Annotated in this window: 50 protein-coding genes and 1 riboswitch (2 of these 51 only partly in view); of the genes, 11 read left to right on the top strand and 39 right to left on the bottom strand. The window is 32.3% G+C overall.

Annotation, left to right across the window (positions count from 1 at the left end; translation table 11 throughout):
- The 11 genes from amaP to K337_RS0103675 form a co-directional block, all read right to left on the bottom strand.
- Nucleotides 1-169 carry the beginning of an alkaline shock response membrane anchor protein AmaP gene (gene amaP, locus K337_RS0103730; RefSeq protein WP_028855409.1) on the bottom strand. 350 nt of this gene lie to the left of the window's left edge, so 169 of the gene's 519 nt are visible here — the first part of the coding sequence; its start codon is at nucleotides 167-169; the stop codon falls past the left edge of the window.
- A 51-nt stretch (nucleotides 170-220) separates the two neighbouring features.
- On the bottom strand, nucleotides 221-586 hold the full coding sequence (locus K337_RS0103725; protein WP_028855408.1) for an Asp23/Gls24 family envelope stress response protein: 366 nt from the start codon (nucleotides 584-586) through the stop codon (nucleotides 221-223).
- Between the two features lie 158 nt (nucleotides 587-744).
- Nucleotides 745-2,100, bottom strand: coding sequence for an acetyl-CoA carboxylase biotin carboxylase subunit (accC, locus tag K337_RS0103720; RefSeq protein WP_028855407.1), 1,356 nt, complete (start codon nucleotides 2,098-2,100; stop codon nucleotides 745-747).
- 15 nt (nucleotides 2,101-2,115) lie between these two features.
- The gene (locus K337_RS19050; protein ID WP_028855406.1) at nucleotides 2,116-2,538 is read right to left on the bottom strand and encodes an acetyl-CoA carboxylase biotin carboxyl carrier protein; all 423 of its coding nucleotides are present in this window, start codon (nucleotides 2,536-2,538) and stop codon (nucleotides 2,116-2,118) included.
- A gap of 80 nt (nucleotides 2,539-2,618) precedes the next feature.
- Nucleotides 2,619-6,035 (bottom strand): DNA polymerase III subunit alpha, encoded by a 3,417-nt coding sequence (locus tag K337_RS0103710; protein WP_028855405.1) that lies wholly within the window; start codon nucleotides 6,033-6,035, stop codon nucleotides 2,619-2,621.
- Between the two features lie 207 nt (nucleotides 6,036-6,242).
- Entirely contained in the window at nucleotides 6,243-7,640 is a 1,398-nt protein-coding gene (locus K337_RS0103705) for an NAD(P)/FAD-dependent oxidoreductase (RefSeq protein ID WP_028855404.1), read from the bottom strand.
- 314 nt (nucleotides 7,641-7,954) lie between these two features.
- Nucleotides 7,955-8,929, bottom strand: a complete 975-nt coding sequence (locus K337_RS0103695) for a diguanylate cyclase (RefSeq protein WP_028855403.1) — start codon at nucleotides 8,927-8,929, stop codon at nucleotides 7,955-7,957.
- Nucleotides 8,922-9,494: a chemotaxis protein CheB gene (locus tag K337_RS0103690; RefSeq protein ID WP_028855402.1), complete on the bottom strand. Its 573-nt coding sequence runs from the start codon at nucleotides 9,492-9,494 to the stop codon at nucleotides 8,922-8,924. The genes K337_RS0103695 and K337_RS0103690 overlap by 8 nt, the downstream gene beginning before the upstream one ends.
- A gap of 1 nt (nucleotide 9,495) precedes the next feature.
- Nucleotides 9,496-10,335 carry a CheR family methyltransferase gene (locus K337_RS0103685; protein WP_028855401.1) on the bottom strand — a complete coding sequence of 280 codons (840 nt, stop codon included), beginning with the start codon at nucleotides 10,333-10,335 and terminating at the stop codon, nucleotides 9,496-9,498.
- A 3-nt stretch (nucleotides 10,336-10,338) separates the two neighbouring features.
- Nucleotides 10,339-14,280, bottom strand: coding sequence for a response regulator (locus tag K337_RS17590; RefSeq protein WP_051251590.1), 3,942 nt, complete (start codon nucleotides 14,278-14,280; stop codon nucleotides 10,339-10,341).
- 86 nt (nucleotides 14,281-14,366) lie between these two features.
- Nucleotides 14,367-16,289: a putative bifunctional diguanylate cyclase/phosphodiesterase gene (locus K337_RS0103675; protein WP_028855400.1), complete on the bottom strand. Its 1,923-nt coding sequence runs from the start codon at nucleotides 16,287-16,289 to the stop codon at nucleotides 14,367-14,369.
- Between the two features lie 248 nt (nucleotides 16,290-16,537).
- Here K337_RS0103675 and citC point away from each other — a divergent pair, with 248 nt between their 5' ends.
- From citC to K337_RS0103635, 8 genes are all read left to right on the top strand, one after another.
- Nucleotides 16,538-17,593, top strand: a complete 1,056-nt coding sequence (gene citC / locus K337_RS0103670) for a [citrate (pro-3S)-lyase] ligase (protein ID WP_211226080.1) — start codon at nucleotides 16,538-16,540, stop codon at nucleotides 17,591-17,593.
- A gap of 5 nt (nucleotides 17,594-17,598) precedes the next feature.
- Nucleotides 17,599-18,132, top strand: coding sequence for a citrate lyase holo-[acyl-carrier protein] synthase (gene citX / locus K337_RS17585; RefSeq protein ID WP_084140776.1), 534 nt, complete (start codon nucleotides 17,599-17,601; stop codon nucleotides 18,130-18,132).
- 129 nt (nucleotides 18,133-18,261) lie between these two features.
- Nucleotides 18,262-19,110: a triphosphoribosyl-dephospho-CoA synthase CitG gene (gene citG, locus K337_RS0103660; protein ID WP_037029156.1), complete on the top strand. Its 849-nt coding sequence runs from the start codon at nucleotides 18,262-18,264 to the stop codon at nucleotides 19,108-19,110.
- A 351-nt stretch (nucleotides 19,111-19,461) separates the two neighbouring features.
- Nucleotides 19,462-20,169, top strand: coding sequence for a tRNA threonylcarbamoyladenosine dehydratase (locus K337_RS0103655; RefSeq protein WP_028855397.1), 708 nt, complete (start codon nucleotides 19,462-19,464; stop codon nucleotides 20,167-20,169).
- 16 nt (nucleotides 20,170-20,185) lie between these two features.
- Nucleotides 20,186-20,686: a flavodoxin gene (locus K337_RS0103650; RefSeq protein ID WP_028855396.1), complete on the top strand. Its 501-nt coding sequence runs from the start codon at nucleotides 20,186-20,188 to the stop codon at nucleotides 20,684-20,686.
- Between the two features lie 141 nt (nucleotides 20,687-20,827).
- Nucleotides 20,828-21,034: a hypothetical protein gene (locus K337_RS0103645; RefSeq protein ID WP_028855395.1), complete on the top strand. Its 207-nt coding sequence runs from the start codon at nucleotides 20,828-20,830 to the stop codon at nucleotides 21,032-21,034.
- A 145-nt stretch (nucleotides 21,035-21,179) separates the two neighbouring features.
- Nucleotides 21,180-21,956, top strand: a complete 777-nt coding sequence (locus tag K337_RS0103640) for an MBL fold metallo-hydrolase (protein ID WP_028855394.1) — start codon at nucleotides 21,180-21,182, stop codon at nucleotides 21,954-21,956.
- 153 nt (nucleotides 21,957-22,109) lie between these two features.
- Nucleotides 22,110-22,682: a uracil-DNA glycosylase gene (locus tag K337_RS0103635; protein WP_028855393.1), complete on the top strand. Its 573-nt coding sequence runs from the start codon at nucleotides 22,110-22,112 to the stop codon at nucleotides 22,680-22,682.
- 19 nt (nucleotides 22,683-22,701) lie between these two features.
- Here the strand turns inward: K337_RS0103635 and K337_RS0103630 are convergent, their stop codons facing one another.
- From K337_RS0103630 to K337_RS0103590, 8 genes are all read right to left on the bottom strand, one after another.
- The gene (locus K337_RS0103630; protein WP_028855392.1) at nucleotides 22,702-23,592 is read right to left on the bottom strand and encodes a fimbrial biogenesis chaperone; all 891 of its coding nucleotides are present in this window, start codon (nucleotides 23,590-23,592) and stop codon (nucleotides 22,702-22,704) included.
- Between the two features lie 8 nt (nucleotides 23,593-23,600).
- On the bottom strand, nucleotides 23,601-26,186 hold the full coding sequence (locus K337_RS0103625; RefSeq protein ID WP_028855391.1) for a fimbria/pilus outer membrane usher protein: 2,586 nt from the start codon (nucleotides 26,184-26,186) through the stop codon (nucleotides 23,601-23,603).
- 70 nt (nucleotides 26,187-26,256) lie between these two features.
- Nucleotides 26,257-26,613 (bottom strand): hypothetical protein, encoded by a 357-nt coding sequence (locus tag K337_RS0103620; protein WP_028855390.1) that lies wholly within the window; start codon nucleotides 26,611-26,613, stop codon nucleotides 26,257-26,259.
- A 183-nt stretch (nucleotides 26,614-26,796) separates the two neighbouring features.
- Nucleotides 26,797-27,447 carry a hypothetical protein gene (locus K337_RS0103615; protein ID WP_156877304.1) on the bottom strand — a complete coding sequence of 217 codons (651 nt, stop codon included), beginning with the start codon at nucleotides 27,445-27,447 and terminating at the stop codon, nucleotides 26,797-26,799.
- Between the two features lie 246 nt (nucleotides 27,448-27,693).
- On the bottom strand, nucleotides 27,694-27,957 hold the full coding sequence (locus tag K337_RS0103610; protein WP_028855388.1) for an ArsR/SmtB family transcription factor: 264 nt from the start codon (nucleotides 27,955-27,957) through the stop codon (nucleotides 27,694-27,696).
- An 11-nt stretch (nucleotides 27,958-27,968) separates the two neighbouring features.
- Nucleotides 27,969-28,592, bottom strand: a complete 624-nt coding sequence (locus K337_RS0103605) for an MBL fold metallo-hydrolase (RefSeq protein ID WP_028855387.1) — start codon at nucleotides 28,590-28,592, stop codon at nucleotides 27,969-27,971.
- 267 nt (nucleotides 28,593-28,859) lie between these two features.
- Nucleotides 28,860-29,954, bottom strand: a complete 1,095-nt coding sequence (ychF, locus tag K337_RS0103595; RefSeq protein ID WP_028855385.1) for a redox-regulated ATPase YchF — start codon at nucleotides 29,952-29,954, stop codon at nucleotides 28,860-28,862.
- Nucleotides 29,955-30,488: 534 nt separating this feature from the next.
- The gene (locus tag K337_RS0103590) at nucleotides 30,489-31,835 is read right to left on the bottom strand and encodes a peptide MFS transporter (RefSeq protein WP_028855384.1); all 1,347 of its coding nucleotides are present in this window, start codon (nucleotides 31,833-31,835) and stop codon (nucleotides 30,489-30,491) included.
- Nucleotides 31,836-32,486: 651 nt separating this feature from the next.
- Here K337_RS0103590 and pepI point away from each other — a divergent pair.
- Nucleotides 32,487-33,368 (top strand): proline iminopeptidase, encoded by an 882-nt coding sequence (pepI, locus tag K337_RS0103585; protein ID WP_028855383.1) that lies wholly within the window; start codon nucleotides 32,487-32,489, stop codon nucleotides 33,366-33,368.
- A gap of 135 nt (nucleotides 33,369-33,503) precedes the next feature.
- Here the strand turns inward: pepI and K337_RS0103580 are convergent, their stop codons facing one another.
- The 3 genes from K337_RS0103580 to K337_RS0103570 all read right to left on the bottom strand — a co-directional run bounded on the left by K337_RS0103580 (nucleotide 33,504) and on the right by K337_RS0103570 (nucleotide 36,288).
- Nucleotides 33,504-34,997 (bottom strand): YifB family Mg chelatase-like AAA ATPase, encoded by a 1,494-nt coding sequence (locus tag K337_RS0103580; RefSeq protein WP_028855382.1) that lies wholly within the window; start codon nucleotides 34,995-34,997, stop codon nucleotides 33,504-33,506.
- A gap of 136 nt (nucleotides 34,998-35,133) precedes the next feature.
- A complete protein-coding gene (locus K337_RS0103575) occupies nucleotides 35,134-35,757 on the bottom strand; it encodes a TetR/AcrR family transcriptional regulator (protein WP_028855381.1) in 624 nt (207 codons plus the stop codon).
- A complete protein-coding gene (locus K337_RS0103570) occupies nucleotides 35,758-36,288 on the bottom strand; it encodes a hypothetical protein (RefSeq protein WP_028855380.1) in 531 nt (176 codons plus the stop codon).
- Nucleotides 36,289-36,467: 179 nt separating this feature from the next.
- On the opposite strand from K337_RS0103570, the gene K337_RS0103565 reads away from it, so the two are divergent.
- The gene (locus tag K337_RS0103565) at nucleotides 36,468-37,568 is read left to right on the top strand and encodes a dipeptide epimerase (RefSeq protein WP_028855379.1); all 1,101 of its coding nucleotides are present in this window, start codon (nucleotides 36,468-36,470) and stop codon (nucleotides 37,566-37,568) included.
- A gap of 77 nt (nucleotides 37,569-37,645) precedes the next feature.
- Entirely contained in the window at nucleotides 37,646-37,843 is a 198-nt protein-coding gene (locus K337_RS0103560; protein WP_028855378.1) for a YwbE family protein, read from the top strand.
- Between the two features lie 75 nt (nucleotides 37,844-37,918).
- Here K337_RS0103560 and K337_RS0103555 read toward each other — a convergent pair whose 3' ends face one another.
- From K337_RS0103555 to K337_RS0103470, 17 genes are all read right to left on the bottom strand, one after another.
- Complete coding sequence (locus tag K337_RS0103555; protein ID WP_028855377.1) at nucleotides 37,919-39,244, bottom strand: sodium:solute symporter family protein; 1,326 nt, start codon at nucleotides 39,242-39,244, stop codon at nucleotides 37,919-37,921.
- A gap of 91 nt (nucleotides 39,245-39,335) precedes the next feature.
- Nucleotides 39,336-40,745 (bottom strand): Na+/H+ antiporter NhaC, encoded by a 1,410-nt coding sequence (gene nhaC, locus K337_RS0103550; RefSeq protein ID WP_156877303.1) that lies wholly within the window; start codon nucleotides 40,743-40,745, stop codon nucleotides 39,336-39,338.
- A 102-nt stretch (nucleotides 40,746-40,847) separates the two neighbouring features.
- A riboswitch (Lysine riboswitch) is annotated at nucleotides 40,848-41,031 on the bottom strand.
- Between the two features lie 48 nt (nucleotides 41,032-41,079).
- Nucleotides 41,080-42,144: an ornithine racemase Orr gene (gene orr / locus K337_RS0103540; protein WP_028855374.1), complete on the bottom strand. Its 1,065-nt coding sequence runs from the start codon at nucleotides 42,142-42,144 to the stop codon at nucleotides 41,080-41,082.
- Entirely contained in the window at nucleotides 42,141-43,526 is a 1,386-nt protein-coding gene (locus K337_RS0103535; protein ID WP_028855373.1) for a GlmL-related ornithine degradation protein, read from the bottom strand. The genes orr and K337_RS0103535 overlap by 4 nt, the downstream gene beginning before the upstream one ends.
- A 183-nt stretch (nucleotides 43,527-43,709) precedes the next feature.
- Nucleotides 43,710-45,911 (bottom strand): D-ornithine 4,5-aminomutase subunit OraE, encoded by a 2,202-nt coding sequence (gene oraE / locus K337_RS0103530; protein ID WP_028855372.1) that lies wholly within the window; start codon nucleotides 45,909-45,911, stop codon nucleotides 43,710-43,712.
- Nucleotides 45,911-46,288, bottom strand: a complete 378-nt coding sequence (locus tag K337_RS0103525; RefSeq protein WP_028855371.1) for an ornithine aminomutase subunit alpha — start codon at nucleotides 46,286-46,288, stop codon at nucleotides 45,911-45,913. The genes oraE and K337_RS0103525 overlap by 1 nt, the downstream gene beginning before the upstream one ends.
- A gap of 78 nt (nucleotides 46,289-46,366) precedes the next feature.
- Nucleotides 46,367-47,221: an arginase gene (locus tag K337_RS17580; protein WP_169712875.1), complete on the bottom strand. Its 855-nt coding sequence runs from the start codon at nucleotides 47,219-47,221 to the stop codon at nucleotides 46,367-46,369.
- A gap of 124 nt (nucleotides 47,222-47,345) precedes the next feature.
- Nucleotides 47,346-48,743 (bottom strand): 2-amino-4-oxopentanoate thiolase subunit OrtB, encoded by a 1,398-nt coding sequence (gene ortB, locus K337_RS0103515; RefSeq protein ID WP_037029151.1) that lies wholly within the window; start codon nucleotides 48,741-48,743, stop codon nucleotides 47,346-47,348.
- Nucleotides 48,743-49,048 carry a 2-amino-4-oxopentanoate thiolase subunit OrtA gene (ortA, locus tag K337_RS0103510; RefSeq protein ID WP_028855369.1) on the bottom strand — a complete coding sequence of 102 codons (306 nt, stop codon included), beginning with the start codon at nucleotides 49,046-49,048 and terminating at the stop codon, nucleotides 48,743-48,745. The genes ortB and ortA overlap by 1 nt, the downstream gene beginning before the upstream one ends.
- A gap of 114 nt (nucleotides 49,049-49,162) precedes the next feature.
- Nucleotides 49,163-50,221, bottom strand: coding sequence for a 2,4-diaminopentanoate dehydrogenase (ord, locus tag K337_RS0103505; protein WP_028855368.1), 1,059 nt, complete (start codon nucleotides 50,219-50,221; stop codon nucleotides 49,163-49,165).
- 31 nt (nucleotides 50,222-50,252) lie between these two features.
- Entirely contained in the window at nucleotides 50,253-51,449 is a 1,197-nt protein-coding gene (alr, locus tag K337_RS0103500) for an alanine racemase (protein ID WP_028855367.1), read from the bottom strand.
- A 441-nt stretch (nucleotides 51,450-51,890) separates the two neighbouring features.
- Nucleotides 51,891-52,883, bottom strand: a complete 993-nt coding sequence (locus K337_RS0103495; protein ID WP_028855366.1) for a 7-cyano-7-deazaguanine synthase — start codon at nucleotides 52,881-52,883, stop codon at nucleotides 51,891-51,893.
- A gap of 85 nt (nucleotides 52,884-52,968) precedes the next feature.
- Nucleotides 52,969-54,276, bottom strand: a complete 1,308-nt coding sequence (locus tag K337_RS17575) for an MATE family efflux transporter (RefSeq protein ID WP_037029149.1) — start codon at nucleotides 54,274-54,276, stop codon at nucleotides 52,969-52,971.
- Between the two features lie 153 nt (nucleotides 54,277-54,429).
- Nucleotides 54,430-54,882, bottom strand: a complete 453-nt coding sequence (locus K337_RS17570; RefSeq protein WP_051251587.1) for a cell division protein SepF — start codon at nucleotides 54,880-54,882, stop codon at nucleotides 54,430-54,432.
- Between the two features lie 11 nt (nucleotides 54,883-54,893).
- A complete protein-coding gene (locus K337_RS0103480) occupies nucleotides 54,894-55,568 on the bottom strand; it encodes a YggS family pyridoxal phosphate-dependent enzyme (protein WP_028855365.1) in 675 nt (224 codons plus the stop codon).
- 10 nt (nucleotides 55,569-55,578) lie between these two features.
- Complete coding sequence (gene hemW / locus K337_RS0103475; RefSeq protein ID WP_028855364.1) at nucleotides 55,579-56,670, bottom strand: radical SAM family heme chaperone HemW; 1,092 nt, start codon at nucleotides 56,668-56,670, stop codon at nucleotides 55,579-55,581.
- 213 nt (nucleotides 56,671-56,883) lie between these two features.
- Nucleotides 56,884-57,671: the 3' portion of a BMP family lipoprotein gene (locus K337_RS0103470; RefSeq protein ID WP_028855363.1), read on the bottom strand. It continues 208 nt past the right edge of the window; the window shows 788 of its 996 coding nt (coding positions 209-996); the start codon falls outside the window, past its right edge; its stop codon occupies nucleotides 56,884-56,886.

Raw genomic sequence — 57,671 nt, 5'->3', positions numbered from 1 at the left:
CAAATAGTAGTAGATAAACAAGTGATACTCCTGCTACAGCACCTCTGGTTATTAGGCTGTTAAAATCCAATATCTCTAAGTATGCCGGAAACATCCCTATATATATCCCAAGTACAGCTAAGATGAATATTCCTATCCAAGCTATTCCAAAAATAAATTTCATAAACATATCCATTCCCCCAAATTTAAACCTTAAAAATATAAGAGGCGTATAACGCCTCTAGTCTAATATTACTTCTTCTTTTGAAATTTCTTTCACCTTAACATCTTGAATATAGACATTTACTTCTACAACTTTAAGACCAGTCAATTCTGTAATATTTTTAATTATATTTTCCTGTACATTAGTAGCTACTACTGGGATTGGAAAACCATACTCTACAACTATATGCACATCTACACTACACTCTTTTTCTCCTACTTCAACCTTTACTCCCTTAGTCATCTTATTGATACCTAAGATCTTGTTCACTTCATCAGTTACTCCACTTGTCATCTTGTAGATTCCATCCACTTCTATTGTTGCTTTTGCTGCTATTACCTTTACTACGTCATCAGCTATTTTAATGTTTCCTAATTCAGACATCTGTCCACCTCCAAAATTATCTTTCACTTATAAACAGTTACACTTATAGTATATCATTTTTTTTATCATTTCCTATATTTTTTATTAATATATACTAAATTAAATTTTAATTTCATTATTTCAAGGAAAAAGGAGGACTATATCCTCCTTTTAAATTTTTATCCTTTTAAATATTCAGGAAAATTTTTCTCTATAAAGTTAGTTGAATAATTTCCACTTTTAAACTCTTCATTTTCTAATACTTTTTCATGAAATTTAATAGTAGTTTCTACTCCTTCTATCTTATATTCTTCAAGTGCTCTCTTCATTCTGATGATAGCTTCCTCTCTATCTACACCATGAACTATTAATTTTCCAATCATAGAATCGTAGTATGGTGGTATGCTATACCCTTGGTATGAATGAGAATCTACTCTAACTCCTATTCCACCTGGAACAATGTATTTCTCCAATGTTCCTGCTGAAGGCATAAATCCATTTTCTGGATCCTCTGCATTTATTCTACATTCAATAGAATGTCCATGAAGTTCTATGTCTGATTGTTTCACATGTAACTCATGACCTGATGCCACGATTATTTGAGCTTTAATTATATCAAAACCAGTAATAGCTTCCGTAATAGTATGCTCAACTTGTACTCTTGTATTCATCTCCATAAAGAAGAAGTCATTATTTACATCCACTAAAAATTCTAAAGTTCCGACAGAGTCATAGTTTATAGCTTTAGCTAATTTTACAGCTGCTTCTCCCATCTTTACCCTTACATCTTCTGGTAAAGTAGCAGATGGTGCCTCCTCAACTAATTTTTGATGTCTTCTTTGAATAGAACAGTCTCTTTCTCCTAAATGAACTACATTTCCAAATTTATCTCCTACAATCTGAAACTCTATATGTCTTGGGTTTTCTACATATTTTTCTACATAACAATCTGGATTTCCAAATGCTGCATCGGCTTCATTCTGAGCTGCTCTAAAGTTTACTGCAAACTCTTCATCATCTCTAGCTATTCTCATACCTTTTCCACCACCACCGGCAGTGGCTTTTATCATTACCGGGTAACCTATCTTCTCATGAACTACCTTTCTAGCATCTTCCATCTTATGGATTATTCCAGTTCCATTAGTTAGAGGCACTCCATTTTCTACTGCCGTTGCACGAGCTGTAGCTTTATCTCCCATATTGTTGATACACTCTGGACTAGGCCCTATAAATACTATCCCATGTCTTTTACAGATTTTTGCAAAATCAGCATTTTCAGCTAAGAATCCATAACCTGGATGAATAGCTTCTGCTCCTGTAGCTTCTGCTGCTGCAATTATATTTGGTATTTTTAAGTATGATTCAGTACTCATTGCAGGTCCTATACAAATAGCTTCATCAGCTAAGGTTACATGTAAACTTTCCTTATCTGCTGCAGAGTATACAGCAACTGTCTTTATCTCTAATTCTTTTGCTGCTCTTATTATTCTAACTGCTATCTCTCCACGGTTAGCGATTAATATCTTCTTAAACATCTTTTTTCCTCCTAATTATTCTCCTATTTTAACCAATACTTTTCCGTATTCGGCAACCTCTCCATTTTTTACTAAAATTTCTTTTATTTCACCATCAAATTCACTTTTTATATCTGTTTTAATTCCTATTGCTTCTACATAACCAACTTTTTGACCTTTTTTTACAGCCATCCCTACTGTCATCATAGGTTTTTCATCTTTATTTATATAGTAAAATCTTCCTACACTTTCAGATATTATCTCTTTCACTTGTTCTGTTACAGCTACTTCTGCTGCTGCCTCTTCTATTTCTTCTACCTCTTCTATACTTCCTTCTAATACTAACTTAGGCTTCTTTATAAGAAGTTTAAAATCTTTTTCCTCTATAGATATCTCTGTAAGTTGTGACTCACCTATTACTTTTATTATCTCATTGATAGTATTCATATCGTTTTTCATCTTGCCTCCCCATAATCTCATTTAGTCGCTCTAAATTTTAACACATATAATATCTTCTTTCAAGAACTAAAATACACCTGTTATTTAATCTTCATTTTATCTATTCCTAAGAGTTCTCCTACCTGATGGATAAAATCTGAACTCGGTTCTACTTTATATTTTTCTCCCAACTCAACCACTCTGTTTCCATCTTTTTCTCTAAGTGCAATGTAGACCCTATGCTTTCCTTTGTGATCCAATAATATCTTTTTTAATTTAGGCAGTTTTATCTTGGTCTCTTCATCTACTAGTATATACACCTTAAAACTAGGTACTTCCACTATATCTTCTAAATATTTCAATTCTCTGATAACTATCTTTTTTTCTTCGTTTCCACCAAAAAAGTCTAATTGTACACTCCCCTCTAAGTATACAGCATTTCCCTCTACAAGATAGTTAGATAATCTGTCAAACTCATTGGGAAATACAGTACAACTAACGGTTCCAAAGTGATCTTCCAGAGTAAATACAGCCATCATCTGTTTATTTTTTTTAGTTATTATTTTTTTTATCCCGCTGATTATCCCACAAGTCCGTACATGATGTGGTCTATCGACTTTTAATTCCACTAATTTATCCAGTTCATATACATTTAACAGTTCATTATATTTATCCAATGGATGCCCAGTAAAATAAAATCCAAGGTATTCTTTCTCACCTTTTAAGATATTTTCTATCTTATATTCTTCCATTGTTCCCATGGTAAAACTCTCTATAGTGGCACGAGCTTCTCCAAATAAGTTCATCTGCTGGATCTCATCTTCCTTAGCTACACGAGCAGCATAGACCAAAGACTTTTCGATGCAACTATATTTTTCCCTTCTATTTCCTGGAAGACTATCCAATGTCCCTGATAATACTAGAGCTTCCAAGGCTTTTTTATTCATCCCTATCTTCTTAGTCCGAATAACAAAATCTTCAAAAGTTTTATACATTCCAAACTCATCTATATCTTTACTGAGTTTATCTATTATTCCTTCACCTAGGTTCTTTATAGCGGACATTCCAAACCTAATCTGCTCCCCATCCACTATAAATTTATTACTAACTTTATTTATATCGGGTAAACCTACATCTATCCCATGACTTTTAGCATCATCTATATAGATAGCCAGCTTATCATTATTACCCCGTTCAGAGGTCATAAGAGCTGCATAGTAATACTTTGGATAGTACTCCTTAAAGTATGCCGTCCAATAAGCTATAAGTCCATAAGCTGCCGAATGAGACTTATTGAACCCATATCCCGCAAACTTATCTATAAGATAGAATACATTTTCTGCTATCTTTTTTTCATAGCCATTTTTTATTGATCTTTCAATAAATATTAATCTATTTTCTTCCATAAGTTCTGCTATCTTTTTTCCCATAGCACGACGAAGTAGATCTGCTTCCCCTAAAGAATAATTTGCCATAATAGAAGCTATTTTCATTACCTGTTCCTGGTACAATATTACTCCATATGTTTCCTTTAACACCTCTTCCAGACTTTCATGGGGATATACAGCATCTTTCAATCCATTTTTTACACCTATATAGTCATCTACCATCCCAGACCCCAAAGGTCCCGGCCGATACAGAGCTAAAACTGCAATGACATCATCAAAACTATTGGGTTTTAATTTTTTTAATAACTTTCTTACACCTCTAGATTCCAATTGGAACACTCCTAGGGTATCTCCCCTTTGGAGTGCATCATATACCAGTGGAGCATCTAGTGGAACATCACTCAGTTCTATTTTCACACCTACTCCATCCTCTATATAATCTATAGTTCTTTGAAGTATAGTTAGATTTCGTAGTCCCAAGAAGTCCATTTTTAATAGACCTAAATCCTCTAATTCCTTCATCTGATATTGAGTGCAGACCTGCTCCCCTTTGGAATCCGAATATAATGGCACATCATTGGTCAGTGGATTTTTAGTTATCACTACTCCTGCAGCATGAACAGAAGCATGTCTCACCTTATTTTCCAACCCTCTAGATATGTCTATTATTTTTTTAGCCTCATCATCTGTGTCATAGGCCCTTTTAAATTCGCCTATATCGCGGATAGCTCTGTCTATTGTATAAAACTGCGGGATTAATTTGGCCAATTTATCGACCTTATAAAGAGGTATATTTAAAGCTCTTCCCACATCCCTTATGGCAGCTCTAGCCTTCATTGTTCCAAAGGTAATTATCTGAGCTACTCTATCTCTGCCATATTTTTTTCCTACATATTCTATAAGTTCATGCCGTCTTTCCTGGCAAATATCTATATCTATATCCGGCATAGAGATCCGTTCCGGATTCAGAAATCTTTCAAATATAAGGTTATACTTTATGGGATCTAACTCTGTTATCCCAAGGGTATAAGCGACCATACTACCAGCGGCCGATCCCCTTCCAGGACCTATAGGTATATTCTGTCTTTTAGCATAATCTATAAAATCCCAAACAACAACAAAATATTCTTCATACCCCATCTTACTTATAATTCCTAATTCGTATTCTACTCTTTCTATAGCCTTTTCCTCTATGCCGTTTGGATATCTTTTGTCCAAACCATCATAGACCAATTTTCTTAGATACTCATGAACATCTTTGAATTCTTCTCCGACTTCATATTCAGGAAATTTAAATTTACCAAACTCAATCTCTAGGTTACATTTTTCTGCTATCTTTACTGTATTTTCTAAAGCACCTTCATATTTCCCCAATTTTTCTACCAACTGTTCCCTACTTTTCATAAACAATTCATTGGTATGGATTCTCATCCTCTTCTCATCATCTATCTTGCTTCCTGTTTGTATACAGATTAGGACATCCTGTAACCCGTGCTGCCCATAATGGGCGTAGTGAACATCATTTGTTCCCACTACTTGTAGATCATGTTCCCTTGCTAATTTATATAATTTATCGTTAATTGGATATTGTTCTGGGATTCCATTATCCTGTAACTCTATATAGAAATCTTTCTTTCCAAATATATCTATATAGGAATCTATGACACTCCCTAACTCCTCAGCAGTTTTCTCATCTCTAATACCACGGGCTATCTCCCCCTGCATACAGGCTGATAATCCTATGAGTCCTTCACTATATTTTTTTAAAACAGTTTTATCTATCCTGGGTTTATAGTAGAATCCATCCAAATATCCTATGGAAGATAGTTTCATAAGATTTTTATAACCTATTTCATTTTTAGCTAAAAGTACCAGGTGATAGGTTGTTTTTTCCTTTTCCTTCATTGAACCCAAACTTATATAAGCTTCCATTCCAAGGATTGGCTTTATCCCTCTTTTTCGTGCTTTCTTATAAAATTCTATGGCACCAAACATATTTCCATGATCGGTAATTGCCACACTATCCATCTTTAGTTCCAGAGCACGATCTAGATACTCATCGATCTTTCCCACTCCATCTAGGAGGCTATATTCTGTATGTAGGTGTAAATGTACAAATTTGTTTTTCATAGTTCCCTCCCATTTTGCTGTTAGTAGTCATGATTTTTTACTATTTATTAAATTACTATTATTCACTATCTTTTATAATCTTATTTTAGCACATTTTTTATAGTGTTTCCTAAAAAACCTTATTTTTTATCAATAAAAAACCCTCCTACAAAACTAAATTACTTTAGATTGTAGGAGGTTGGTTGGTTGGTTATTTATCTATATATATTATTTTATCTTTCCTAAAATATCTCTTACTGCTAATATTCCCATTACTGCTGCAATATTTAATCCACTTCCATAACCTGAGCTATCTCCTACTGAGTAAAGACCCTTTACAGTAGTTTCCATATTTGAATCGATAGTCATCCTTGTACTTCTAAACTTGATCTCTGGAAAATATAATAATAGATCGTTAGATGCAAACCCAGGAGTTACCTTATCATGTACCTCTACAAATTCCATTATATTATCTAAAATTCTCTTTGGACAAGCCAGTGAAATATCTCCTGCTACGTAATCTTCCGTTGTAGGTTCTATATTCAATCTAGACATTCTCTCCTCTGTAGACCTTCTACCTGCTTTCAGATCTCCGTATGACTGACATAATACTTTCCCACCTGTCAGCATAGTTGACATCTTAGCGATAGAAGCTGCATATTCAAATGGTTGATTAAATGGCTCTGTAAATGATTTAGTACATAACAATGCTAAGTTTGTATTAGTTGATTTTTTATTTTTGTATGCATGACCATTAGCTAACATAATATTATCACTATGTTTTTCTACAGCTATAAACCCGCTAGGATTACTACAGAAAGTTCTCATCTTGTCATTATATTTTTTTGTATAAAATACCATCTTTGCTTCATAGAAGTTTTTGTTGACAGTTTTCATTACTACATCAGGGATCTCTACCCTTACACCGATATCTACCGATCCTGCACTATATCCTATCCCATGTTTTTGGCACATTTTCATCATTTGTTTAGCTCCACTTCTACCTAGAGCTGTTATGATTTTATCACTATAAAAAGTCTTTTCCCCTTCTTTAGTCTCAACAATTGCACCTTTTATCTCTCCATCTTCAATTATTAAATCTTTAAAATCTGAATTTGAGCTGAATTCTACACCTTTTTCTAAAAGAGTATTTATTAATTTAGAGTATAATTCTCTAGAACCATCGGTTCCCAAATGCATAGTAGGAGTATCTACTAATTGAATATCGTTTTCAATACATCTTCTCTTTATTAATTCCATCTCATCATTATAAACTAACCCTGTAGGTTCATCATCAAATCCAAAATCTTTGTAGATATCCGCAACATACTGAATAGTCTCATTTACTAAAGTTTTACTCGTTATAGTATGTACGTCTCCTCCTACTCTATAATCCATATTAAATTTTGAATCCGAATAAGCTCCTGCTCCACTCACACCATAAATGATCGCACAAGTAGGACATTTTACACATCTACCTAGCTTCTCTTTAGGACATACTCTTTTATCCAACATTTGACCCTTATCGATCACCATTATCTTAAGGTTTGGATTTTTATTGATAGCTTCGTATGCTCCAAAGACACTAGCTTGTCCACCACCAGCAAATATAATATCATATTTCATTTTATACCTCCTAAAAATTAAAAAAATCTAAGTATATACATTTATATTAGTATACACTTAGATTATGTTTTATGTTTTCAAAGTTGCAAGTATCTATCTCATATTTTAACATGAGATTATCTAAACCTATATAGTTTAAATCCAATACTTTGTTCTTCATTTATTTTTCTCCTAAACTTATCTTATTTTTTAAGCAGTGAATATTTTATCATTTTTTATACTTTTCTACAAGGATTTTTTTTAATTCAAGATATCTAAATATACAGATTATTCTAATCTATATAAATAAAAAATACTGAATACTATATTACTTTTTATTTATATACATAGGTCATATTTTTACCATTCTTTTTAGCAATATATAATGCTTTATCCGCGCAATCTATAAATTCTTTTTTTTCAATAAATCTCGTAGGGATAACACTAGAAACTCCTATACTGATAGTTACAAATCTAGAGGTATCTACCCCTTCATTGAGTATCTGTAACCCTTCTACATTTTTTCTTATTTCCTCTGCAATTAACTCCGCACCTTCAGAATCAGTTTCCGGCAGCAATACTATAAATTCCTCCCCACCTAATCGTGCAACTTCATCAGTTATTCTTCTCAGTGTTTTTTCAATTATTTTAGCAACATCTTTTAGACACTCATCTCCTTTAAGGTGACCATAGGTGTCATTAAAGTTTTTAAAATTATCTATGTCAATCATCAATGCTGAAAAAGATCCATTGCTTCTAATGGTTCTAGCCCACTCTAAGTTAAACATCTCCTCAAAGGCTCTTCTATTAAAAACACCTGTCAATTCATCAATTCTCACAAGATGATTAAGTTTTTTTTCTACTAATTCCAGTTGAGCTATCTTTTCCTCTAGTGCTCTTGTTTTTTCTTCAATTATTTTCGTCTGTTCATTGAGTTTAACAAATACCTTTACTTTGCTTTTTAAAATTTCATTACTTATTGGTTTATATAGATAATCAACTGCTCCTAATTCATAGCCTTTAAAAATATATTCTTCCTCTTTATTGATAGCTGTAATAAAAATAATTGGAATATCCTTTGTTTTATTATTAGCTCTCATCAATTCAGCAACCTCAAATCCATTCATTCCAGGCATCTGAACATCTAAAAGAACAATATCAATTTTTCTTTTTAATAATATTTTTAGAGCATCATTTCCATTAGAAGCAGTCAGTATATTTAAATTTTCACCTTCTAAGATCGCTTCCAATGAAATTAGGTTTGCCCTAGTATCATCTACAATAAGTATATTAGTGCTATAGTTACTCACAGTTGTTTCCTCCTAATTTTTTTATGTATCTATTAATCGAATTTAAGCTCATAAGTTTACATGTCGAAATATATTTTAACGCCGATCGTGGCATAATATCAAAATAGGCTTCTTTAGGATCTTGTACAATACATTCCCCGCCTAATTTTTTGATTTTTTCAAGTCCTAAAGCACCATCTGAATTAGCTCCAGTCAATATTATTCCCAAGAGATTATCTGTATATACCTCTGCTGCAGATTCAAAAAGTATGTCGATAGATGGCCTTGAATAATTAACTTTTTCTTCTACTGATAAAGAAAAAGTATAATCGTCTTCAATGGACAAGTGGTAATTTGAAGGAGCAAAATAAATAACACCATTTTTTATATCCTCTTTATCCTCAGCCTCTTTTATTGTCAGTCTATTCAAACCTTCATATATCTTTGAAAATCCATCTGTTCTTTCCTTAATATGGATCACAATAATTATAGGTAATTCTATGGTCGGCTCTATATCTTTTAGTACAATTTTCAACGCTTCTACCCCGCCTGCAGAAGTTCCTATTACGATAGCTTTATATTTCATATTAACACCCTATCTTCTTTTTGTAAATTTTTGTAGTGGCAGTAATACTTTCAAATTTTTCATTTACACTGGTAAATTTTAAGTTTTCTTTAGATCCGATACCAATCATCCCTCCTGGTATCAAACTTTCTTCAAACAGCTCTAGAACCTGATTTTGTAATTCTTTATTAAAGTATATCAATACATTTCTACAGATAACTAAATTAGCATCGATAAAACTTTTATCGATCACCAGATTATGTTCTAAAAATGTTACATTTTTCAATAGATCTTGATCAAATATAGCATGATCATATTTTGCAACATAATAGTCTGAAAAAGATTTTTTCCCTCCTGCTTCCTGATAGTTTTTTGTCCATTTTTTTACGTCTTCTATTGAATAAATCCCCTCTTTTGCTATATCCAATACCTTTTTATTTATATCTGTTGCATATATGTTTACCCTATTTAATAGTCCTTCTTCTTTTAATAAAATTGCCATAGAGATAACTTCTTCGCCGGTAGAACAACCGGCATGCCATATATTTATAGATGGATATGTTTTTAGAAGAGGGATTACATCTTCCCTCAAATCTTTAAAAAATTTAGGAAACCTAAACATCTCGGTTACATTTATAGATAGATCCAATAATATTTGTTTCAATACCTCTCTATCGTAAAGCATTTTTTCTGTTAATTGAGTTATAGTTTTTAAATTATCTAACTTAACTCTTCTTAAGATCCTTCTTTTTAAATGACTCTTTGTATAGTTTTTAAAATCATAACCATACTTTAAATAAATTGCTTCAATTAATAATTGTAACTCTATATTTTCTATTTCTAACAATTCTTTTTCATTCATAATTTATAACCAAACCCTGAGTAAAGACAATAATTTATTTTTATCAATTGGTTTAGAAAGATATTCATTGGCTCCAGCTTCAAGGCATGAATCTCTATCACCTTTCATAGCTTTTGCTGTCAAAGCAATAATAGATAGATCTTTAAATTCATTCATTTTTCTTATCTCTCTCATCGCTTCATATCCATCCATAACCGGCATCATAATATCCATTAAAACTAAATCTATTTTTTCCATATCCTTTAATTTTTCCAGTGCTTCAATTCCATCATTAGCTATTTCTACATCAATTCCATTCATCTCTAGAATACTAGATAATGCGAATACATTCCGCATATCATCATCTACAACTAATATTTTTTTATCTTTAAATATTTCATAGTCATTACTTGTAACAACATTTTTATGTTTTTTTACATTATGAACAAATAGTTTAATCTCATCTAATAATCTCTGACTCGATTTATCTCCTTTAATAATAATATTTTCTACTTTATTTCTTAATTTTTTTTCTTCATCCATACAAATTTCTTTACCAGTGTAAACTATTATTGGAATGTTTGAAAAATTACTATCTTCTTTCAGCCTTTCTATAAATTCAAAATCATTATAATCTAATAATCCTAAATCCAATATCAATAGATCTATATTATTTTCAGTCAGAATTTCTAATGCATCTTCTCCCGATGTACTAGACAAGATTTCAATATCTTTATAGTCATGTTTTATTAGTTCTGTAAGTGCATCATTCTGTATCTTATCATCTTCAACCACTAATATCTTATCGATTTTATATCCATTTAATTCTGCCCCTTCTAATATATTTTCAATTTGAGTTTTACTTACAGGTTTTTTTAAAAACTCTACATCTTTTTCAAACATACTTTTTTCATAATCTCCGCCACTAATAATATTAACCGGAATATTCATTGTTCTTTTATTATTCTTCAACCTCTCCAGTACTTCTAATCCGTCAATTTTGGGGAGTCCTATATCCAATATAACTCCTGTAGGCATATAATAATCAGCAAGATATAATCCCACTTCTCCAGTTTCAGCAACAATCACTTTAAAGTTTTTTGCCCTGCTAATATCCATTATGACCTTTGCAAAATTTGGGTCATCATCAATAATTAATAATACTTTATCGTTATTATCGATATCATGTCTGTCGTCTAATACATATGGAATCTCAAAAGGTTTTTTAAATAGTTTTTCTCCCACTTCCTTATTCAGCTCTTCTATCAATTCATCAGATACCTTCTTTACAACATTTGTTTTTTCTTTTTCAAAATGAAAAGTATCATATGTCACAGGTAAAGTTAAAGTAAATTTACTCCCGATATCTTTAGTACTTTCAACCTCTAATGTTCCACCTAATAACTCGGCATATTCCATAGAAATTGAAAGTCCCAATCCTGTCCCTCCAAATTCTCTGCTTATAGTCCCATCCTCTTGCTGGAAAGCATCGAAAATACTTTTAATTTTATCATCTGAAATTCCAATTCCAGTATCATTTATTTCAAATTTAATTTTATTATCACATTCCCTGATATTTAAATTAACACTTCCTTGTTTTGTAAATTTAAAAGCATTAGATATTAAATTTTTAATAATTTGTTTAACTTTAACTTCATCAGTCATTACATTTCCAGGTAATTCTTTTGAAACATTAATTAAAAATTCAAGGTTCTTTCTAATGGATATCTGTTCGAACATTCCAAACATTTCACTTTTAAAATCTTCAATATCCATCTTTGAGATATTAACTTCCATTTTTCCGGCTTCAACCTTGGACAGATCTAAAATATCATTGATTAATTTTAACAGATCACTTCCTGACGTATTAATAGTTTTTGCAAATTCCCTCTGTTTTTCAGTTAAATTTGAATTTTTTTCACCTAATAGTTCCGAAAGTATCAATATACTATTTAAAGGTGTTCTAAGCTCATGGCTCATATTCGCAAGGAATTCAGATTTATATTTATTTGATAAAACCAAGTCTTTGGCTTTTTTTTCTAACTCTTTCTGACTAATATTAAGTTCATTATTTTTATTTTCCAGCTCTTTTTTTTGTATCTCAAGCATCTCTGTATTCTCTTCTAACTCTTCATTTATAACCCTTAATTCTTCCTGCTGACTTTCTAACTCTGCCTGAGAGTCTTTTAATACAACTGATTGTGTTTCTAATTCCTCATTTGTAACCCTTAGTTCTTCTTGCTGTACCTGGAGTTTTTCAGCATATTCATTTGCAGCCGCTAATAACTTTTCTACAGTTTCAAAATTTAAAATATTATTAATAGCAATTCCTATACTTATTTGAGCTAATTCTAAAAATTCAATTACAAGATCGGAAAATTCCAATGTCGAAGCTATTTCTAACACTGCTACAACTTTATTTTGATAGTTACACGGTATAACTATAATATTAGCAGGAGAAGTGCTCCCTACCCCTGAGTTTATTGATATATAATCTTTTGGAAGGTCTGAAACTACTATTATCTCTTTTTCTAAAGCTGCCTGTCCTACTAAACCTTCTCCAAATTTAAAATCATCAGGTAATCCTTTTCTCTTTTTAAATGCGTAACTTGCAGCTAATTCATATTGTTTTTCATCAGATTTTTCATTCAGTAAATATAATACTCCTACCTGTCCATCGATCTTTTTAGTAATAAAAGAAATTAACTGGCTGAGTAAATTTTGTAAATCATGAGTTGTCTGAGAGATGTGATTGATATCCATCTGTCCTTTCCGGATCCAATCTCTGCGTTTTCTTTCATCTAAATTTTCTTTCAACTTATTGATGAGCGAGGCATACCCAGTTGATAACTCAACGAATTCAGTGGATGAATTCTTTTCAATATCCAAATTTACATCTAATTTATTTAAATCGAAATCTCTCATTTTTTTTACAAAATCAATGATCGGTGAAGTAATTTTATTAATTGCAATCCATAATAACCCCAATGTTACAATCAATATTATTATTCCAACTGCGATACTTCTATATGTTGTTTTCACAGTTTTATTTGTCAATACTTTTAAATCAGTAAAAAAATATATATACCAATTGGTTCTCACCTGAGGGATCTCTATCTTTGAAACCACCTCATACCTATCTTTATTTTCCCTTGAAATTAATTTTTTTAACTTTAGTTCATCAATAATAGGAGTTATCTCTAATCCAATTTTATAAATGTTATTCCCGTTTAAACTAGAATTAAAATTATTAAAGATCATATTCCCTTTATCATCAACTAATGCAATACTCTCATTTGGATTAACAAATCCAGATATCAACTTTTCAAAATATTGCATTGAAACATCTATCCCTACAACTCCTAGAAATTTATTTTTTTCATATAGAGGCTTCGCTATTGTAAATACCAATTTTTCTTCACCATTTTCGATAAATTTATAGGGTTGTGAGATAATTGTCACCCCTGCTTTTTTTGCTTCCAAATAAAAATCATAATTCAAAATATTATTGATATTATTGATATCAACTTTTCCCGCTTCTTTTATAAGATATGAAATATACTGCCCGTTTTCAGCATACTTATCATTGTTGATATAATCTGAATCTCTTCCATCAAATGCATTGGGCTCCATTACGATATTATAACCAATTATATTAGGTTGTTTAAGTATACTTTGTTCTATATTTTTTTCAAATTTTTCTCTTTTATTGTAAATCTCATCATTATTTCTGATTGACATTAAAATATCAGAAAATTCACGATTTATCTCTGTCATTTGATAAATTTTTTGTTGGATCTTTAGAGTATTTATACTGGCATCCCCCTCTAATCTAACTATTCCTCCTTCAAATTCTAAGTCTCTACTATTCTTATATGAGTGTGCGATCATTATCGTTCCTACAAAAAATATTATACTAAAGGCCCATATAAAACTTTTTCTTTTTACAGATCTATGTTTTTCCACTTGAAATTTCCTCCTAATTTTTATTATATATATATCTCTCTCTAGTTATTAAAATAAAAAAATGGGGGTTCCCCATTTTTTTTATTTTAGATTTTTTTAGTATACTCATCTTTATCTAATTTTTTTATTACTTCATCTAATTCTTCTGGTTTACCATAATAATACCCTTGAAAAATTTCTACTCCCATCTCCTTTAACATATTTATCTCTTCTATAGTCTCTGTTCCTTCCACTATCACTTCTAAACCTAAGCTCTTACCTAATTCTATGATAGTTTTTATAATCTTCATATTTTCAGTACATTCAAACATATTTATTACAAATGAACGGTCAATTTTTAAGGTAGTTATCGGCAGCTTCGACAGGTAAGAAAGGGAAGAATACCCTGTACCAAAATCATCTATAAAAAAATTGATCCCTATTTTTTTTAAATTTTCCATCTTTTCAATAGATTTATCGATATCGTCTATAAATGCTCCTTCGGTAAGTTCAAAATTAATACCTTTTAAAGTCCCATGCTTAGTTATAATCTCCTCTGAAAAATATTTTTTATTAAAATGTATTGGAGATATATTTAATGATACAGAAGTTTTTAATCTCACTATATCTTTTTTTACCTGCTCTATTAGAAAATAAGTCAAATCTATAATCAAGGAGGATTTTTCAGCTATTGGTATAAATATCCCTGGAGATATATTACCTTTTTCAGGGTGATCCCACCTCATAAGTGCTTCAAACTCAACCTTTTTAGTATTTAAATTCACTTTAGGTTGATAATATATTTTAAACTCTTTTTTTTCTATTCCTTTTTTTATATCATTCCCTAAAAGATAAAATGCACCATCTCCATGTTTTTTTTCAAAATCAAGCTGATCAAATAAAGTCTTCATAGCAGTTTTTATCGATAGATCTCTCTTATATTCCTTAAAAACTTTACAAATAAATATTTTATATTCATTCCCCTTAATTTCATTGAATTTTTCTATATTTTCTAAAAACCTTTTTTCTAATTTTATTATTTCTCCCGAATCAACTGACCCTTCAATAACCACTAAAAATTGATCTCCATTTAATCTTATAATTTTATCACTACTTCTAAATGTTTCTTTCAATATAGAAACCAAAGAAATTATTGCCTTATCCCCTATTTCCATACCAAATTCATTATTAATATAAGTTAAATCAACTATATCAAACAATCCAAAATATATCTTTTTATTGATTTTATTGGCGTTATTATAATTTATTAATTCATTCAATTTTTCCATACCTTTTTCTCTTTTTAATACCCCTGTAAGATTATCAAAATTAGATTTTATATAGAGTTCTTCGGTAATTTTTTCTTTTTGGCTGAGTATTCTCCTTGTAGTAGAGATCAATAAAAGAACTAGCAGTATTATTAAAACACCATTTAATATTATATAGGTAAATTTTTCTAAAATTCTTAAATTTAAATTTTTCATCTTTATATCTGCACCGGCAATATATTTTCTTCCGTCTTTAGATTCTAACACAAGATATACAGATCTAAATCCTCCACCTTTATCTGTACTATCTATATAATGAATACTTTTGTTTTTCAATACATCGATAGTTTCCTTTATAGAATCATCTTCCAAATCTTGAAAATTTATCCAGTAAAGTTCCGTTGAATCCTTATCTCTTACTTTGTCGATATATTCCTCAACGTCTCCTCCAACTGCTGTATAAGTAGGCATGCCTTTTTCATCTACTATAGTATATAGGTAGTCAACCTTATTTGCTCTTGACATCTCATTCAAAATCTCTGTCGTTTTTAATGCTTCTTCATCGGTATGGGAGTTTTTATCCATATTTTTAAATGTATAATCATTTCCTAAATAATACGGTATATTTTTTGCTGCTCTATAAAGGTTAGAATTTATTTCCTGTAGCTCCTTATCTCTCAAATATGAATACCCTAAGTACCCATAGATAAATATCCCTATTGTCAGTAGTATAAATATTTTCACATTCTGCTTAACCTTCATTTATTCTCCTCGATTTAAATTATTTATTAAATAATCATGTTTACGGCCATTGGTTATTACACCTGTATTTTTTTCTTACTATTAAATATATATTTTATTTGTAAGTTTTGCAAATTAAAATTCCATTTATTAAAAGAAATTAATTTGTTTTTCAATTTTTTCATTCTATTTTTACACAAATATTCCTTTATTTACACTTTTTTTGTTCTATGGTATATTTAATTATAAAATAAAAGGGGTTTTTTATTATGAATTATAATGTTGAAAAATTACATCTAACAAATATAGAAGAAGTAAGTGAAATTAGGTCTTTTCTATCTACATTTCAATTAGATTACGAAAAAGATATCGATTATACCGTTGTTATCAGAGATAACAATAAAATTATTGCTACCTGTTCAAAAGCTAAAGATGTTTTAAAAGGATTTGCTGTAAATCATTCGGTCCAAGGGGAAGGAATTACTAATCTTCTCATTACAGCTATCCAGGATAGACTCTTTCAAGAGGGGATCTTCCATTCATTTATCTTTACAAAACCCATCTATGAAACTACCTTTAAGTCCTTTGGTTATAAGGTCATAGCCAGTGTAGAAGAGGTTTCATTATTAGAATATGGATTTAATGATATCCATAAAAGTTTGGCTACTATGAAAAAATTATATGGTGTAGATAGTTCTATTCCTAAAACAGCACTTGTTATGAATTGTAACCCCTTCACTCTGGGACATCGATATCTCATTGAAGAAGCCAGCTTAAAATCAGAACAAGTTCTTGTCTTTATAGTTGAAGAGGATAAATCACTTTTCCCATTTGTAGACAGATACCACATGGTAAAAAATGGAGTGGCAGATTTAAAAAATGTCACAGTTATTCCTGGCGGAAAATATATAATCTCCTCTGCTACTTTCCCGGCATATTTCTTAAGGGAAGAAACCAAAGTTTTAAGTGCATATACAAAATTAGATGCTACTGTTTTTTCAAAATATTTTTGTAAACAATTTAATATAACTAAAAGGATGCTTGGAGAGGAGCCCTATTGTCCTGTCACAAAAAATTATAATGAAGCATTAGTAAGTGTACTAGAAAATCATGGTGTAGAAGTAGAGGTTATCCCCAGAAAGTGGATAGCTACACCTGAAAATTATATAAGTGCTTCTAAAGTACGAAATCTTATAAAAAAAGAGGGCAGAGAAGCTTTGGATAAGCTTTCGGAATTTATTCCAACGATAACACTAAATTATTTAAGATCAGAGGAGGGTAAGGAAGTAATTAAGAAAATTATAAATTCTAATACTCCCCATTAACTATTATGATAAATCCAATGGATATTTTAGATGCTAGAGAAAATCGGGCTTATTTGCAAGAGGAATTAATTAAAAAGTTTAATCTACCCCTCCTTGTAATCCGAGCTAACTACCCAGGAATAGATAAAAATAATAAAACAACTAAGTATATTATAGAAGTAATGTATGAGACAATCTTATCCAGGGTTTCTCCCATTAATATAAAAAAAATCGATTCCTTTGAAGGGAATGTTTACCTTTTAAGTATCGACACTTCTCCTTCTCAGTTAAAAAAAATGACAGTAGATATAGAAACTAATCATCCTTTGGGAAGATTGGTAGATATCGATATATTAGATCTGAATAACCATACTTTGAGTCGGACTGATCTCGGATTTCCTCCGAGAAAGTGCTTTATTTGTTCCGCTCCTGCCCATAATTGTGTAAGAAGTCGAAAACATAGTTTAGAGGATATTTTGAAATATATAGAAATTAAAGTTTCAGATTATAAAAATTTAGCTTTAAATTATACAGATAAACACAATAAAAAAGCAACGTGACGTTGCATCCAAACAGGCACAATCTAGCTCTTTATAGCCTATTATTTATTCAATAAATTTATAATTTGCTAGATAATAAAAAACAAACATGATGTTACATCCAATTAGCCATAATAAAAGGAGTTAAAAATGTATAACGACATAATATTTAAATTAGGTGAATTTGCCACTGAAGCTATGATCTACGAAGTTTCCTGCTTTCCCTCCTTTGGTTTAGTTTCCCCTGTATCTTCTGGAAGTCATACAGATATGGATTATTTTACCTTTATAGATAGTACTACTGCCCTAAACAGATATTTTTTAGAGATGGCTTATGCCGGATATTCTAACGACCCTATTAACAAAATTTTTGCCCATGCCAGAAAAATTGGTGAAAAAGCTGAGAAGGCTATGTTTGCTAAAACTAATGGTGTTAATACCCATAAGGGGATGATCTTTGTTTTGGGTTTAGGGATAACTGCCAGCAGCAAAATTTTATATGATGGTAGAGATTTTAATGAAATCTCTAAGCTGATAAAAAGTATGACCGCTGGTATAGTAGAAAGTGAGCTTAAAAACCTCAGTACTAAAACCAGCCTTACTCATGGAGAAAAAATTTTTTTAGAGTATGGCATTAGCGGGGTTCGTGGAGAAGCAGAGATGGGATTTCCAATAGTCTTTAACTATGCCTTAGATCTCTATGATTCTACCAAAGAATTGGGACAAAATAATCGTTTAGTTCAGGCACTTTTAGGAATTATGAGCCAATGTAAAGATACTACCATACTTCACAGGCATGACTACGATACCCTTTTAAATTTACAAAAAAACTCTGAAATTTTAATAAATTTGGGTGGATTTAATAATTCAGATAATATTTATGAAATTAATAATTTAAATTATCACAATGAAAAAAATGGTATTAGTCCCGGAGGATGCGCAGATCTATTGGCTTTAACCGTTTTTATCAGTAAATTAAAAGAATCTTTTTTTTCTTAAATAAAAATAAATAAATTTAAGTTGCAATTATTAAAAAATTTTAATATAATACCTTTAAGAAATAAATATTCTTTCCCTAGTAATAATCTTATTTCTTGTTTGGCTCACACAATATTTTTCTTCCCTAGTAAAATTATTGTAATATGGTGAGACCAAAATAAAAAACCATACTGAAAAGTATGGTTTTTTTATTACCTAGAAAATTTTAATTTTTATTAATTGAATTTAACGTCACATTGTCTATTTTTTAAAATTCTTGATTAAAAAAATCAAATATTATATAATTATTTATAATCTAAATACCTTATTTTTACATCTAAAGTAAAAAAGGTTTTAAAAGGAGAAATATAAATGAAACAATTTAGTAGACAGTCCCTCCTTATTGGAGAGGAAAACACACACAAATTAATAAATTCTTCGGTAATTGTCTTCGGATTAGGTGGCGTAGGAGGATTCACTATAGAATCACTGAGTCGTGCAGGTATCGGAACTATAACTTTAGTTGACTTTGATACTGTGGATATCACTAATTTAAACAGACAAATTATAGCTACACACAGCTCTATCGGAGAAGAAAAAACAAAGTTATTTAAAGATCGTATCTTGGATATAAACCCTAATGCTGTAGTTAATATCCATAATCTAAGGGTTACACCTGAAAATGCCAAAACTTTATTTGATCATATAAAATATGATTATATTGTAGATGCCATAGATACTGTTTCTGCTAAATTAGCTTTAATTGAGATTAGTAAAGATAGAAATATCCCTATAATCTCCTCCATGGGATTTGGAAATAAATTGGATCCTACAACTATACAGATTGCAGACATCAGCAAAACCAGTGTATGTCCTTTGGCTCGTACTATAAGACAGGAGCTAAAAAAAAGAAGGATAAAAAAAGTTAAAACAGTTTTTTCTACAGAGATTGCTATAAAACCTAAAAACCTAGATGGTTCTAGGGAAAAAGCTGTCAATGTAGGAAGTGTCTCCTTTGTCCCTTCAGTAGCAGGGCTTGTTATAGCCGGAGAAGTAATTAAAGATCTAATAAAAAGTTAAATAGGAGTTGATATAGATGAAAAAAATAGGATTATTTTATGGAACTACCGGTGGAAGAACTACTGGTGTAGTTGATGAATTTGATTTTAATCTGAGAGATGAGGTTGAAATATTTGATGTAGCCAACGGGATTGAAAAAATAAAAGAATTTGAAAATCTAATCTTAGTTACACCTAGTTACGGATTTGGTGAATTAGAAGCTCACTGGGAAGCTGTTATAGAAAATTTTAAAAAAATTGATCTTAGTGGTAAAACTTTAGCTCTCGTAGGTTTAGGAAGCCAGACTACATTTGGAGAATCCTTTGTAGGAGCTTTAGAGATTTTATATAAGATCATCATTAAAAATGGCGGGAAGATTATTGGATTAACTTCTACAGATGGATATCATTTTGAAGAATGTGAAGCTATCATTGAAGGTAAATTTATGGGGTTAGTTTTAGACGAAGAAAATCAAGATGACATGACTCCTGACAGGATCTATGACTGGCTTGAAGTTATTAAAAAAGAATTTAACTAAAAAATTAATTTAGGAGGGTGAAGCCCTCCTTTTTTTTTTACTCTAAACCTTATCTTAAAATACAGATAGTTTTTATTGACAAATTAAGATTATGAAGTTATAATAGTTATATATAAATAAAGATAACTAGGAGGAGTTTTTATGAAAGTTTCATCAAGGAAGAATAAATGGGTATTTGAGTTTGATACTATCTCTATTGTATGTGGTATTACTAAGGTTAACAATACATACACAATATTATTCGAGTTGAATGATAAGATTATAAAAATAAATACCAATGACTTGGATAAAACATTTTTATCTTTAGAAAGATCATTTAATTCCAACACTATCTTAAATTACAGATAATTTATAGAAATAATTTTATAGATTTTCGGCGACTACAAGTCGCCTTTTTTTATTTCAAATTTATGATATAATATAAGGAATATAAAACTGTCAATTTTAAAAAGACTAAAACAATTATTGAATAATTTAATTTGAAAGGAAATTTATGAAAGTATCAATACTAGGGAGCGGAAGTTCTGGAAACTCTATTTTTATCGAGATAAACAATGTTAAAATTTTAATCGATGCTGGATTTAGCGGGAAAAAAATAAAAGAAAAATTAGAAGTTATAGAAGAAGATATCAATGATATTCAGGCTCTCCTCATAACCCATGAACATGGAGATCATGTTTTAGGAGCCGGGATTATATCCAGGAAATATAATCTGCCTATCTATATAACCGAGGAAAGCTACGATGCCTGTAAGCATAAATTAGGAAAGATAGACCCTTCTAATCTAAATTTTATAGAGGGAAAATTTTATTTAGAGACTGTAGCAATAACTCCATTTGATGTTATGCATGACGCTGAGAGAACTATTGGCTTTTCAGTAGAATATATGGGAAAAAAACTTACTTTGGCTACTGACATAGGACATATTACCAATATTGTTCGGGAGCAGTTTAAAGGCTCTCAAATTGCTATCATTGAGTGTAACTACGATTATAACATGCTTATGAATTGTGACTACCCTTGGGATCTAAAGTCACGTGTAAAAGGAAGAAATGGTCACCTCTGCAATGAGGATACTGCAAAATTTTTGACTGAACTATACCATGAAGACTTAGAAAAAGTTTATTTAGTTCATGTGAGCAATGACAGTAACTGCTATGACCTCGCTTATAATACTGTGGAATTTGAATTGATAAAAAATGATATAAATATCGACCTTGAGATTGTAAGACAAAATACTGTTACACCTATATATAAATTAAAAAAATAATCTCTTAGTGAGTAAGACACGATCGTCATTGTAGAAACAGTACTGCTGAAGTATAACGACTATAAACTTCGATTTTTATAATCTAGAAAAAAAGTCTAAACTTAGTCTACGATATTTTTTATTTGGCAAAAAAAGAAAAGATAGGAGGTAAATATGAAAATTAATAATTTATGGGAAGAACTCAATTTTGAGATAAATACCTGTAAGATTTTTAAGAAAAGTGAAAAAGACAGTAAAGTATTATTAGGAGGGGGGAATAGAAATTCCAACCTTTTATTTATAGGAGATGACCCTAATCTTTTTGAGGATGAAAACCTAAGGGTAGCTCCTAACAGCAGCGGTGCATTCTTTAAAAACCTATATGAATTGGTCGACCTGTCACCTGAGGAATTTTATCTTACCAATATTGTAAAGTGCAATTTAAGGTTAAAGGATCTTTCTGAGGAAGAGAAAAAGATCTATGCAGATGTTTTAGATATGCAGATTGCCCTTTTAAATCCTAAAGTAATCATTACCCTTGGACAAGAGGTCAGCCGATTTTTACTGAGAGATGATACATTAAAGATTTCTGAAATTCGTGGGAAAACTTACGATTGGGATGGAGGAATCAAAGTAAACCCTACCTATGATCCTAATTTTTTAATCAGAAATAGTGATAAGAAAAAGGGCAGTCCCAAGTGGCTGACTTGGAAGGATATGGAGGAAATAAAAAAAACTCAAGGATAATCTTGAGTTTTTTTATTAACTATCCTTTTTTCTCTGCCTTATTTTTCATCTCTACCGTTCCTTCTTTCTCTTTTTTATTTGTTTTTTCTTCCAACTCCTTCAGATATTTTTCTGCACTTATTTTTTTTACAGTAATAAGTTTTTCTCCTAGCTTAAATTCATCATATTCTTTTTCTCCTTCTTTCCCTTCCCTGTTCTTTATTTTAACCCTATAATAAAATTCTACCTTCATCTTATTGGCATCCTTTGAAATTTTATTTAACTCTACAACAGAATCAAGGTAATTTTCTCTCATTGCCTTTCCCACCAATAAATCTTCAGTTTTTAATTTTTTCATATCCTTATAATAAGTTATTTTATAAACTACATCCAAGGCTGTTGTTCCTATATTTGTAATTTTAGATACTAAATATGTTTTTTTCTTATCGGTAACAAGTTGAAAAGTATCGAAATTTCCACCATATTCTAGTTTACCTCTATAACCATATACTGTAGAAACCAATATATGTACTACTTCTAGATCAACGCCTACCTTTTCTTCATCTTTTTCAGTATTATCATATTTTTTTACCGGCACCTCCTCAAATACCAGATGACTTCTATATTCCCCTTCTACCAGACCCTTTGGTGGTCTGGCAGCCATCCTAATTACTTTTTTACTGTTGGGTTTGAGATAAACGATTTTAGGGTATACAATTACCCAATCACCCATGTAGAGATCCTTTGTTTTTTGATCTTCCGGTCTCCTTGAATAGATTTTTATTTTTTTTAACTTTTTAGTACCATTCTTCAGATAAATTTTTTGAGTTGCCTGTCTATCCAAGCTCAATTCCTGAATTTGAGGCGCTACCTCAAAGTTAGCATATAACCCTGAAAACAAGAATAAATATATAATCATTTTTTTTATCATAATCCCACCTAATCCTTTTCATAAGAGATGACTTTAAAGTTGTAATCCTCATAATAACTTCCATATTTATCTAATTTAATTTTTAATTTTTTAGATTTTTCCTCGAAATTTAATTGCCCTTCTCCCCTGTAATCCATTTCTAAAATATATTCACCTGGAAGAACCTTCTCTAGCATAAAAAATCCCTCTGGCTCCAACCTTTTTTCCATTACTACTTTTCCATCTAAAGTCTTCAGTTGAACATAGAGCTGGGATATTATAGGAAAATATTTTACTCCGTCCACTGTATCACCCCGGAATTCTAAATCTCCCATTATAACTGAAATTACTTGAATCGGAATATCCATATGTCCGCCGGTTGCCGGATATAATTTAATATGTTTTTTCTCATTGGCCGGTTCTAACATAGGATCTAATGTCTCTATATTAACCTCAAAATCCTCCACTTCATAGGAACTAATATCATCTATAAAATATAATCCGTCTGTTCCGGTTATTCCTTTTTTCCTTCCAACCTTTACCTCTACTCCTTCTAACAGAGCTTCTCCCTCATCATGTTTTCCATTATTATTATCATCCATAAATACCTTTCCTTCCATCCAGGACCTGTCTGGAGATGGATTAGAATTACTTGTAAATGGCTTTTCTAAAATAATAGTTTTTTCCATGTCTACTCCTATATTATGGTTTGTTTCCTCTTCATCATGTATTAAGTCAGCTACAATTTCTATCCAGCTATATACTTTATATCTAGCTTCTAACCCTGCTTCATATTCATCTTTAGAATTGTATTTTAGAAAGATTCCTCCCCTAAACTTCTTATTCTCTGCCGTTTTCAGGGCTACCTTTAACTTTGTTTCCTCCTCAAAATCTTGAAAATCAGAATCTATTTGAAAGATGAAATTCAAGTTGGTATCATAGATCTCAATGTTACTGTTGGAATAATTATAATACGCTCTACTGGTTCCATATTCTTCTGAAAAAGGATATGAAACTCCTAATTCATGGGATACCCTGTTTTTATTTTGATATATTCCCGCACTACCATATTCCTCTATAAATCCAAATCTATCGATATTATCATACCTCAAATTATATCCTAAATAATTATTTATAACCCCTCTCCAATCAGCGATATACCTGTTTTGATAACTTTCTAAAAAAGCTGTAAAATCATTATACATATACCCTTCTAGAGATAATACATTCCCTCCAAACCTTTGCCTTACCTTCCCTATATGAGAGTATCTATTTTCGTCATTCTCATGTTCTATGTCGTAAATTTCTGAAAATTCAAAATATGTGGGATATTTTACTGCACCAGTTGTATAATATAAATCTAATCCTATTAATTCAGTTGGAAAATTATAATTGTCACTTCCTACCCTCTTCTCCGTGAGATTATTTATATAATCAAAACCCATGGTTAAATTATTGGTTAATCCATAAGAAGCTTGAATATTCCCCTCTATAGGTTTTTCTTCTATATCAATTACCTCTTCTTCTTCATTCATATCCCTATGGGTACCTATTAAAAGACCATAATCTACCTTGCCTTTTTTTAGGATCTTATTTGCACTCATCATAGAAATTTGTTTTACTTCTATAGAACCATCAAAATTATATATTTTTATGGTGTATATATCACTATAACCCTGAATATTAATATTTTCAAATACATAGGACCCATCTTCTCCTACCCTGGCAAAATCATATAATGAACCATTTCTATATAACTCTACATTTGAATTATATGGTGCAAATCCCCTGATAGAAGTCTGCCCTACCTCTATATTCCCGGCACCATTCCAATCTTGAATAGCTATTCCTGTTAACCTTTTCGATCCTAAAAATTCATAGGTCTGCATATTGGCATCTCCTACAATTATACTTTTATCACCTAGAATCTCATTATATCTTAAAGCTGTATACCCAAAATAAGCATCCGGATGAATAAATCCTGTAGTAGAAAAATCTCCATAAAGCAGATGGGTTTCATATCTTGCTGAGAAAGTTCCTTCCTCATCTTCAACATTAAAATTACTATATCTTGGCCGGAGCACTCCCGGCGTAAATAATTTTCTCTCCTGAGAATATACATCCCTCTCATCTATATCTTCCTCCCCATCAGCACCTAATCCTTTGAGTCTTTCTTCCTGCTCCAGGTAGATCTCATAGGGAGTTTTAAACTTAGTTTTAATTTTCATTAGATAAGTCTCTGTATTCCACTCATAACTCGCTAATTTAAATATCTGGGATAGATCATTTCCCCTTATATATACATCATTTTCCCCAGTAATATATTTAGTATCCCCATAATAAAACTTATAATCCGCTTCCCCCATTCGACCATAAATCATTTTTTTTCCTCTGTCTATTTTCATACCTCTGGCCATGGTTAAAGCAAATAAATTCATCACACCTACATAGGGTTCCTCTAGAGAATAATCCATATATATGGGAAAAAATGAGTATTTAATTTTTTTATTTACATTTATTTCTATATATCCTTCCTCATAACTTCCTTTAAATTCCTCTCCAAAGGAGATCACAGATAGGAATAATAAAAATATAACTATAAATTTTTTTCCCATTCTATTCCCCTCCTTTAAGAATTAAATTTATGATAAGAATTAATAAATTATAAATTTTAATCATAACTTTCTAGTTAACATACCTAACTTTTATAGATAAATTATCTGTTAAAGTTTTATATCCTTGTATATTGTTTAATTCTAATTTTATATCTAATCTGAATTTTCCCCTTCCACTGCCATCTAACTTTATCACTTTCTCCTTGGGTCTAATAGTCATCTTATTCCCATCAAAATCATAAATTTCAGGAACTATAATTTCTACAACTCCCCCGGATTTTCCATCTATATAGACTCCTACACCGGTCAGTGAAACACTTCTGTCACCTTCGACTACTGTTCCAAAATTAAGTGGATCTACACTGGAAATCTCCAATGCAAAAGTAAAACTCATCATCAAAAAAAATATCAAAATTAATTTTTTCATTTTATACACCTCCAAAAATAATATCTATAATATTCATTTATAAGATACTCGACATTTTTTTATTTTCCTTTAAATTTTATCAAATATTCTATTTGTTCTTAGATTTTAATAACTTTAGTTCTTTTTCTCCTACATATAAATAAGCAGGCTAAAAGCCCGCTTATTTAATCTAACTATTGTGTTCTATTGATATCTAGCTTCGGCAAGTATAAGACCTAATTTGTAACCAGCACTAATTTTTGTTAAGTCAAGATATAAATCTACTTCTATTTCTTTTTGACCACCATATAAATATACACCTTGAGTAGCAGTCATAGCTCCGCCACCTAAACCAACAGTTTTAACAGGGAAGAATCCATTATGACCTTTAATAGTAGCTTTTGAATTACCAGGTTTAACGTCATCAAATAATTGACCAACAAATTTAAATGTAACTTCTGCAGGTCCTTCACCTTTAATTCTAAAACCAATGTCACCTATTTCCATTTTATCTCCTCTAACTGCTTCAGTGTATAATAAGTCTATTTCAGATTCAATTTTAATAGGTTCTAATACTTTAACTTTAACTAAAGTAAGAGTATGATCTTCCCAACCTCTACCTTTGTCTCTGAATATATTAGCAGCTTTAGCTTTATGTACTTGATTATCATTAGTAGTAATATCTTGCATGTAGTTTATATCTCCTGAATCATTGTTAGCTTCAAGAGTAATAAAACCAGGATACATACTGTCAATAATTCCAACGTTCATAGAGAATCCTTCAGATACTGCAAATGCAGTTGTTCCTACAGCTAATATGGCAGCAATCAATAATAATTTTTTCATCTTTCCCACCTCCGAAATTAAAAAGACAATAAGCTTTTAACTTCAGCATTTCCATTGATGTTCTCTTGCTTTACATATAAATTGTTCCCTATCTATAGTAAAAAATCTAACGCTTAACTCCTCTCTTATTCACTTTGATTATCAAAGTAATTGTTTTCTTTAGTTGGTCGAAGTGAATATCTAGATAATGATATTCAAAAAAAATTTAAACTTTTTCAAAAAAAAATGACCTTCTATTGAAAGTCATATTCTTTGCTATATATTCAATGCTTTTAAAATGTCTTTTACACTTCCCTCTGAAACCTTGTAACAAACTTTTTTACCATTTTTCCTAGAACATACTATCCCAGAATTTCTGAGGTGTGCCAAGTGCTGGGAAGCACTGGACTGGGAGACATTTAGGAGCTCTTCTAAATTTCCTACACAAATTTCATCTCTAAGTGTTAACTCTCTCAAAATTCCTAATCTTATTGGATTAGACATCATTTTAAGCAATAAGGTTGCTTTTTCTATAGTCATCTTTCCCTCCCCTAAATAATTCCATTCCTCGTTAAATTTTCCTTTTCTTCACCAATAGTAGTCATTCCTGAATGGCCATTATATACCTTTGTATCAGCAGGCAGAGTGTCACATAGTTTTTTCAAGCTGGCAAATAAACTCTTTCCATCACTGGTTGGCAGGTCATATCTTCCATAACTTCCCTTAAACATAGTATCTCCTACAACAACTATCCCTGATTCCTCATGGTAAAAACATTTCCCACCCTGAGTATGTCCTGGAGTATCTATTACTACAAACTCATCTATCGTATCTCCATCCTTTACTGTTTTGTAACTATCTTCATATTTAAAATCTATTTTAGCCAGATAATCTGAAAGACTCAGAGCAGAATCTGTAAAAAATCCCTTCTCTTCCTCTCCTATATATACCTCTATATTAGGATAGATCTCTTTTAATTTTAATAATCCCGCGATATGATCATAGTGACCATGGGTAAAAATTACTTTTTTTAAAGTTAAACTATTTTCCTCTATAAATTTTTCTAATTCCGATAAGTTGGCTCCACCACAATCAAATAAAACAGCTTCTTTATCCTTCCAGACTAAAAATCCATTTGTCGGCATCATTCCAAGTTTAAACTCTTTTATATTCATCTTTTATCTCCTACTTTCATCAATAAATTTAATTTTTTTACATTATACACCTTAATAAAATGACCGTCTACAATATAATTATATTTGAATACTTGTAACAACATTAACATATTTCTTATTAAATTACAATCAATTCCATAAACCTTTGTGAATTTTATATCTTTCGTATATAAAAAGGAATGAACCAAAAAGTTCATTCCTCTTATTACTTTAGCAAACTATAAAAATTAAGATTATATTTAAGTAAATGTAACGTTATATTGCTCTTTATACATTGAATAAGAATTCCATTAGGTCTCCATCTTTTACAATGTACTCTTTTCCTTCAAGTCTAAGTGATCCTGCTTCCTGAGAACCCTTCCAACCATTATTTTTAACAAATTCATCATATCCTACTACTTTAGCTCTAATAAATCCTTTTTCAAAATCAGTGTGGATCTCTCCAGCTGCTTTAGGAGCAGTGTCTCCTACCTTTATAGTCCATGCTCTAACTTCTTTTACACCTGCCGTAAAATAAGTTTGAAGACCTAATAATTTATATCCACCACGGATAAGTCTGTTTAATCCAGGTTCAGTTACTCCTAGTTCCTCTAAAAACATCTCTCTATCTTCCTCTTCCATCTCCTGCAATTCAGATTCAACCTGAGCTGATACGATTACAACCTCTGCATCTAGATCTTTTACATATTCAATTACCTTCTCTACATATTCATTTCCTGTAGCAAGATCACTGTCAGATACATTAGCAGCAAACATCATAGGCTTTACTGTTAATAACTGATATCCCTTTATAGTTTCTAACTCTTCTAAAGTTAATTTCAACGTATTTAATAACTTAGAATCTTCCAAGTGAGTTTTACATTTTTCCAATACAGGAACCAATGCCATAGCTTCCTTGTTTTTAGCTCTGACCAATTTACCCTGCTTTTCTATACCTCTCTCTACAGCATCTAAATCCGCCAGGATAAGTTCAGCATTTATTACTTCGATATCTCTTATAGGATCTACAGACCCGTCTACATGAACTACATTTTCATCCTCAAAACATCTTACAACCTGACAGATTGCCTGGGTATTTTTGATATGTGTTAAGAATTTATTTCCTAACCCTTCTCCACCGGCTGCACCCTTTACTAATCCTGCGATATCTGTAAATTCTACTGTAGCATGTTGTACCCTTTGAGGATTTATTATCTTAGATAGTTCCTCTAATCTGCTGTCAGGTACTGTTACCATCCCTACATTTGGTTCTATGGTACAAAAAGGATAATTTGCTGCTTCTGCCGCTCCTGCCTTTGTTATTGCATTAAATAATGTTGATTTACCTACATTTGGTAGTCCAACGATTCCTATTCCAATCATCTTTCTTTTGCCTCCTAAAATTTTTTTTATTGCTTAGAAATTTATAAAATTGTGTAATAAATTAAGTTTTAAAATTTAAATTATTCCTAAGTGAATGCAGTTTAACACTGCTTTTTTACCATTAATTTTATCATTTATAACAAGTAATTACAAGGTAATCTCTGAAAGTTACATTTTTTAAATCTCAATTTTATCTCCAAAATTTACTTTTTATATCTTATAATTTTTCAAGTAATAAAAAAACAATGTAACGTTGTATCCAAACAGGCACAATTCAGATTTTTATAATTTTTTATTTATTTCATAAATTTTATCTCAAGGCTCTTAGATTGTATAACAATCTTTATCTCAAAGTTCTTAATTTACATCGTAAATTTCTAGATACTTTGGTGATACCCTTTATCGAGCAGAGATCTTGATGATGCCCTTACAGATATAATTTTCTAAATAACAAAAAACCTATAAACATAGATGCTTTTTTAGACATCTGTATTTATAGGTTTCAGTTTAAAATAATTTATTTTAATAGATCGATTAAGCTGTTACTTCTACTTCTTCTGCTTCTTCTACAACTAAACTGTTTAACTTCTTGTCCAGTCCCCAAAGGATAATTCCGGCGAAGATAGCAATTGCTGCAATAACAAGATATGCCTTTGCAAAGTCAAACTTTAGCGTATACGCATATAAGTAACCATATGATTTACCTGCAAAGAACACTGCTAATACCCAGATACTCATCATACCAGTTAATAATCTTGGTGGTGAGAATTTTGCGATAAATGAATTCCCAAGTGGAGAAAATACCATTTCACCTGTTGATAGTACAACACCCATTGCAATTATCCAGGCGATAGGAGCAAGGTTATTTCCTCTTGAAATGTCAGCCAGTGCAAATATCACATAGGATAATCCCATAAGCATCATACCTAAAGCTGTTTTCTTGAACATGCTTAAGTCTCCCTTAGGTCTCTTAGCTAATGTAGACCATACTTTACCTAAAACTGGTCCTAATGCTATACACATAAATGCATTCAATGAATCAAACCAAGCTGTAGGGATTGTAAAGTTTCCAATCATCCAGTTTGCAGCTCCGTTGTCTCCACCCCAATAGTAATAAACAGGCATATATGCTAAATACCATAGTACCCAGAAGATAATTGAGAAGATCGACACTAAAACAATAGCACCAATTCTTTTCTTTTCAATTGTAGTTAAAGGAACTTTTTCTTCCTTTACTTCAGCTTTTTTCTCCTCTTTATTCTCAGCAATCTTAAATGGCTTTTTACCTGTATCTCCTAAAAATCTCCATCCATAGATGAAGAATGCTGCATTAACAAACATCACTATTGCAATAACTAAAAAACAGAAAGAATACCCTTTAAATCCTACAAGCAAACCGATAATAGTTGTCCCCAGGAAAGCACCAACATTAACAAATGAATATTGAGTAGAAAATGCACCGTCTAATTCTCCGGGATCATCGAATAGTCTACCAGTTATAGCATTTGTTTGGCACTTAAATAACCCTGTACCTAAAGATAATAAGATAATCATCAAGTTAACCATCCCGGTACTATTAGCCTGCCATCCCACTAAGTAACCTGCTCCCATGAGTAGCATACCGATAGGCACAAGGTATCTGGCACCAAATACTTTATCTGAAAGATATCCCCCGATTATTGGTGCTAAATAAGTGAATGCTACCAAGTTGGCTGTCATCTTTGCTGCATCCCCTGGCTCAATTCCTAATCCACCATCTGCTATCTTAGCAACTAAGAATACTGCGATTAACCATTTAGCTGAATAAAACGAAAACCTTTCCAATACGAAAGCCATTGAACATACATAAAATCCAAATGGTTTTTTTCCTGCTTTTTCCATCTTCTTTCCCCCCGATTAAAAAAAATTGATATTGCTTTTGTATTTATAAAAAATCAAGTTATTATCTTTAAATTGTGATAAATAACAATGACTTTAAATACCATAACTATATATTATTAATTATTCAAACAACTTTTATCTTTGTGAAAGATTAAGCAATTAGTAATCGATAAATAATTTAAAAGTATCATTTTTATATTAAAAAAAATTAATTTTCTTTTCTTTTTTATCGCTTTAGTTTTAAAACAGTTCTATATTTCAGCACATTTGTTGAATTTCGTATCAAAAGTTCGAAGTTTGTTTCTTTTCTTTTTATAATGTACTACATAGTAACACATTTCCTTTAATCGAAACAACTTTTTTTTAATTTTTCAAAGATTTATTTAATATAGCAATTGACATTTGAAGATAATAGTATTATAAATATACTAAATTAATCAAAAACTTAGAATTTTATAAATTATAATTTTAAATTTGATATGAATTTATCATTTCTAAAATAACATCTATAAAGTATTTATAATTCAAAAATTGTGATTTTTTTTACAATCAATTAAATAAAATTAATTTTTTATCTATATAAAAAAAAGTTTATTGCAAAAAAAAATCTTATCAACAACTCTTTAATAATTAACTATGGAGGCACTCATTATGAAAATTACCGAAGGTTATATGCCGTATTTAGAATACAAAACTTATTATCGTATAGTAGGAGAATGTAAAGGTGATAAAAAGCCACTGGTTTTATTACATGGCGGACCTGGATCAACTCATAACTATTTTGAGATCCTTGATAAAGTAGCAGAAGATGGCCGGGCAGTTATCATGTACGATCAATTGGGCTGCGGACTATCTGCCACGCCTTCTCGTCCCGATCTATGGAATGCCCAAACGTGGATCGATGAATTGATCCAACTGCGTAAACACTTAGCTTTAGATGAAATTCATCTCTTAGGCCAATCCTGGGGGGGAATGCAGGCGATCCAATATGCTTGTGAGTACAAACCTAAAGGAATCAAAAGTTATATACTATCCAGCACTTTACCATCTGCTTCCATATGGGAAAAAGAACAGCGTAGAAGAGTTGCATACCTTCCAAAAGACATGCAGGAAGCTATAGCTCAGGCTGAAAAAACTAACGATTATTCCTCGAAAGAATACCAAAAAGCAGAGGCCGAATTCATGGTTCGTCATTGCGCAGGTGAAATAACAGCTGATTCCCCAGAGTGTTTGAGACGTCCAAAAGTTTCCGGAACAGAAGCGTATATAACTGCATGGGGTCAAAATGAGTTTTGTCCCTCTGGAACTCTTAAAAACTTTGATTTCACAAAAAAAATTGAAGATATAGAAGAACCTTGTCTAATTACTAGTGGTTTACTCGATCTCTGTTCTCCTCTTGTTGCCAAAACAATGTATGATAAAATTCCCAACTCAGAGTGGGAGTTATTTGAATACAGTCGTCATATGCCATTTGTAGAAGAAAACAATAAATATATAGAAATTCTCAATAGATGGCTGAACAAGAATGACTAAAAAATAAACAACAGTATAAATAAAAAAGGAGAGTTATTTTGATAAACAACTCTCTTTTTTTTAGATTTTTTAATTTAAAATTTTAATATCTCCTAAAAAATAAAAAGGCTTCCAGTTAGAAAGCCTAAATATAATTTATTTTTTTCTATAACTGAGGGCTTCCATAATATGGGATAATTCTATATTTTCACTTCCCTCTAAATCAGCAATTGTCCTCCCCACCTTGAGTACCTTATCATAACTCCTACCAGAGAGCCCAAATACGTCTATGGAATCGATCAACACTTTTTTACTCCTATCATCTAATTTACAGTGTGTTTTTATCTCCTTAGGAGTCATATTTCCATTAATTTTTGAATTTCCAAATCTTTTCCACTGTATTTTTCTTGCTTTTTCAACCCTTCCCCTTATCCTTATAGAACTTTCTCCCTCCTTGTAGGAGGACAGTTCTGAGCTCGATAATTTTTTTATCTCTAAATACAGATCTATCCTATCCAACAGGGGTCCTGAAATTTTATGCTGATATCTATTTATCTGAAATGGGCTGCAGGTGCACCTATTTTCAAATAAGTTTCCACATGGACATGGATTAGAAGCCATTATAAGGACCATATCTGCCGGCATCTCTACCCTATATTCTGCCCTGGTTATAGATACTTTTTTATCCTCCAGGGGCTGTCTCAATGTTTCTAAAACTAGTCTTGGAAATTCTGTAACTTCATCTAAAAACAAAACACCATTATGGGCCAGACTTATTTCACCGGCTTTTGGAACTCTCCCTCCTCCTACAATGGAAACCATGGAACTGCTATGGTGGGGACTTCTAAATGGTCTTCTATTTATTATAGGCATATCTTTTGTCAGGAGTCCTGTACTACTGTATATCTTGGTTGATTCGATTATTTCATCCTCATTCATAATAGGTAATATAGTAGGCAATCGTTTTGCTAACATTGATTTTCCGGCTCCTGGAGTTCCTATCATATAAAAATTATGACCCCCTGCTGCTGCTATCTCTATACACCTTTTCGCTTGAACCTGTCCCTTTACCTCCTTAAAATCCACTAAATAATCGTTCTCTTCCTTCCTAGACTCCACTTTTGGTGATTCTATTTCTATCTTATCGTTTAAAAATTCAACTACCTGAACCAGGTTATCCACCGGTATTATCTCCACCCCCTTTATAACACTGGCTTCCAAATAGTTCTCCCTAGGCAGAATTATTCCTGAGACACCGTTTTCTTTAGCACAGATAACCGAATTTATAGCTCCGTCAATCTTTCTGATATTACCATTTAAAGAGAGTTCTCCTAATACTATATATTTCTCTAACTTTTTATTTTCCACCTCTCCTAAACTAGCTAATATACCTATAGCTATAGAAAGATCAAAGGAAGCTCCTTCCTTTCTGATACCAGCAGGTGAAAGATTTATTACTATCCTCCTTGCAGGTATTTCATACCCGCTATTTTTAACCGCAGCTCTGACCCTTTCCTTACTTTCAGAGATAGCTACATCTGCTAACCCTACTATATTAAAGCTGGGTAGTCCAGCCATTATATCAGCTTCTACCTCTAATATATATGATTCTATACCTATATAACTGGAACTGAGTACCTTTGAAACCATAAAACCACCCCTAATTAATTTTCTCTATATTCTATAAACATATTCAAATGTTTTTGTTTTTTCCTATAAGAGAGAATTAATTTCATTTATTATAATTATTAAAAGATGGATGAGAGAATAATATTAGAAGAGAGCATTATCTAAAATTTTCATTTAAAACGTGGTTTAAAAATTCATGGTACGATGATTTAAAATCACTACCTAACCCTAAATTTTGAATAAATGATGTCCCATAGAAACCACTAATAATGATATTAATCAATGCTGTTTCTTTATTAGCGTCTAATTTTTTTTCCCTTAACCCTTTTTGGATCAGTCTGGTAAGTGATGTCTCTCTATATCCTTTTTTATAAGCCTCTTCATTATAAATATAGAGTTCATAATCACTAATGATCACAGGATCATAAAGCTTTACTTTAATAAAAAACTCCATTAGAGTATTCATAATTTGTTGTCCAGCTGGATGTCCACTTACATGATCAAAAATACCATAGATAACCTTTGACCCTACTAATCCTTCTATATCTAGTTTAAATGATAGGTCGTATTGCCATAGTTTGATGAAGTACTCTATGACCTGTTCTTTTGATTGAAAGTAATTAAAAAAAGTGACTTTCGAAATACCTATTGTTTTACAGATATCTTCTATTTTTATTAGGTGTAGATCAGATATTTCCATTGCATCTAAAAATCCATTCATGATTTCCATTTTTTGTATAACTCTTTTGTGTTCCCTCTTTCCAATTTTCATATTAATCATCTACATACACCTTCTTAAACTTTTTTTTATCTTTAAAATTATTAATAGACAAAGTATAGTCATAACAACTGTAGTTGATAACGCTTTACATACACTAAAAAAACTAGCTACTTTTATCATCCAAGGTTTTACAGTGTTACTCAACAAATAATAGATACTCATATTCTCTAAATAATCAAAAGTCATAACTAGAAAAGCTAGCCATCTAACTACCTTTATTTTTCCCATTTTAAATGTTAGTTTTGATAATGTTAAAAAACAAAACATACTTATAGCAAATGGGTATATAAAATCTAAAGGTAGTTGCACATATTTATAATATTGAATAGTTTCCTTTGTCAATGTATCGAGTATACTATAGCCCTCATTTACAGAGTAACCCATCGGTCTTAAATCAAAAATTTCTATCCCATTCATCCCATTTCTAATAGTAGGTATAGTCACTAATATCATTATTATATAGGTAACTATTGCTCCTACAAAGGATAACATTATCCATTTATTTTTTTCTAAAAATCTCTTTATACTCATACTCTTCCCCCTTTTAGTCTATTAATATATCTTAACTCAAGTAAATAAAAATGTCAAATTAATTAACTCGAGTTAATTATTTTATAGTTTAAACTATTATTTAATGTGATCTTTCCTCTATAAAACACCTGATTTTGTGGTAAACTTCTAACAAGGGTTATCAAAGGGAGGAGTATATTATGATCATAGAAAAAATACAAGTTGGAAAGATCAAAGTTCCACTGATTACACCGTTTAAAACAGCACTTCGAACGGTGGAAAGTGTAGAAGATATAGTTATAATTATAGAAACTGATACAGGAAATAGTGGATTTGGGGAAGCTCCTCCAACTGCTGTTATTACAGGTGATACCCACGATTCTATAATCGGAGCCGTAACTTTAATAGGAAAACAATTAATAGGGAAAAATATTGAAGGTTTTAATGACCTGATAGACATTGTACAGAAGACAATACTTAAAAATACCAGTGCAAAGGCAGCTCTAGAGATAGCCCTCTATGACCTGTTTGCACAATCTATGAATAAACCTCTATATAAAGTCCTAGGAGGAGGTCTTAACCATTTGAAAACCGATCTAACCATCAGTGTAGACAGCGTTGAAAAGATGGTAGCCGACAGCCTCAAAGCTGTAGAAAATGGCTTTGATGAGTTAAAGATCAAGGTGGGTAAAAATATTGAAGAAGATATTTATAGGATAAAATCTATCTATGAAGCAGTAGGATCCGATATAAAATTGCGGTTAGATGCAAATCAGGGATGGAGTGCAAAGGAATCAATCTATGCCATCAAGAAAATCGAGGAATATGGGATTGTCTTGGATTTTGTAGAACAACCTGTAAAAGCTGACGATATCCATGGAATGATAAAGGTTACATCTGAGGTCTTATCCCCAATTTTGGCAGATGAATCTATCTTTTCACCTAAAGACGCAATAGAAGTAATCATTCGAGAAGCTGCTGATATTATCAATATTAAATTGATGAAAACTGGTGGAATATCAAATGCTTTAAAAATAATTAATATCTGTGAGATCTATAATATTCCATGTATGATCGGATGTATGTTAGAAGCAGGAATAAGTGTTACAGCGGCAGCTCATTTGGCAGCAGCAAAGAGTTCTATTATAACCCGGATAGATTTAGACGGTCCGGCTCTCTGCAGTGAAAATCCATTAGATGGAGGGATTCTCATGGATGGACCTGAGATAACCTTATCCAATGAACCTGGTTTAGGAATAAAAAATATCACTGGATTTGAGCTCATAAAAGATATAAAATAACAATCGACTTTAAAAGTCGTTATTTTCATGGTAAAATTCTTTGAAACAAAATCATATATATAGAAGGAGTTATTACAATGGATGGAAGAAATAGAAGTGACATAAAACCTGGTATAGAGGTAGCAATCGTTTTAAAAAATGATCAGAGAAGTGGTAAATTAACTTACGGAACAGTACAGGATCTTCTGACTAACAGTAAGTTTCACCCTCATGGGATAAAGGTAAGGCTTACAGATGGACAAGTTGGAAGGGTAAAAGAAATTATAGTAAAATAAACAAAAAGCCTCCTTCATTTAGATAATTCTAAGTGGAGGAGCCTTTTTTTAACTTAATTTTTAAAATTTTAGTTTTTATTTTTTTATTCTAACCTCTCTAGGCCTTCCCAATACCAAGATTATAAAGTTCACCAAGAATGAAAAAATAATTATGAGATTTCCTGGTACTCCTCCAGTTAATTTACCATAGAGAGCTAAACCTCCACCCAATAAAATCCCTGATACAGCATAATTTTTTTTACACCTGTACCCTAAAATCCCTGCCAAACACGGTACTATAAAAGCTCCTGAATAGACCGCTAGAGCAAGTAGCAGTGTGGATAATATAAAGGTAAACTTCAATGCCACCAGTATAGAAAATCCACCGAAAATAAGAATAAATACTCTGGTTAATTTTATAGCTTGTTCCTCCCTTAAATCCTTCATAAAGATCTGGGCAAAAGTAGAGGAAGCAGTAAGTAAGGTAGTATCCGCTGAGGAAATAACTGCCGACAATAATCCGAAGTAAAGTAAGATTACTATTGGCTGTGGCAATACTCTGTCTGCTAAAAACATCAGTACAGATCCCTTTACTATATCTACCCCGTAATTTGAACTCACATAAACTCCTATCCCTGCTAAAATAAATCCTAGTGGAATTAAAATTACAATGGATAATTTTATAGCCTGTTTAGCCGTTTTTTCATCCCTGGCACAAAATATCCTAGAATAGATATCCGGTCCCACTAAAAAAGTAGATGAGTAGGTTAGAATCATAATAAAAAGATCTAAATAACCAAATTTTTCATTGATCAGTCCCACCCCGACTATATCTCCTCCACCTTTTAAGATATAGGTAAAACAAAGAATAACTCCGGCTATTATAAATAAAAACTGGATAAAATCTGTTTTTATAATGGATAATTGACCCCCTAAAAATGTATAGGCAATAAATACCAGACCACTTATAATAACTGCAGTAGAGTAGTTCATATCCACAAATATAGAGATTATCTTAGCTGAACCCATTATCTGAGCTGCGACTATGCCTATCCATGCAATAGGGATGATAATAGATGAAAGAACCTTTACCTCATTCCCGTAAAACTCTCCCATTAGTTCCGGTAAATTATAACTCTTATATTTTTTTAACCTGTCTACCAAGGGTAGGAGACCTAAAAGACCTAAAGCTGCACAGAGCATAAACCAAGAGCCAGCCCATCCATTGGCATAGGAAAAATTAACGCTTCCTATAATCGCTGAACTTCCTAATACTGTAGCCAAGAGACTTCCCGCAATTTCTTTCACACCAGCATCTTTTCCAGCTATAAAATAGTCTTTTGATCCCTTAATTTTTTTGTAAGAACTATATCCTATAAAGATAACTAAGAAAAAATATAAACTTAAAATCACCTGATTCATTTGACCACTCCTAAAAATTATAATATAGATATTATATCATATTCTTTAAAGTAAAAATCCCTCCTAAAATTAGGAGGGATTTTTACTTTTTTTATGCTTCTACTTCTACTTTTTCCTTTTCTATCTTTTCAATTGAAAATCCTGTATATCCATAAATTATAGCTATAATTGGATTTATTAAGTTTAAGAAACAATACGGAACATAAGTCCATGGTGCCAGCCCTAAAGTAGCTATCATGTACGCCCCACATGTGTTCCAAGGAATTAATGGTGATGTCAGTGTTCCTGCATCCTCTAATGATCTCGAAAGATTTTTAGGATGTAAACCTTTCTCTGTATATGCATCCTTAAACATTCTTCCTGGTACAACTATTGAAAGATATTGATCTCCCGCTATTGAGTTTACAAAAATCGGTGTCAATATAGTTACTAAGATTAAGTTTCCAGTAGAGTGTGCCACAGATAAAATCTTCATTGCTAAAGTTGCTAACATTTGTGTTTTTTCCATTATTCCACCTAAGATCATAGCACAAAGAATCAATGAAACAGTCCACATCATAGAGTCTAATCCCCCTCTATTTAATAGATCGTCTACCATTGGTAATCCCGATTCAGCTGAATAACCATAGTGTAAAGTTGAGAATACCGATCCTAATGATGCTCCCTGGAAGACCATTGCTGCTATTCCACCTAGGATAGCTCCACCGAATAATCCAGGTATTGCAGGAACTTTCATTATTACTGCCCCGATAACAATAACTGGTACTAATAATAGTAACGGGCTAATATTAAAGTTTCCATTTAGAGTAGTTAATATTCCATCAATCATCCCTGTGTTCAACGCAGCCCCTGTATATTTACTTCCAATAAATCCGAATAAAATTATAGAGATAATGAAACTAGGTACTGTTGTATATAACATATGCTTAATATGCTCAAATAATGTAGCTCCTGCCATTGCTGGTGCTAAATTTGTTGTATCTGATAATGGTGATAATTTATCCCCCATATATGCTCCGGAAATAATCGCACCGGCTACTATATTTCTAGGTATTCCAAGTCCCTCTCCTACACCAATAAGTGCTATACCTACTGTTGCTGCTGTTGTCCATGATGAACCTGTCGCTACCGATACAATAGCACATATGATAACTGTTGCCGGTAAAAATATTCCAGGTGACAATATCTTTAATCCATAAAATATCATAGTTGGTACTACACCAGATTGAATCCAAGTTCCTACTACCATTCCGATTATCATAAGAATTATGATTGCACCTAAAGCCATCTTGATAGTTTCAACCATTCCTGCTTCTATCTCATTCCATGTGTAATTTAAACCAAATATAGCTACTCCAGCTGCAAAAAATGCCGATACTAAGATAGGTATGTGCACGTCAATATGTGCAATTTGAATTGCATAAAATAAACTTCCTATTAAAAATAACAACGGTATCAGTGCGTACATAAATGTCGTTTCCTTTTTCATCTTACTCCCCATAATCAATTCCCTCCTGTTTTTTTTATAAGTAACAAAAAAGAGCTATCGATAACACTACCAATAACTCCAACAATAAAACTTAAATAAGGTCTATGCTCAAAATCATTTAATAGCACATCACCAATTTTATATGGTGACAGTCTTATGGGTATTCTCCATAATCCCAATACAAAGAATCCTGACTTTCTTCTTCGCATTTCGGCAAATTTACCTTTCATTTTAGGGTCAAAGCTTGTCATAACTAGCCTAAAATTACTCTTTAATATTTGCAACCTCTATCTAAATTTTTCTTTTCTGAGAGTTATTCTATAATAATTTATTAACTTTGTCAAATTTAATCAAATACCTTTTTTACATAAGGTGATGTTGTTAACTGTAAAAGAGACCCATAATCCAGCTTAAATTCCACTATATCTCCTACCTTGTATTCCTTTTTTGAATCAGTTACATCCAACACCAAATGATCACTGCTGGCACCTAATATTATTAACTTTTCATCCATCGGTTCTAAATTAGACTGGTCTACATCTTGTTTTCCGATAGCTAAAATAGCCCTTTTTCTCTTTCCTCTGTCTACAAATACAGGTTTTTCTCCAAAAGCATTGAGCCCAATTTCCCCAACTGGATAAGATTGTTTTTCCTTTAACTCTATTATTTCTACCTCTAATTTTACACTGTCATAGAAACAGCCTTCGAGATCTTTTCCATAAGCCGTTTCTCGACCAAAGATAAGTGATTCCCCCAGCCTTAAGTTATTTATTTTAGGAGGCATGTTGTTTTTCCACAATAGATCCAAACTACTAGAATTCCCCCCTGATATAATATTTAGCTTTAAATTATATTTTTCCTCTATTAAATCCGAAACTTTTTCTAATTCCCCTAAATTATCGAAACTGGGAATAATACCTCCGTAACACGTTAAATTCACACCTATTCCCTCTAATTTAATATTTTTCATAGAATTTATTTGTTCCATATACCTCTCTACATCTTCTGGTAGGATCCCCTCTCGAAGATCTCCTAATTCAAGCATCAGGATGATTCTATGGACTCTATATTGTTTGCCGGCCTCTTCATTTAAAAGAGCTATAGTAGATATTTCACTGTTTAAACTTATATCTACGTGTTTTATCACCTCTTTTATCTGAGATCTCATTGGCAGACGAATCATTATCTTGGGAACGTCCAGGTTTTCATATTTTTTTAAATTTTCCACCCTGGAATCTCCTAAATATCTTACTCCTCCCTCTACCAATACCTTAGCTATCTCTATACTCCCTGAAAAAACCTTGGTTACTCCCACTACATCTATCTGGGATTCCTTGCATTTTTTTGTCAAAAATTTTACATTTTCTCCGATCTTACTTAGATCTACTACTACTCTTGGGTATTCAGTCATAAAGTTTCCACCTCCTCTATTTTTAAACTTTTTTTCAGCAATCTAACTGCTGATTCTTTATTATATTTTGAAAGGACTCCCAAAGAAGCCATAATATAATCATTATCTATCAATATTTTTGCCTCTGGCGTAGGTAGGAGTTTATCTCCCTTATTACTCATGGCTATTTTTTTTAAGATCTCTATCCTGTTAGGTATACGGGTTAATGCTCCTCCAGTCCCTATTATCCATTTAATACTGGTCAGATCTTTACCTTCAGCCAAAGTTTTTTTAGTTTCACCAAAGAGGTGTCTATATCCACCGGCATGTCGATGAACCGACATAATCACTGCTTTTTCTGTCAAGATCTCCACTGTCTTTATCTCCATTTCACTTTTAGGAATAGGTGGGAAATTCAAAAGATGCTCTGTCAATTCCTCTTCCTCTACAGATAACTCCTTAGCTAAGTTTTTTTCCCCGACTATCTCAACTATATTCCTCATATTTACATAGACCCCTAAATCACCCTCTACAGTTCTTTTGGCTACAGGTTCTGGAGAGATTAAAATACTCGTTATCTCCTCACTGCCATCAGTTACCGAGTGGATATCTGTAGTCGCTCCTCCCACATCTATAGTAACCAAATCTCCTATAACTTCTTTTAAGATCTTAGAGGATTCCATTACAGCTCCCGGGGTAGGTACTATAGGCCCGCTCACTACATCTCTTACCTTTTCCATCCCTGGAGCATGGATTATATGCTCTTCAAAAACATCTTGAATTACACGTCTTACAGGCTCTACATTTAATCGATCTATCTTGGGATATACATTTTCCACTATTTTTAAAAGTTTTTCTTTCCCATAGTCCTCAAATATTAATTTTATCTCCTCACAATTTTGGATATTTCCTGCATAGATTATAGGTATATCCAAATCAAGTTTAGCTAGAAGTTCTGCATTATATAGAGCTGTATCCCGCTCACCATAATCCACTCCTCCAGCGAGTAAAATTATATTAGGTCTTATTTTTTCTATCTCCTTTAAATCTGTTCTTCTCAGTTTTCCCGATGTTACCATATGAATATTTGCTCCTGCTCCAAGGGCTGCTTCCTTTGCCGCTTTAGCTGTCATATCATATACCAATCCATGAACAGTCATCTTCAAGCCCCCTGCTGCACTACTTGTAGCTAAAAACTCATCATATTCCAACTCTTTAATTCCCAGTTTTTCCTCCAAATCATATGTAGCATCCATAAGACCTAGATTCACATCCCCTTGATCTACCGTGGTAGGAGCCTGCCCCTGCCCTATAAACTTTGGGTTTTCTCCATTTAAATTTCCAAAGGCATTGACAACTGTTGTAGTACTTCCTATCTCTGCTACCAAAACATCTATTTTCATATCTCTGCTCCTCTACCCTCTTTCTTTTATGATATATTCATGGAATATCAAATTAAATGTATTAAATACTCAACTTAAAATGGGAACCTCAAAGAAAGAAACCCAGGCAGTAATCCTTACCTTAAAACTACTGCCACAGGCCCCCTCCTATGAAGGGTAAAACATATATTTAGAAAAGTAATTCTATTTTTCCATCATCTCTTTCTTTCTTTTTACCAGGAATGAAGCTACATTTACTCCCCTGTCATTTTTTGAGAACCCTTCATCCATCCCATTTTTTCTAGCTATTTCAGGAGTTACCTGAGTACCACCAGCACAGATGATTATCTTATCTCTGATACCTTTCTCAATGGCTAATTCATGTAATTTTTTCATATTCTTATAGTGAACATCATCATGGGAGATGATTGTAGAGGCTAACACTACATCTGCATTTAGTTCTACAGCTGCATCAATTAGTTTCTCACAAGGTACAGAAGTTCCTAAATATTCAACTTCCATTCCAAATTTTTCCACTCCTCCATGTTTTATATCTATAACTTCACGGAGTCCAACTGAATGCTCATCCTCTCCTACAGTTCCTGCCACTATCTTCATATCATATTTTTCTACTAATCCTCTAATCTCATCATCTGTCATAACTTCAGGTTCAGGTGGGATTACTAAACTATCTATATCTAGATCAAATTCAACCTTTCCTTTGACCTGAATCCTAGTTCCCTCACTTATATGCATAACTTCAGAATGAATTACCTCTGGATTTGCTAAATTCATCTTTTTAGCAAATTCAACGGCTGCAAATTCTGCTATTCTTTGACTTGTAGGCAGGAATAACTCTATCTGCACAGTACCGTCAGCTAGCCATTCTACCTCTGGTTTGATCTTAGATGTAGATCTATATTCCTCATTTTCTGCCATCCTTACATTTACGTTATCTACATCGTCTAATTCATCGATATATACTATCTTATCTGGATCTTCAAATGTAGATCCACCAATTAGATCAGCTGGGTTTTTAGCTCCATATTGATCTATATTATTATTCCCAAAATGGCCTGTTACAGGTGCCATATAGTCTTCATCTCTTGCAAATACTCTTCCAGCTCCTACTCCGCCATCTTTTTTTCTACCTATTCCATCACCATTTTTTTCAGGATAATTACCAGAATCTACAAAGAATCCCTTCTCTACAGCTTCAAAATATCCACCTGTTTCCATCATCTCTTCTAGATATAGTACAGCTCTTTCTTTTAATTCTCTTACCATTTTTGGAAGGTATCCGTCTTTTCTTACTTCTACCATCTCGAGTAATCCATCTAGTCCTACTAAAGTTTGCTTAGCTGTATCACAGGCCTCTATATTATACACGTGCCAAGGTACATTTCTACCTTCATCAGGTGTGATTGTAGACTGAATATCTGCACTTGTCAATCTAGAGATCATCATATTCATTACATGAGTTACTGTAGCTTCTCTAGACGATGAAGTGATATATTTTGTATTCATCTGAGCTCTCATCTTATACTCTGTAAATAGATCTCTCAGAGCTACTGCATATGGCAGGTCAAATTTCATAGATGGTGCCGGTGCTGCTGTAGGAGGCACTGTAGAAAGACATATATTCTCTTTCTTTATCCCTGATTTGTAAGAAAATATAGAATTTAATCCATGCTGAACCATAAGTTCCGGCATTACTTTCCATGCATCTCTAGCAGTTGCATTGGCATTATGTGCTCCATCTATTTGAGCCATCTCAGCCCAACCCATTATTTTTTTTGATTCTGCTGCATCTATAAATGATCTTACCATATTTATATTTCTATAGAGTACATTGTATTGAGGATCCTGATGGGCTCCGTTTACTCCCTCTTCTGCAAACATTACTGCTACGTCAGGTCCTGCTACTCCTGATACATATGAATGATAATTTATTGGTCTTCCTACCTCTTCCTCTATCAAATCACAAGCTTTTCTCTGTGCTCTTATTTGTTTTCTGGTAATAGGTACTCCTCCAATCCCTTGTGGTGTCCCCTCTATCAGACCATCAAAATGTGATTGTCCAGCTGTTCTAATTACCATAAGGTGATCCGCCCCATGCCATGCTGCCATCCTCATCCTTCTGATATCATCTTCAAATCTTCCTGATGCGATCTCTGTTGTGATTACTTCTGCAGGTTGCGGGTCTAAATTATCAAAATATCTAGCTGCTGGGATTCCAATAGAATTTTTTAATGGTTCTGAGCAGTCAGTAAATTCAAATGCTCCCATCTTTAAATTTTCTACCTTCTTTCTCCAAGTCCAGCCTCTTCTCTTGGGTCTATAGTTTTCAAGATCATTTAATATTTCTCTTATGTCCATTTTTTCAGTTGGTATTAATTTTTTCATTATTTTTTACCTCCCTTAAAGATTTCCATAAGGGTATCCCAGTGGTTTCCCTCTATCATCTCTTCCCCTGCCTGCCGAATAGAGATATTTTTTTCCTCTGATATTTTATATACTAAGTGACCTACACCCTTTCCTATAAGTCCTCTATCTATTGCTCCGTCTACCAAAGGCTTAGCTTCTATGCTTGAAAACCCCATTCTGAGAAGTACTGATCTCTCAATTGATGGTGTAGTATGGGTTTTAGCCAGGTCTAACATTGGGTCCACTAATTTTTCTGCTAACTCCCAAAATTTATTTTTTAACTCTTCATCTGTTAAATTATGCAGATGTTTTCTTCTTGTGGAGAAATCATCTTCTCTTTTTAAATATCCTTTCATCTTATCCCCCCTAATTGCTATGGTTAAACTATAAAGATAGCCATCTAAACTACCTCTATTACATCTATTATTTTAGATTTAATTTATCTTTTTTTCTATTAATTGGAGCAATTCATCTACATATTCAGAAGTTTCTGACTCTTTTTCATATATTGGATTATATTCCACTATATCTATAGATGTTACAGATGCCGTATCTATCATCTCCGATATCAAGATCTTCCCCATTTCACGGCTGAGTCCTCCTACAACAGGTGTCCCAACAGCTGTAATCTCTGCAGGATCTATCCCATCCAGGTCAAAACTGATATGTAGGTTTCTACCTTTAAAAAATTCTTTTACCTCACCTAATGCTTTTTCAAATCCCATCTCTGCTATCATCTTCCAGGTATAATTTTTAATCCCTAATTCATCGATCAATTTTTGTTCCCTTTCATCTATATCTCTGGTTCCAAATAAGATTACGTCTTCTTTCTTTACCTTAGTTCCATTATAAAAACAATCTATCAATTTAGAATGTCCGTGTCCTACAGAGGTAGCTAACGGCATCCCATGTATATGCCCCGACCCACTTATCTCAGGGGTATTCATGTCTCCATGAGCATCCATCCATAATATACCAATCTCTTTTTCCTTAGCCACCCCAGCTATACTTCCTATAGCTATAGCGTGATCTCCTCCCAGACTAATGGGAAAATTCCCATCTTTTAATGTCTTATTTACCTTTACTGCTAAATCTTCACAGGTTTTTGCTACTGTATTCAGGTATTTAGCTCCCTTTATGGAAAAATCTTCTTCCTGTCTCTCTACCTCTAAAACTTCTATCTTATCTTTATATTTTGGATATTTATCTATAAAGTTATTTATACTAAATTCTAAACCACACCTGTTGGCTCCGAAATTTAATGGTACCCCTATTATTTTTGTTTTCAAAATATTCAGCTCCTTAATTTTTTTATTTATTGTCATTTTGGTCTCAAGAGCAATATAATTGAGTTCGTCAGCAGTAAATTCACTGCTATCAGAATTTTCTTTATCTTCTTCTTTTACATAGTTTTTATTTTAATCTTCCTTTTACTTCTTCTACTGTTAAGTTTGTCTCAAGGGCAATATAGCTCAGTTCTTCATCAGTAAATTGTCTGCTGTCAGATTTTTTGTTAACCATATTTTTTATATACGATTTTCTTATCTTATCCATATCTAAATCAATAGCTTTTATCATTTTTGGGTGTTCCGGTAATATTATACTCTTCCCAGGAACTTCATCTCTTGGGTTACCAAAATGTAGATCTATTCCATTATCCCTTGCAAAGGATAACTGTGGTTGAATATGCTTCCCAGCACCTGTATATTCTGTTTCCTGTACTACTATTATCTGATCTTTATCCATCTCTTGGGCTATGGAAAAAGCTGCTGCCAGAGATGTATTTCCTGCTGGACCTCTTTCTAGTCCCTCTAACTGAGCCAGAGATTCTGTCATATAAAATACTTCTCCCTGAGTTATCGTTACATATCGATCCATATATCTAAGGGGTCTCGCTGCCGACCTAGGAACATCTGATCTGTCTGGATTAGTTGTAAATGGTATTCCAAATCCAGTATGTCCAGTTGTAAATGATTTCTTATTAAAATCACTGTCCGATGCCATGTGCAGTCCCTTTAAATTTACACTTGCTCCTACTACTTTTATACCTTTTGCCCCTGCTTTTATAATCCCACGAGCAGTTCCTGTAAGGTTCCCTCCTCCTGCATTGGTACATACCACTACATCAGGTTGTTTACCGGTTTTTTCAACTATCTGCTCCACTAACTCTGAACCTAAAGTCTCAACCCCTGCAATACCAAAAGGTGTATAAAGGGAAGCATTAAAGTATCCTGTTTCTTCCAACAAATTTAAGAATGAATAAAATAGTTCAGGCCCTACAGTCAATTGAACTACCTCAGCTCCATATGCCTCACACTTTCTGGCTTTTTCTACAATTTCAGGCTGGCCTTTTCCATTACTGTCATAGCACTCTTGTACTATTATACATTTTAATCCCAACATCGCTGCCTGAGATGCTACTGCCGCTCCATAGTTTCCAGAAGTTGCAGCAATAACTCCTTTATATCCCAGCTTTTTGGCATGATATACTGCTGTAGCAGCACGTCTAGCCTTAAAACTTCCAGAGGGATTAGATGCCTCATCTTTTAAGAAAATTCTGGCTCCTTTTCCAGCTGGAGCTATTTTTCTGGCTAAATCAGTTAAATTTCTAAGTTCATATATAGGAGTATTTCCTACTCCAGTTTCACCTTGTATTTTTTTTATCTCTTCCAATGAATATCCAGCTTCTCTCATCATCGCTTCATAGTCAAATTCTATACCTTCCTTCTCAAAGGTATTATAGTCTATTCCTACAGCTTTTTTCATTATCTCTGTCTTTCTAGACATCACAGCATTATAACTTCTATCCATTATTTCCCCTCCCCGCAAAAAAGTAGTTCCTTCAGGGTTTTTCCTATCTGTAAAATTTCAGGTACATGGTTTCCATAGTTGTGTTCATGATTAGGGTGGATTTCCACCAATTTCCCACTAACTTTTCTTCCCACTATTGTTTCTATTTCTGCCACTTCTCCTACCCTAGTATCTTCCAATAAAAATCCCTTTATCCACATCTCCAATGGAACTTTTTTAGTATCCTCTGGTATTTGAGGGGCTCTGTCTTTTGGCTCTAATACTATGTTATAGACCATTACCCAGTCACCTTTTTTAGCAATCATCACTATCCCTCCCAATCACATTTTACAAAATCAGATTAAAAACATTAACTCCTTTATTTTAGTTTAATTTTTTAATCTGGGTCAAAATTATAATCTCTTGAACTTAATTTTTAACTAATTAAGTTCTACCTCTATCATATCTCTGTAATCTCCTACTATACATCTAGGGATAGGCAGATCAATCATTGTTTTTAATCCAGGTCTAGAATTTATAATTTGCGGTATCATATTGATACACATTGCGATAGTTCCTATACCACCATCTATCTCAGGAGTTATTGCCATATTAACATTAGGAGTTCCAGTCAATGTGATATAGTCACCTGTTTCCACTCCTCCTAATTGTGGTTCTATTTGTTGCGGATGAACCATCTCTACTTTCTTCTCTCCATCTACATATCCATCTCCTAACATCGAGCATCCAGCTACATATCCTGCATCCACTTTGATATACTGTGTTTCACGAGGAACGTCTGTAACTATAGGAGCCATAGATGTCTTTAACGGCCCATCTAATGTCCATCCTACTGCATCTGTCATCATATTTACAGATTCTTCAAATCCAACATGTCCTGCCAAAGTCCCTGCCTTATCCTGCTCTATAAAATCACTCTTGCTAAGCCCTACTCCCTGCTCTTCCATAACTGCATGACCAAATGGAGATAAACTATTTATTCTCTCTGATTTTATGTGTGTTAGGTCTGTCATAGCCCCTGTTAATGTTAATACCAATAGGTCCATCATAAGTCCTGGATTTATTCCTGTTCCCAATATGGATACACCGTTTTCTTTAGCTATTCTATCTAATTCCAAAGCCTCTTTCGGGCTCTGTGCCTTTGGATAAGACATCTCTTCTGCTGTAGATATTACGTTTATCTTTTTTTCTAAAACTAACTTTAATCTAGGAAATGCTTTTTTTACAAATGAATCTGTGGCACATAGACACACATCACAAGACTTTTCTTTCAATACCTCATCTATGTTTCCATTTATATAAACCGGAGTTCTATCCCCCTTATTTAAACCTAAAACTTCATGCATCTCTCTGTCTACCCTGTCTGGATGAAGGTCACATACACCTACAATCTCTATCCCTTTTTTATTTAGGAGTGCCTTAGCCATCCCACTTCCCATTGCTCCAAATCCCCATATTGCTACCTTAATGTTTCTCATTTTTTACCCCCCTTAGCGCCTGTGGCGAAAATTAAAAATTTAAGTTTATTTTATCTAATACCTCATCCTTTATCTCTACAATTTTCTTATCTTTTTTATACACTCTAGGAACTCTTTTACTTACATTACATAAAACTTCATAACTTATCGTCCCCAATATATTTGCTATCTCCTCTGGAGTTACTCTATTATGCTCATCTTCTCCAAATAAGATAACTTCATCTCCTCCATCTACATCTAAACCTGTAATATCTACCACAAATTTATCCATACAGATGGCACCAGCTACTCTCGCTACTGCATTTTTACCCTTGATGATCACTCTTCCTTTATTACTAAGTCCACGGCTGTATCCATCTGCATATCCGATAGGTATTAGTCCTGTTCGGGATTGTCTGTTTACCGTATATGTAAGTCCATAACTTATTGATTCTCCTTTTTCCAGTGTTCTTATATGGTAGATCTTACTGTGCAGAGACATCACCTGTTTCAGATCTATTACCTTATCTTTCTCCTGTACTTCCGATGGATAATGTCCATACATGAGGAGTCCTGCCCTTACCATATCGTAGTTAAATTCTGGCAGATCTAATATAGCTGCACTATTTGACACATGTTTTATAGGTATTTCTACTCCTAATTTTTTTAATTCCTCTATTATATACTTAAATTCCTCTACCTGTTTTAACGTATACCATTTATCTGATTCATCAGCCACTGCAAAATGGGTGTATACTCCCTCTAAATACAGATTATCCATCTCACTTATCTCTTTTATTACTTCTACAGTCCTATATTTTATAGGTAATCCTACCCTATGCATCCCAGTATCTACATTTATATGTACTGCAATTTTTTTCCCGTGTTGTCTGGCTAATTCATCCAATACTTTAGCTTGTCTGAGGGAGTATATTGTAGGAGTGATATCCCATTTAATTACTTCCTCTAAGTTGGCATCTGGAGTATATCCCAGTAATATAATCTGTATATCCTTATCTTTGTTCCTTACCTCTATAGCTTCCGACAATACTGCCACTGCAAATTTATTTATATTCTCTGCTTTTAATGTATCTATCACTCCCAAAGCTCCATGGCCATATGCATCAGCTTTTATTACTGCCATAACCTCGGTTCCTGGTTTTATATGTTTTTTTATCTCTCTCATATTGTGCCCTAAACTATCTAAATTAACCTCTACCCAAACAGGTCTTTTAACATTTAATTCCATTTTTTTACTTCACACTCCTAATATCTTTTTAACGCATATATTTTATATCTTTTTTTCATCATACTCATAATATATTAAACGCAGGAACATAACAATTTTTTTATTTAAAATAAATGTCATAAAAAAAGGCCTCTCAATCTATCACTATTAAATTTATATGTATTATTCATCAATTGAATATATCTTTCACTTTTATATTAATATATTATTCGCCTAAATCCAAACTTTTTGTCTAAAAATTAATCATTTAAGTATATTTTAATATACCAATAACACCAAAACATATATTATATATATATAACATATAGGTCTAACTTAGAAATTTCTTATTTTCTAGACAAAATAAAAATTTCACCATTCAAAAAATGAATGACTCCTCATTTTTTTATTTTTTAAAAAAAATAAGGTTATAGACTCAATTTGTCTATAACCTTATTGCTCTTATAATACTAAATATTTTTTTATATCTTCAGCTAATTTTTCTAAATCTGCCTCTTCTACTTCTACGATCTTTTCATTCATAACTATTTGAATTTTTTTCTTTCCCTTAGCTTGAGAGTATCTTGAAAATAAATTTTGAGCTAAAGTAATCTGGTCTTCAGTCAGATCTCCATATCCTACGATAGCAGGTCCCGGAGTTCCTGCTCCTGCAATATAAAGACTTCCATATTTTTTATATTCAGAAAGTTTGAAATTATCATCCTTTTCCCTTCCGACAAATAAGTATTTACCGCTCTCTACTCTAAAGAATCTTCCTCTTTTTGCTAAGTGAAATAAGAACGAATATTTATCTTCTAAAAACCCATCACCCTCTAAAGTTCTTAACCTTTTAGAATAATTCGGTTCTGTCAACATACATCCTCCACCAGGAGTTGGATATTCTACAATTCCCCACTCTTCTACTAATTCAAGTTGAGCTTTTCTACTTCTTCCGTTAATATCCATCAGTTGTTCTCTATCTATCCATCCTAATTCCTCTGGTTTTGTAATAGGTAATAATTTAGCACATAGCGGCCTTACTATTAACTCTCCTAAATCTACACCAGATAATTTTTTAACTCTATTCAATGAACTAAAGTTTTGTGACATCGGTCTCTGTCCTAAAACCTCTCCAGAAATCAAAAAACTAGCTCCATATTTTTCTAATAATTCTCCTGCTTTTTCAAACATAAGAGCGTGACAATCGATACATGGATTCATATTTTTTCCTCTTCCACTTGGAGGATTTTTAACCAATTCTGTATGAATCTCACTAAAATCTACATATTCTAATTTTACTCCTAATTGTTTAGCCATATTATCCGCTTTCTCGTTTTTCCCACCGAAAAAATGAGATACGAAATTAAGTGCTATAACTTCTATCCCTTGCTTTTGTACTAACTTAATAGCTAGACTACTGTCTAACCCACCCGAAAAAAGTGCCAATGCTTTCATTTTTGTTCCACCGTCCTTTTAAAATGCTCAAGGAGTTTTATCCCCTCTAAATAAATTGTTTTTTTACTTTATTAGTAATAAAACATTATACCATTTTTTTCTTTATCCACCAAATAATTAAACCTGTAGTTACTATTTCTGCAAATGGCAGAGTTAACCAAACTCCCTCTATCCCATAGAATTTAGCCATTGGATATAGAATTATTAAAGTTACTCCAAGTCCTCTCAAAAACATTATAGAGATTGAAACTTTTGTCTGCTCCACAGCCTGGAAATAAGTTCCCATAAATAAATTGAACCCCATAAAAATTATAGCTATAAAAAATAACGGGAATCCATTTGTTGCTACCTCTGTAAGTTCCTTATTTTCATTAACAAACAAACTTACCAATTCTACCCTATAAAAAACAACTCCTATATATATCAATATCCCCAGACAAAATGAAGTTGTCGCTCCTATTTTCAATATCTCATTTAAACGGCTTTTTAAATTACTCCCATAATTTATACTTATGATCGGCTGAGATGCTTGAGATATACCTAAATATAAAAGATAGATCATCCAATTTATATTAAGTATGATAGCGTAGGCAGAAACTCCTATAGATCCACTGGTTTTAAATAATATTCCATTCAATAAAAAAATTACTACTCCTCCAAATGCATCTGTTATAAAACTCGGAAATCCTATTTTTATTATCCTCTTTAATATTTTAATATTAAACCCATCCTTTATTATCCCCAATGTATTTTTAGAGCTAATAAAGTGAGTTGCCAAAACCAGAGTATAAGTTAGTTGAGCTATTCCTGTAGCTGTAGCTGCACCTAGCATCCCCCATTTAAATATAAATATGAATATATAATCTAAAACAATATTCGTTACTCCGCAAATCATCATCCCTACCATGGCCAAATTTGGGTTATTGTCATTTCTGATAAATATGTTCATGGCATTAGGTATCAAATAAAAACATGTAAACAGTGATATCACATTTAAATATGACCATACCATATCATAAATTTCTTCGGTAGCCCCTAATCCAGTTACTATATCTTTCAAAAAAAACTGCTGTATTATTGTCAATATAACACTTAATCCTACAGCTAGTAATAATGCATTGGTAAAAGCTATTTTTAAACTATCTTTTTTTCCACGACCTAACTCTATTGCTCCTACAGTAGCTCCCCCCATACCTAACAGTAACCCTATAGATGAATACAGAGTAAACATAGGTACTGCCGTGGTCAGAGCTGCCAATCCTAAACTTCCCATACCACGACCTATAAATAAAGTATCTATAAAAATTAATATCCCTACAGACAATGTCCCTGCCACCGATGGCAGCAGATATTTTAGAAATAATTTTAGTATAGGATCTTTCCTTAAGTCCATTTCTATGCCTCCTAAAACAATATTTTAATTAGTTTTTATTATTTTCAATATGTTATAACATGGTCCTATACCATATGCAACCTTTTTTAACTTTTCTCTCATATTTTTAAATAAAAAAAGATTCTAACTCATTAGACGTTAGAATCTTTTTTTCTATCCAAATATTTCGTTATTTTCATCTTCTACATAGGATTTTATTCCATCTGGCACAGATACATATACCTTTTTACTCACAGTTATAAACCTGGCTTTTTTAACTTCCATGGCTCCGCTTAAAAAATCTAACATCCTCTGAGCTGATTCATTGCTTAAACTCTCTAAATTTACTGTTACAATCTTTTCTTTGTTTATATAATTAGCAATTTTTTTACACTCTTCAAAGTTAATAGGACTGACAAAAATAGTTTGATAATCACTTATATTTTCACTGTTTTTATATACATTACTCTTTAAACTCGGTGTAGCTGTAGGCGAAGATGGAACTGATAACTCCTCTTCCTCTTTTTCTTCCCCATCCATTTCAACCATTATATCATCTTCAGTTTCATTTAATTCTTCTGCCCCTTCAAAACCTAATACCTGTTTAAAATTTTTAAATAATTCCATAATTTCTCCTCCTACTTGAATATCTTACTTCCAACTCTAAGTATTGTTGCTCCCTCTGAAAGGGCTATCTTATAATCATTTGTCATTCCCATAGAAAGCTCTATCAGGCTACCATTAAAATGTGTTTCATTTAATTCTTCTTTCAGTTTTTTTAGGTCTGAAAAAACCTTCCTTACCACTTTTTCTTCTTCAGTAAAAGGTGCCATAGTCATAAGACCACAGATTTCTATATTTTCAAATTTTAAAAGATCTGGCAATTCCTCATATAGTCTTTCTATTGAATACCCCTCTTTACTTTCCTCTTTGGATATATTTACCTCTAACAATACTTTTATCCTTCTATTATTTTGTTTAGCTCTCTTATCGATCTCCTTGGCAAGTGAGATTTTATTAACAGAATGGATCATTTCAATATAGGGTGCAATATATTTCACTTTATTTTTTTGTAAATTACCAATAAAATGCCACTTTATATCTCCAGCTTCTAAATCTTCTAAAATATTTCTTTTTTCTTCCAAAGCCTGTACCCTATTTTCTCCTACAACTGTACAGCCTGCCTTCACTACCTCTAAAACACCACAAGCATCTACATATTTTGTAGTAGGCAGTAATGTTACCTTCGCTGGATTAGGTGAGTATTTTTCTATCTGATTTTTCAATTCCAAAATTTTTTCTTTTATTCCCATTAATCCCCCTCTATTCCATGATCTCTACAAAGACATCATTTGCAAACATAAGCCCTTTAGGTGTCAGTTTATATCTGCCTTCCTCATTTTTTAAGTATCCTTTTCTACACAGTCCCTTTATTTTTTCAAAGTAAAGATTATCTTCTGCCTCTATACCTTCATTTAGGAGACGGAGTCCTAAAATATAATAATTTTCTATCCTATCTTTCTCACTGACCTCTTCTTCTTCCATTAAAGGTTTTTCAGTGTTATCTATCTTTTTATAATAATCAGACAGTTCTATCTCATTTTTATATCTAATTCCTTTATAATATCCAGAAGCTCCCAGTCCAGCTCCTATATATTCTACATTTTTCCAATATTTACTGTTGTGTCTTCCCTCATATCCTTTTTTTGCAAAATTAGATATCTCATAATGAAGATATCCTATTTTTTTAAGCCTGTCTATTATTAATTCATACATCTTGGCTTCCAAGGAGTTGTCCAGAGGATTCAATTTTCCGCTGTCCAAAAGATCCATAAACTTTGTCCCTTCCTCCCAAATTAAGGAATATATAGATATATGCTCTGGAGATATTCTTTCAACTATATCTAAGTCTTCTTCCAATTCCTCAATAGTCTGATTAGGTGTAGCAAAGATGAGATCGATACTAAGATTTTCAAACCCTACTTTTCTAGCCTCGTTATAGGTTTTTAAAGCTATCTCCTTACTATGAATTCGTCCTAAAACTTTTAATTTTTCATCATTAAAACTTTGTATCCCGATACTCAGCCTATTGATTCCTATTTTCTTGAACCCTTCTAATTTTTGCATATCCACTGTTTGTGGATTTACTTCTAGAGTGATCTCAGCCCCTCTATTTATAGATAGTTCACCTAAGATCTTTTCGATCTCTTCTACTTCTAATAGAGATGGTGTTCCCCCTCCAAAATAAACTGTATCATATTTTAAGCTCGGATATAATCTTATCTCCTCTATCAATTTTTCTACATATTCACTCCTATCTGCCTTACTTTTTTCCTCACATGAAAATGAAAGAAAATCACAATACCCGCATTTTTTTACACAAAATGGAATATGAATGTATATAGCATCACACATAACTTTTTCATCCCTTCTATTACTTAATTAATTTTTGATTTTTGATTTTTAAAATACCTTATAAAATTCTATACCTTTTAAATATAAGTTAATTATAACAAAAAAATCAACTTATTAGAAACCATTTTATAAATAAAAAAAAGCAACGTGACGTTGCAGGTATAATTTACTAGACTATAAAAAAACCTAGGAAAACTCCTAGGTTTTAAAAAGTTATTTTAATTTTATTGAACCATCAATTATACCTTGCTTAATCTCTTCTAATTTTTGTATTTTTTCTTCACCGATAACATCTCTAGTATACTCAAATTTAGATGTTCCTACACCGTTATTAGCTATACCAAATCTATTTACTCCAGCTTTAAAAATGCCTTCTTTAACATCTTTTATTGTTGCAAAAACTGCCTGGTCTACATTTTTTGTCATAGAAGTAAGTACTGTTCCCGGAGCTACATAGTCTTGATCTGAATCTACACCAATTGCATAGATCCCCATTGCCTTGGCTCCTTCGATTACTCCAGTTCCTGTTCCACCAGCTGCATGGAAAATTACGTCTGCACCTTGATTATATTCTGCAATTGCATTTTCTTTTCCTCTAACTGGATCGTTAAAAGGATTTGGTCCAGTAGTATATAACGTTTGTATTTTAATATCAGGGTTAATATATTTCGCCCCTTGCACATATCCTCTTTGAAAATTTTTAACTATAGGTACTTCCATTCCACCAACAAACCCAATTGTATCCGTCTTTGTCATCATAGCTGCTAAAGCTCCTACTAAGAATGATCCTTCATCCTCTGCAAATAATAATGAAGTTACATTAGGTGCTTCTATAACTCCTTCTATCATAGCAAATTTAACATTTGGAAATTCTTTTGCTACTGCTTCTAGTGAATCTGTCATTAAGAATCCTACACCTACTACTAAATCATAGTTGTTTTCAGCAAACTCTCTTAAGAACTGTGTATCTTCCGCTGGAGAAGCTGGCTCGACATATTTAA

The sequence above is a fragment of the Psychrilyobacter atlanticus DSM 19335 genome, from assembly GCF_000426625.1.
Lineage (GTDB): Bacteria > Fusobacteriota > Fusobacteriia > Fusobacteriales > Fusobacteriaceae > Psychrilyobacter > Psychrilyobacter atlanticus.
The sequence above is the reverse complement of the archived record's forward strand: the minus strand, read 5'-3'. Positions and strand labels throughout refer to the sequence as shown.

Excerpts from the sequence above, each read along its gene's own strand:
- K337_RS0103725 (WP_028855408.1), bottom strand. The coding sequence starts at position 586 with ATGTCTGAATTAGGAAACATTAAAATAGCTGATGACGTAGTAAAGGTA.
- accC (WP_028855407.1), bottom strand. The coding sequence starts at position 2,100 with ATGTTTAAGAAGATATTAATCGCTAACCGTGGAGAGATAGCAGTTAGA.
- K337_RS19050 (WP_028855406.1), bottom strand. The coding sequence starts at position 2,538 with ATGAAAAACGATATGAATACTATCAATGAGATAATAAAAGTAATAGGT.
- K337_RS0103710 (WP_028855405.1), bottom strand. The coding sequence starts at position 6,035 with ATGAAAAACAAATTTGTACATTTACACCTACATACAGAATATAGCCTC.
- K337_RS0103705 (WP_028855404.1), bottom strand. The coding sequence starts at position 7,640 with ATGAAATATGATATTATATTTGCTGGTGGTGGACAAGCTAGTGTCTTT.
- K337_RS0103690 (WP_028855402.1), bottom strand. The coding sequence starts at position 9,494 with ATGAAATATAAAGCTATCGTAATAGGAACTTCTGCAGGCGGGGTAGAA.
- K337_RS0103685 (WP_028855401.1), bottom strand. The coding sequence starts at position 10,335 with ATGAATGAAAAAGAATTGTTAGAAATAGAAAATATAGAGTTACAATTA.
- K337_RS0103675 (WP_028855400.1), bottom strand. The coding sequence starts at position 16,289 with ATGAAGGTTAAGCAGAATGTGAAAATATTTATACTACTGACAATAGGG.
- citC (WP_211226080.1), top strand. The coding sequence starts at position 16,538 with ATGAATTATAATGTTGAAAAATTACATCTAACAAATATAGAAGAAGTA.
- citX (WP_084140776.1), top strand. The coding sequence starts at position 17,599 with ATGATAAATCCAATGGATATTTTAGATGCTAGAGAAAATCGGGCTTAT.
- citG (WP_037029156.1), top strand. The coding sequence starts at position 18,262 with ATGTATAACGACATAATATTTAAATTAGGTGAATTTGCCACTGAAGCT.
- K337_RS0103655 (WP_028855397.1), top strand. The coding sequence starts at position 19,462 with ATGAAACAATTTAGTAGACAGTCCCTCCTTATTGGAGAGGAAAACACA.
- K337_RS0103650 (WP_028855396.1), top strand. The coding sequence starts at position 20,186 with ATGAAAAAAATAGGATTATTTTATGGAACTACCGGTGGAAGAACTACT.
- K337_RS0103645 (WP_028855395.1), top strand. The coding sequence starts at position 20,828 with ATGAAAGTTTCATCAAGGAAGAATAAATGGGTATTTGAGTTTGATACT.
- K337_RS0103640 (WP_028855394.1), top strand. The coding sequence starts at position 21,180 with ATGAAAGTATCAATACTAGGGAGCGGAAGTTCTGGAAACTCTATTTTT.
- K337_RS0103635 (WP_028855393.1), top strand. The coding sequence starts at position 22,110 with ATGAAAATTAATAATTTATGGGAAGAACTCAATTTTGAGATAAATACC.
- K337_RS0103630 (WP_028855392.1), bottom strand. The coding sequence starts at position 23,592 with ATGATAAAAAAAATGATTATATATTTATTCTTGTTTTCAGGGTTATAT.
- K337_RS0103625 (WP_028855391.1), bottom strand. The coding sequence starts at position 26,186 with ATGGGAAAAAAATTTATAGTTATATTTTTATTATTCCTATCTGTGATC.
- K337_RS0103620 (WP_028855390.1), bottom strand. The coding sequence starts at position 26,613 with ATGAAAAAATTAATTTTGATATTTTTTTTGATGATGAGTTTTACTTTT.
- K337_RS0103610 (WP_028855388.1), bottom strand. The coding sequence starts at position 27,957 with ATGACTATAGAAAAAGCAACCTTATTGCTTAAAATGATGTCTAATCCA.
- K337_RS0103605 (WP_028855387.1), bottom strand. The coding sequence starts at position 28,592 with ATGAATATAAAAGAGTTTAAACTTGGAATGATGCCGACAAATGGATTT.
- ychF (WP_028855385.1), bottom strand. The coding sequence starts at position 29,954 with ATGATTGGAATAGGAATCGTTGGACTACCAAATGTAGGTAAATCAACA.
- K337_RS0103590 (WP_028855384.1), bottom strand. The coding sequence starts at position 31,835 with ATGGAAAAAGCAGGAAAAAAACCATTTGGATTTTATGTATGTTCAATG.
- pepI (WP_028855383.1), top strand. The coding sequence starts at position 32,487 with ATGAAAATTACCGAAGGTTATATGCCGTATTTAGAATACAAAACTTAT.
- K337_RS0103580 (WP_028855382.1), bottom strand. The coding sequence starts at position 34,997 with ATGGTTTCAAAGGTACTCAGTTCCAGTTATATAGGTATAGAATCATAT.
- K337_RS0103575 (WP_028855381.1), bottom strand. The coding sequence starts at position 35,757 with ATGATTAATATGAAAATTGGAAAGAGGGAACACAAAAGAGTTATACAA.
- K337_RS0103570 (WP_028855380.1), bottom strand. The coding sequence starts at position 36,288 with ATGAGTATAAAGAGATTTTTAGAAAAAAATAAATGGATAATGTTATCC.
- K337_RS0103565 (WP_028855379.1), top strand. The coding sequence starts at position 36,468 with ATGATCATAGAAAAAATACAAGTTGGAAAGATCAAAGTTCCACTGATT.
- K337_RS0103560 (WP_028855378.1), top strand. The coding sequence starts at position 37,646 with ATGGATGGAAGAAATAGAAGTGACATAAAACCTGGTATAGAGGTAGCA.
- K337_RS0103555 (WP_028855377.1), bottom strand. The coding sequence starts at position 39,244 with ATGAATCAGGTGATTTTAAGTTTATATTTTTTCTTAGTTATCTTTATA.
- nhaC (WP_156877303.1), bottom strand. The coding sequence starts at position 40,745 with ATGGGGAGTAAGATGAAAAAGGAAACGACATTTATGTACGCACTGATA.
- orr (WP_028855374.1), bottom strand. The coding sequence starts at position 42,144 with ATGACTGAATACCCAAGAGTAGTAGTAGATCTAAGTAAGATCGGAGAA.
- K337_RS0103535 (WP_028855373.1), bottom strand. The coding sequence starts at position 43,526 with ATGAAAATAGATGTTTTGGTAGCAGAGATAGGAAGTACTACAACAGTT.
- oraE (WP_028855372.1), bottom strand. The coding sequence starts at position 45,911 with ATGAAAAAATTAATACCAACTGAAAAAATGGACATAAGAGAAATATTA.
- K337_RS0103525 (WP_028855371.1), bottom strand. The coding sequence starts at position 46,288 with ATGAAAGGATATTTAAAAAGAGAAGATGATTTCTCCACAAGAAGAAAA.
- ortB (WP_037029151.1), bottom strand. The coding sequence starts at position 48,743 with ATGGATAGAAGTTATAATGCTGTGATGTCTAGAAAGACAGAGATAATG.
- ortA (WP_028855369.1), bottom strand. The coding sequence starts at position 49,048 with ATGATTGCTAAAAAAGGTGACTGGGTAATGGTCTATAACATAGTATTA.
- ord (WP_028855368.1), bottom strand. The coding sequence starts at position 50,221 with ATGAGAAACATTAAGGTAGCAATATGGGGATTTGGAGCAATGGGAAGT.
- alr (WP_028855367.1), bottom strand. The coding sequence starts at position 51,449 with ATGGAATTAAATGTTAAAAGACCTGTTTGGGTAGAGGTTAATTTAGAT.
- K337_RS0103495 (WP_028855366.1), bottom strand. The coding sequence starts at position 52,883 with ATGAAAGCATTGGCACTTTTTTCGGGTGGGTTAGACAGTAGTCTAGCT.
- K337_RS17575 (WP_037029149.1), bottom strand. The coding sequence starts at position 54,276 with ATGGACTTAAGGAAAGATCCTATACTAAAATTATTTCTAAAATATCTG.
- K337_RS17570 (WP_051251587.1), bottom strand. The coding sequence starts at position 54,882 with ATGGAATTATTTAAAAATTTTAAACAGGTATTAGGTTTTGAAGGGGCA.
- K337_RS0103480 (WP_028855365.1), bottom strand. The coding sequence starts at position 55,568 with ATGGGAATAAAAGAAAAAATTTTGGAATTGAAAAATCAGATAGAAAAA.
- hemW (WP_028855364.1), bottom strand. The coding sequence starts at position 56,670 with ATGTGTGATGCTATATACATTCATATTCCATTTTGTGTAAAAAAATGC.